Below are 56,285 nucleotides of genomic sequence, written 5' to 3'. Positions count from 1 at the left end.
ATAGGCGGCTACCAGAGCCGGTATGTCCGTCAGTTGTGACTGATCGAGCGTTTTCCCGGCGAGTGGGCTGATATTGGCCATTGATCCAAAAATCCTTAGACAGATCCGCGTTTTAAGCGACCGTAACGCACGAACGCTTCAGCAGATCACAAAAACTTATCCGGACAGGTCTGTCCAGTTACAGAACTCTTACTTCACTCCGTAAAACGGGCATGAAAAAGGCGGAAAGACCTTCATCTCCCCGCCTTGGCGCTGTCAGATCAAGTCGTAGATCTTACGGTGTGTCGTCCGAACCGCTGTCATCGGAGCCATCTGGCGAGACTGCGACGAAGAGCTGCTGACCATCACGCAGTATCCGCAGAAGCGGCGGCTGCTTGCGGCCCAGAGCTTCCTTCACCTGCGCCACAACGGCCTTGGGCGATGGCGTGATGTGGTTTCCAACACCTACGATGATGTCACCCGGACGAATGCCGGACTGGTCAGCGGGCGAGCCCTGGGCAACATCCGCGACAACTGCGCCCTGAACACTGTCATCAAGGCCCAGTTCCTGACGGGCACGCGGCGTCAGGGATGCAAGAGACACACCCAGCTTGCCGGCACCGGCAGACTGGCTGCTATCCGCACCATCACCGCCATGATCCTGATTGGCGAGATTGCCCACCGTGAACTTCACGTCCATCGGCTTGCCATCACGCAGCAGGTTCACCGTGGCATCTGTGCCCGGCGCGATCGCAACGACCTTCACCGCCAGATCGTGACCGTTCTTCACGGGATGACCATTCAGCGTGAGGATCACATCCCCGCTCTTGATGCCAGCCTTCTCTGCCGGGCTCCCCTTGGACACGGACGCAACCAGCGTTCCGTGCGGCGGAGCACCCGGTTCCGGGGACTTTAGGTTGAGGGCCTGCGCCATCGTCGGGGAAATGTCCTGCCCTTCGATGCCGAAATAACCCCGCGTGACGTGACCGGTCTTCTCAAGCTGCTCGACGACAGACTTCACAGTGTTGGACGGAATAGCGAAACCAATACCGATCGAGCCGCCACCATTTGGCGAGATAATCATGGAGTTGATACCAACAACCTTGCCATCCTGCGTGAACAGCGGGCCGCCGGAATTACCGTGATTGATCGGCGCATCCACCTGAATGAAGTCGTTATACGCACCGGAATGCAGGTCACGCCCCAGAGCAGAGACGATACCCGCCGTGACGGTTCCGCCCAGGCCATAGGGGTTACCCACTGCAATGACCCACTCACCCGGCTGGACTTCATCAGAATCGCCAAGATCAATGAACGGCAGCTTGCCGGTCGGCTTTACACGGAGCAGTGCGACGTCCGTCTTCGGGTCACGACCAATGATCTTGGCCTGAAGCGTGGTGCCATCGTCCAGCGTGACCGTAACCTTGGTGGCACCATTCACAACATGGTTGTTGGTGACGACATACCCATCAGCCGAGATGATGAAGCCAGATCCACGGGCTTCCACCGTGCGGTTGGGCTGCTGTTGCTGAGGCATCATCTGGAACGGGAAGGGGAACGGAAAGGGCGAGCCCTGCATGCCGCCACCGTCGCCGCCCGGGCCGTTTTCTTCCTGCTCGGCAACGTCAGCCTTGATATGGGCCGTAATGGAAACAACGGCAGGCTTCACCTGCTTCACGAGCGTGACGAAATTCGGCAGCGCCTGAACGTTGGTCTGCGGCTTGATGGCCCCATTGTCCGCCATGGCGGCGGGAGCAGCCACCAGGAAGGTCGTTGTAGCGAGGGCAGCAAGGGAGGCGCGGAAACGTGTGGTCATGTCAGTCCCGATTGTTACAGAGGAACGGTTCGGTCGTTATAAGTCCAGACTATGGACTGCGTTCCCGTTCACCAAGCTGACCGGAAGGTGAAACATCCGTAAGTCTTTGTTTGTCACCCTCTTCGCAGGCGCTGGAAAAAGGCTTTGAGCTGCCCGGATGCCTCCCGTTCCCGCACGCCCCCAATGACTTCCGGGCGATGCAGACAATTCGGGCGTTCAAAGAGACGCGGGCCGTGATCCACGCCGCCTCCCTTCGGATCGTAAGCCCCGAACACCACGCGTTCGCAGCGGAAATGCACGATCGCCCCTGCACACATCGGGCATGGCTCCAGCGTGACAACCAGTGTGCAGCCTGTCAGCCTCGGTGAACCAAGTTTCTGTGCGGCTTCGCGCATGGCCAGGAGTTCAGCATGCGCTGACCCGTCATGGAGTTCTTCCACACGATTACGGGCCACGGCGAGAATTTTTCCCTCCGCGTCAAGCACGACCGCTCCCACGGGCACTTCCCCATGACGGGCAGCCTCGTCCGCTGCATCAAGCGCCGTCTGCATGGCGCGGCTTGTATCGGCCTGAATCATGATGCGATGATGCGGTGCATGACCCTGCCCCGTCCATCCCGTTTCCGGAATTCCGCCCCGCTCATCGGCCTGACGCTGGATCATGAGCCCGGTGGCGATGGGAAATTCTCGCGTTATCCCTTTCACGCGCTGCGGGAAAACTACCTGACGGCCCTTAGTGAAGCTGGCGGATTACCGGTCTGTCTGGGCTACACGGCTGATGCCGAAGCCATGGTGGCGCGGCTGGATGCGTTGATCATTACGGGTGGGGCCTTTGACGTCGATCCCGTGCTTTATAATGAAGATCCTCATCCCCTGACGAGCCCACGTCCCGCACGGACCTCAGCGGAACTGGCGCTCCTGCGTGCCGCATTAAAACGAGATATTCCCATTCTCGGGATCTGTGGCGGCATGCAGCTTATGGCCGTGAATGCCGGTGGCACGCTGATCCAGCATCTTCCGCCGGAACTGGAACACGAACAGCCCAATCCACGGCACGAACCGGGGCATGCGGTGTCTATCGTGCCAGATACTCATCTGGCAGAAATTGTCTGCACCCCGACAATGATGGTAAACTCCTCCCATCATCAGGCCGTCCGCAGCGCCGGTGAGGCACGGATTTCGGCTCTCGCACCGGATGGTGTGATCGAAGCAATCGAACTAGACGGCCCGAAATTCGCCATTGGTGTCCAGTGGCATCCCGAATTCACCCTCGACCCCGGCGACCGTCGCCTGTATGCGGCGCTGGTGGAGGCAGCAGCACGATGACCGAAGAACTCAACCCGACCCCTGACACCGCCAACGAAACATCCGACGCACCAAGAGGCGAACGCATTGCCAAGTTCCTGGCACGTGCTGGCGTGGCAAGTCGCCGGGATGTGGAACGCATGATCGAGGACAGCCGCATCAAACTTGACGGCAAGCCCGTCACGCATCCGGCAACCTTCGTTCAACCGGGCGATATCGTGCTGGTGGACGGTAAGCCCGTGGACAACCCCGAGCGCACCCGTCTGTGGCGATATCACAAGCCGGACGGCCTCCTGACCACGCATCGTGATCCGCAGGAACGCAAGACGGTTTTTGATTCCCTTCCCGAAGGGATGCCGCGCGTCATCAGCGTTGGCCGGCTGGATATCAACTCCGAAGGGCTTCTACTGCTGACCAATGACGGCGAACTGGCACGCCGCCTGGAGCTACCGGGCAATGCGTGGGTGCGGCGCTATCGTGTTCGCGTGTTCGGTGTGGTGGATGAGAAGCGCCTGGCCTCACTGGTCAACGGCTTCGAATATGAAGGCGTGAAATACGGCTCTATCGAAGCGGAACTGGATTCCAAGAAGGGCGATAACTCTTGGCTGACGGTCTCTCTGCGTGAAGGCAAGAACCGTGAGATCCGTCGTGTGATGCAGGGCCTGAACCTGCATGTGAGCCGTCTGATCCGTCTGTCTTACGGGCCGTTCCAGCTTGGTTCCCTGAAAGCGCGTGAGCTTGAGGAAGTGAACGGCAAGACGTTGCGTGAGCAGATCCCCGACCTGCCTGCTCCTACGCGTAAGCGGACCCGCTGATCCATGCGGATTGTTGGCGGAGAGAACAAAGGCCGTGCGCTCATGGCCCCAACCGGTGAGCGCACGCGCCCAACGTCGGACCGGACGCGTCAGGCCATTTTCGACATGCTGGCCCATGCTCCATGGTATGGTCAGGAAGAGCTGGAACAGGCCATCGTGCTGGATGGGTATGCCGGAACCGGTGCGCTAGGCTTGGAAGCTCTGTCCCGTGGAGCACAGCGTGCGGCCTTCATCGAGCGGGACCGCAACGCGCTGAATGCCCTGCGTACCAATCTGGATATCTGCCGGGCCCGTGACCGCTCACGCGTGCTGAGTTGCAGCGTTACGCATCCACCGAAAGCCGCCGAGCCTCACACATTGATCTTCCTAGACCCGCCATACGGAAAGACGTTGGTCGAATCGGGTCTGCGTGCGCTCGCCAGAAACGGATGGATTGCAGAAGGGGCGCTGATCGTTGCCGAGACCGGCGCGACCGAGGATTTTGCCCCGTTTGTGCCACCTTCCGAACACTTTTCCCCCACACTTCCGGCCGAACCGCTTTCAATCCGGAAATTCGGCGCGGCGAAGGTGACGATCTGGCGACATTCATCCACTGTTCCTTAATTTTCCTACTGTATTCAGTGGCCTGTCAGGTATAATTCAGACGTAATCTGAAAGCCGTAATCCAAAAAACCGACGGGGTGACGAGACTTGGCCGTGTTCAGCCGATCGACCAGCACAGTGCGCAACATTGTCCGTGAGGCACACGACCGTCACATGACACCCAAACTCCGGAGCGCGCTGAACGCGCGTCTGCTGGAGTTGCTGGGTCTTGGGTTCCTGATCGCCGCTGTGGCTATTGGGATCGCGCTGTGGAGTTTCAATCCACACGATCCGTCTTTCAACACCTCAACGGGTACGGAACCGACAAACCTCCTTGGCCGTACGGGCGCAACCATTTCCGATGGTCTGGTGCAGTGGCTTGGTCTGGGAAGCGGTCTGCCGATTGTGGTTCTGCTGGCCTGGGCGTGGCGCATGGTCCGCCACCACGGCATGAGCGCGCCGATCCTCCGCATTGCCGCAGCGCTCCTTCTACTGCCAGCGGGCGCGACCTTTATTGGCACACTTCAGTTGCTCATTCCGGGACTTGAAGTCGCATGGCCTACGGCTGCTGGCCTTGGAGGCGAAATGGGCGTTTCATTTGCCCATCGCCTGCTGGATGCGGCCCATGCCGAAGCCGGATCAGCAGGTAGCGCACTGGCAGTGTTTCTGGTTCTGCTGCTCATGGGCATCCTCATGCCGCTGGCCATGGGTCTTCAGTGGCGTGAATGGCGCGCCATGGGGCAGGGTGCTGCTCTTCTGGCGCGCCAGCCTGTTGTTCTGGCCCGTCGGATGAATGGTCCGCAGGCATCGAACCGCCCTGCGCCCGATCCGCGCCAGTACGAATTCCAGCCCGGCACTGTGGGAGGCGTTCCGGCTCCTGATGCCGCCCCGCTTTCCTTCCTGCGTCGAAGCTTTGGCAAGAGCGACCCACGGACGCGTCCATCTCCGTTCGTGCCGCAGAATACGGGCTGGATGCAGCCTCCCATGGAAACGACGGAAGACCCATACGAGCACCCTACGGCACTGCGCAAGGAACCGCCCACGCCTGCTCCCCAGTTGGCGGAAGAAGAAGAGGCGCCGTCCAACCCCTATGCAGAACGACTGGCGCAGATTGCCCGTCAGCGAAATGTCCAGACGATCCAGCGCTCGCATGTTGAAGACGATGCGGACGATGATGTTCCACAAAGCAGCATTGAACCGCCCGAACCTGAGCCTGAACAGCGCCGCAGCCTGTTCGGCATGCGTCGCCCAGAGCGCCCTGCACAGCCACACCCTGTTGCACGCCCCATGCCAGCCCGCACTCCTGCTGCGACAGGTTGGGTACTGCCTCCCCTGTCTCTGCTAAACCCACCACCGGCCCATGCAACGACAGGTCCTTCACAGGAAACGCTGCAATCCAATGCGCGCCTGCTGGAAAGCGTGCTGGCTGACTACGGTGTTCAGGGCACAATTGGAGACATCCACGCAGGCCCTGTCGTCACGCTGTACGAACTGGAGCCCGCTCCTGGCATCCGCTCGTCCCGCGTAATCGGTCTTGCCGATGACGTAGCGCGCTCCCTGTCCGTGCTGAGCGTTCGTATTGCGACGGTGCCGGGACGAAATGTCATTGGTATCGAAGTCCCGAACGCCAAGCGCGAAACCGTTTACTTCTCCGAACTCCTGCTGACGCCGGAATGGACGAACGGAACGGGCCGCCTCCAGATCGCGCTGGGCAAGGATATTGCAGGCGTTCCGGTCTATACGGATCTGGCCAAGATGCCGCATCTTCTGGTGGCTGGTACGACCGGTTCGGGTAAGTCGGTCGGCGTGAATGCGATGATCCTGTCGTTGCTCTACCGCCTCAGCCCGGAAGAGTGCCGCCTGATCATGATTGATCCGAAGATTCTGGAACTGTCGATCTACGACGGCATTCCGCATCTTCTGACGCCGGTTGTGACGGAACCGACCAAGGCTGTCAGCGCCCTCAAATGGACGGTGCAGGAAATGGACCGCCGCTATCGTCTGATGGCGCAGCTTCAGGTCCGTAACATCAACGGCTACAATGAACGCGTCAGCCAGCTTCGCGCCTCCGGCGAGATGGTCACGCGTCGCGTGCAGACCGGCTTTGACCCTGAGACGGGCAAACCCGTCTTCGATGAGCAGCAGGTCCCGCTGGAAAACCTGCCGTATATCGTCGTGGTTATCGACGAAATGGCCGACCTGATGATGGTTGCTGGCAAAGAAATCGAGACGGCTGTGCAGCGTCTGGCTCAGAAAGCCCGTGCTGCTGGTATTCACGTCATCATGGCGACGCAGCGCCCGTCCGTTGACGTCATCACCGGTACCATTAAGGCAAACTTCCCGACCCGTATTTCCTTCCAGGTCATCAGCAAGTTCGACAGTCGCACCATTCTTCAGGAACAGGGCGCCGAGCAGCTTCTGGGCCAAGGTGACATGCTGTTCATGCAGGGTGGCGGTCGCATTACGCGTGTCCACGGTCCGTTCGTGGCAGATGAGGAAGTCGAAGAAGTCGTGGCAGATCTGCGCTCCAAGGGCGACCCGATCTACAATGACGATGTGGTGTCCGGCGAAGATGAAGAAGGCGGCTCGTCCGGCGGAAGCCTGGGTGGCGGCGGAAGCGGTGGCGACGGAGAAGGCAGCCTGTTTGAACAGGCTGTGGATATCGTCATGACCGAAGGCCGCGCCTCGACCAGCTTCATCCAGCGCCATCTGTCGATTGGGTATAACCGCGCTGCCAAGCTGATTGACCAGATGGAAAAGGAAGGCATCATCGGCCCGGCCAACCATGTGGGCAAACGCGAAATTCTGGCTCGTCGTCCAGCTTCCCATGAGGAATGATCGACGGCGCCAGCGCCCTGCCAAACCGGAACAGTCCCCCTCCCCTGCCCCAAGAGGCCTTTTCTATCTGGGGCAGGATCTTCCTGTCCTGCTGGAAACACCGCGCTTTCTTGTTTTGAACAAACCTGCGGGACTGGCTGTTCATCCCGGCCCTTCAACGCAGGATTCCGTTGAGACGCGCTTGGTCACGCATCCGCGCGGCGGCCCATGGCTGGCCCATCGACTGGATGCGGATACGTCTGGCTGCTTACTGATCGCACGACGCAAAACCGCACTCCTCGAAGCACAGGCCGCGTTTCAGAACCGACAGGTCCGGAAACTTTACTGGACCATCGTTGAAGGCACACCTCCGGAAAACGAAGGCGAAATTTCCGCCCCCCTTCTGCGCCAATCCAATCCATCAGGATGGCGCATGATCGTGGACCCAAAAGGAGACGCTGCCGTAACACGCTGGCGCGTCCTGGGTCGCGCGAACGGGCGGAGCTGGCTTGAGCTCGAACTGCTCACAGGTCGGACGCATCAGGCCCGTCTTCACTGCGCGTCTCTTGGCACGCCGATCGTCGGTGACCGCCTTTATGGCAAAAGCGATGCCAGCGGCTTGCACTTGCTGGCACGCAGCCTGCATATACCCTTACCTGAAGATACTCTGGAAGCCGTTGCTCCACCGCCTCCGGCCATGGCGGAGGCGCTGAAACGTCTGGGTTGGAAAGATCAGTCCTGAACAATCCGTATTTTGCCTGAGAGACCCCGGATCGTAACGTGATCCTGCCCATTTCCGACGGTCCCGGTAGCGGTGATTTTTCGGGTTTCACTCATAGAAAGACCCTGCCTTTCCCAAGGACCAAACTGTACCGTCAGCCCCAGAGACTGCTCCAGCGGAACAGCGCTTTGCTGACGGGTCTGACGAAGTGCAATATCAAATGTGCCGCCAAAATCATGCGGAAGATGAAGCGTTACATCGCCTGAGACGGTTTCAAGAATGATCTTGCGTGCGTTTCCAGCGGAAACCAGCGTGACGTCCTGATCACCGCTGGTACTTTTGATCGTTACATCTCCTGCGGCCCCGCCCAACTGCGTGTCGCCGCTCACGGTCATAAGCGCGGCTCCCCCTGCCGCATGGGCGACGGAAATGTCTCCGCTGACAGTCTTGATCTGTACGGCCCCCAGACCCTGATCAATCTGGGCGTCACCGCTCACTGTGGTCAGAGAGGTTGGCCCCTCGTTTTTTGATATCTTGATATCGCCACTCACTCCGCGAATGGAGAGAGGGCCATTGGAGGTCTGGATCTGCACGTCACCACTCATGCTGGAGATGACACCCCCTTCTGGCAGCGTGGTGTAAGACAGGTCATCAGACGTGACGTTCTGATTGAGCGGTGCCGCCAACGCCCCTGAAGAAGACAGGCAGGTGGCGACCAGAAGAGCGGGAAGCATCATGCGGAAAGAAGACATCTGAAAAACTTTCTCTGGCATCAGAACGGTGTGGAAGAGATGACGGAACGGTTCATGAGCGCGGCATGTATGCCTCGAACGATCGCCCAGGCCGTCAGGATCCCCCACGCCAGAGTCAGGCCCCATGGAATCACCATGAAGACCATGCCCAACCCACCCGTTATTGCACCCAAGCCGGCCACCATAAGGTGAATCATCCCGATCGCCGCAAGCGCAAGAAAGCCAAACCAGAATAGCCTGATCTGCCAATCCAGCTGGGCACGTTTCAGACCCGTAGCGGACCGTCTGCTCATATGGGCAAGAGTCACCCCGATAAACGCGGTGATGCCGGTAAAAAAGCCGGCCAGATACAGCGCGTAAATCAGCAGAACGTAATCTCGTCCGGTATCCTGATGGACGCGGCCATAGCCGGGCATTGTTGTGGTGTACATGACTGAACTCCTCTGGAGGAAGAACCTCGACAGAAGAGTTCATGCAGAAAGCGTGCCAGTTGTAGTTCTCCGGCATTTCTTTGGCATCCGGAACACATAACAGGCATCAAATGGCGTAGTTCGCCAGTTTATTCGCCAAATGAGCGGAAACGATCTGGCAACGGGCCTTTACCTTGGGTTAGAGACCGCACGCCATAGAGCAGGGACACCAGAAGCGCGATGTTCCAGAGAGCAAAAATCCCAATGGGGATCAGGAACAGGAGTTGTCCCGGACCCGAACTACCCGGAGGCTCTGTAATGAAACAGGCCCCGAACAGGGCTGCACATCCGATGATGAACGCCACATCATACCAGAACAGACGGATAAGCCAGCTCAGATGTGCTCGTGCAATGCCCGCGCTCGATCCTTTGAGAATATAGGCCAGAATAACGCCTGCAAGCAGTGATATTCCCGTAAAGAACCGGGCAATATACAGACCGTAAACCAGAAAAACGCCGCCGCGGCCTGGCTCTTCGGAAGAAAGAGAAAAATTGGTCATGACAGCCTCCTTAAGCTGACAGTGTATAACAGAAACGCCCGGCCAGATGGGCCGGGCGCTCTGTCAGACAAAATTCATTCAGATGGTTTAGCGGCCGAGCTTGCGCAGCTTCACGCCCTGCATCAGCCGTTTTTCGATCACGTTCAGAGACATGCCCTTTGTCTCCGGCACGAACAGGATCGTCAAAAGCAGGAACAGTGCATTCAACCCCGCAAAAAGCCAGAACGTCCCACCGGTCCCAATCGCCTTCATGAGAGACAGGAAGCTCACGCCCACCAGAAGGTTGGTCATCCAGTTAGTGAAGGTGGACATGGCGATACCAAAGTCCCGGCCACCGAGCGGCTGAATTTCCGCACACAGGACCCACATTAGCGGCCCGGCAGACATCGCAAAGCCTGCACAGAAGATCATAAGCAGGAAGACTGCTGCAATCTGCGAAGACTGCGTTGTCATGCCGCCCTGAAGCAGAATGGCAAGAACACCCATTCCGACCGCCATGACCGTGAAGCCGGCATAGAGGATGGGCTTGCGCCCCCAGCGATCCACAAGACCCACAGCCACGAATGTCGCGAGCATGTTCACGAGACCAATGATAGCCGTGCACCACATCTGCGCGTGCGCATCGAAATGGGCGGCCGCCAGAATATTTGGCGCGTAGTACATGACGATATTGATGCCCGCGAGCTGCTGCATGGCTTGAAGCATGATGCCCAGGGCGACAGAGCGGCGGAAATTGCTGTTCGTGCGGAAAAGTTTGAAGCCTTCTTGCTTGGTTTCAAGCTGCTCGCGGATCGCGCGAATTTCTTTGGCGGCTTCCAGCGGATCGTTGCGAAGATCCACAAGAATTTCACGCGCTTCCTTGTGACGACCCTGCATGATCAGCCAACGCGGGCTGTATGGCAGAAACAGGACGCCTATCAGGAAGAGCACCGCAGGAATACCAGCGACGCCAAACATCCAACGCCAGTTTTCACTGTAGGAAAAATAGGTATCCGACAGGAAAGCCACAAAAATACCGACCGTCACCATGAGCTGATAGGTCGACACCATCGCGCCGCGAGACTCTTCGCTGGCAATTTCGGACAGGTAGAGTGGTGCTGTAAACGCTGAAATACCGACCGCGATCCCCATGATGACGCGGAAGAAAATGATGGATGGAATAGACCATCCCATCGCACATCCCAGCGTGCCGACGACAAACACAGCAGCACCAAGGATCAGGGAGCGCTTACGTCCCAGATGATGGGACAACCAACCGGCACCGAGCGCACCGGCAGCCGCGCCAGCCATCATCGAACTAACGACCCACTCCAGGGCCAGCGTCGAGGCATGGTATTCCTTGCCGATCAGGTCCAGCGCACCAGCCACAACACCGATATCCAGACCGGACATCAATCCCGCGAGGGCCGCGATCACACCGATGGCAATAATCTTAAATCGTGTTGCATCGAAAACGGACGCCGCACTGTCATCTGTCTGAGGGGGTTCTACGGTCCTGCCCTGATCTGTCATGCTGTTGCACTATCCTTTCCAAAAAAATGACATCCATCTGTCCAATGGATGTCAGAGCTGTAATTTTTATAACACAATCGTGGTCAGATCGTGAGGGCGGCCCGAATTTCACCCACTGTTACACCCTGCCAGTTTCGAAGCGTCTGGGTTGCCGTATCTGTCAGGACCGCATGATCCTGAGGCGTCCGGCAGAGTGCCTCGCCACCAAAATGGCGCAACAGAGCAGACATCGCGACTTCAGCAGCGCGATTGGCGCCATCATCCGCCTTGATAGCGAAACCTAAGCCCTGCTCCGGCAGTGCCGCGATCATAACGCCTTCGGCGCCCATTTTTACGAACGCACGAGTTTCGAAATTGTTCATGACCGTTGTGTCATATCGCCCGGTCCCCGCGACCATGAACGGGTTGGTGGCCACAGCTTCGCGGAGGCGCTTTGTTGCAGCAGCCCGACCTGCGGAGAGACCAACCCCGCTTCCAAAACGCGCGAACCCATGAGCAAGGGCCCTGAGGGGAACCGCGTAAGTCGGCATGGAACATCCATCCGTACCGCGGTTGGCGTCCGTATGAGGCGTGCCTGTCACGGCTGCCAGAACATCCGTGACGCGGCGCTGGATCTCATGGGACGGGTTGATATAGCCCGTCGGGTCCACGCCCTGGTCACAGGCGAGACAGATCAGTCCCGCATGTTTGCCAGAGCAGTTATTGTGAAGCGGGCATGCTGCTTGATGGGCGGCGGCGAGCGCCCGAGCCGCTGGCTCATAGGTTGGCCAGTGCGTTCCGCACTCCAACGCCCCTACATCACGTCCCGCGGCAGCCAGCATGACAGCTGCAACTTTCGCATGGGGTTCTTCTCCACCATGGGAAGCGCAGGCCAAGGCCAGAGCGTCCGCCGTCAGGCCCAGCCGATCCGCAGCACCACTTTCCACGAGTTCAATGGCCAGAAGGGATTTAACCGTAGAGCGAGGAAAAACCGGGGTTTCCACGTCGCCGCAGGACCAAACGACGGCACCGTCCGCATCCACAACGACGGCGCGGCCCAGATGTCGCGATTCAACCTGACTGCCGCGCGTGACCTCCGCGAGCAGACCTGATCCTGTCTGTGCTGTCATTCATTTCAACCTTTGCTGTCAGCCTTCTGAAGGCTGTTTTGCGACCAGCACATAGCATGACTTGTCGCCGTCGCGATGTGTCTCAAGCCAAGACTGGATCAACCTGCGACGCACCCGAAGAATGCCGGTTTCCTGCTCGGGAGGTAGCTCGGAAAGCGCATTTACCGTCGCCTTGGCTTCCAGGAAGACCAGTCGATCTTCAAGAGGTAGACCGCGCTCAAGGATGGTCCGGGCGTAAGAAAGGTCCAGAACTGCATAGAGAAATGCTTCTCCGGAAGGCGGGCGGAATCCTATTGCTTCCAGAATCTGAGCATCACTTTCTTCGGCAGACAGGTGTGTTTGCGGGGGCTGCCAGTCGAGCAGATCGGGTTGGGAATTTTCGGGAGAAAGAGTGCGGCCTCCGCGAGTGGAGGAAGCTTTAAGTGCACGCTGCTGCGGAAGATCATCGAATGGAAGGGCGGGCGGTGGAGAACGTCGCGCGCCCATTGCTATCAGTGACCGCCGCTATGAGCAGCTTTCTGGCACCCTGCGCAAACCCCTTCAATTTCGACTGTAGCAGCTTCGGCCCGGAAGCCAGCCTCTTTCGCGGCAATCATGAGGGCGGGAACGACAGTTTCCTGCTCCAGTTCCCAGGCCCGTCCGCATGACTTGCAAATCAGGAACTGCGCGCGATGAACGCCCCACTCTCCATGATCGCAGCCATGATGGCAGTCTGTCGCGTGGGAGCAGGCGACGAAAGCGCTGAGCCGCTCCAGACGATGAATCAGGCCCTGCTCCAGAAGAAAATCTATCGCCCGATAGACCGTGGGCGGTGCTGCATTTGGATGGGCTGGCCGTAAACGGGCCAGCAGGTCATAGGCACCGGAGGGTTTGTCAGAGGAGAGGATCAACCCCAGAACCTGACGCCGCGTCTCCGTCAGGCGTTGCCCACGGTGGCGGCACCAGTCACCAGCCCGCTCAAGACGGGCCGTAATGGCTGGAGAAAAAGACAGGTCCTCCACGGGGGAGGTCTCATAAGACGAATCCGGCATGATCCCCCTTATATGGCATCGGACCGCATTTTTTTCGATAGAGACCCGCCGAAACCGTGTCTCAGATCGCAAAATCCCGGATCAGGGACTGAATGGCGGCAGGGTTCGTCTCCATCATCACCTGTCGGCGGAGATGATCGCAATCTTCCATCTTAAGGGCTCGGATCAGGCGTTTCACACGTGGCAGGGACGCCGAATTCATAGAGAACGACCGAAGACCAAACCCGATCAGAAGCGCGACAACCCTGGGGTCGGACGCCATTTCGCCGCAAACGGAGATAGGCCGATGAGCCCGGAGAGCCGACTCCGCCGTGGCCTCGATGAGTTGCAGAACCGCCGGATGAAGAGGGCTGTATCGATCGGCCACCATCGAATCTGCCCGATCTACGGCCAGCGTGTACATCGTCAGATCATTGGTTCCGAGGGCCATGAAGTCAGCATGCTGCGCCATGGTGTTTGCTGTCAGAGCCGCGGCCGGTGTTTCCACCATGATCCCGAGCGGCGGAAGAACATCAGGCAGAGGCACCTGTTTGCGCTTGAGGCGCCGCGCCACCTTTTCGTAAATTTCCCGCGCTTCGATCACTTCATCCGGGGATGTGACCATCGGCAGTAGAACACGGACAGGGCCGATCGCCGTATTGCCCTCTTCCGGCGCGGCCGCTCTCAGAATCGCAGCAAACTGGGTCTCCAGAACATCCGGAACGCGCAGAAGAAGACGAATACCCCGCAGGCCAAGCGCGGGGTTATCTCCATCCGCCACTTGTTCCGCCAGACCGAGGCGGCGCATACACGCACGGCCTTTTTCGCCACCCCAATCCAGAACACGGATCGTGACCTGCCGTCCGTCCATGCCTTCGATAATGGACCGGTACGTGGCAGTCTGGCCGTCCTCGTCCGGCAGATCGTCCCGCTCCCCGAACAGGAACTCACTTCGCAGCAGGCCAATCCCCTTGGCCCCATTACGCAGCAGCATTGGGAGTTCGGCGGGGAGCTCCAGATTGGCCAGAAGTTCGATAGGCTCGCCACCCAGCAACTGGGCCGGGAGCTTTTTCAGGCGGCCAAAGGCCCGCTTCTCCTTGGCTTCCTTCTGGGCAGCCTCACGGGCGAGACGCAGTTCGGTCTCGTTCGGGGAGAGCGTAATCGTGCCAAGATGCCCATCTACGACGAGCATATCGCCCTCATTCACCTGTGCCATCAGATTGGGCACAGCCAGAATCGCGGGAATATCGAGCGCGCGTAACAGAATGGCGGTGTGATCTGCGCCGCCGCCGCCCTCGGTTACCACAGCCGCAATCCGCGCCGGATCAATCATGGCAACGTCAGCCGGGCGCAACTGCTCGGCGACAAGCACAGAGCCTGGGGGCAGGCTGGAGAATGCCCTGTAAGACACGCCTGTAAGGTTACGGATCAACCGCCGGCCGATTTCCTCAAACTCTCCGGCAAGCCTAAAATTGGCGTCCTGTTCCTGCACACCATGCTCACCCGCCATGGCTTCCGCGGTGCGAAGAACCTGAAGAGCCAATGCCTCACTGACGTCTGACACGGCTGCTTCGGCACATAATCCATCTTCGTTGATCCGCGCACGAACCTGACGCGTCAGCCGGGATGGGCCAAGCATGCGCTCATAGACCGTAAGGAGTGTTGCGATTTCTTCGCGCCCCTCCTCCGGCAGACCAACCAGACGATCCCGCATTTTCTCGATCTGACGAAGCGCCCGGGTAATGGCGGCATCCAGCCGGACAAGCTCGGCCTCTGGCCCAATCTGACTGTATCGCTCGGTAATGTCTGGAAGAGGCAGTTCTTCCACCCGGCCAGCCGGACCCAACCCGATGGACTGAGTGATGGCTTTACCGTGCAGGGTAATGGAACTTGATGACGCTTTGCGTGAACGGGACGCTCTGGGCCGACTGGAACGGGAAGGCTGCTCAGTCACGCTCACCAAATCCATCCGAAATCAAAGCTTCCACAGCGTCGAGCGCCTCAGCAGCCTGTGGGCCGTGCGAATGCAGGGTCACCGTCTCCCCTTCTCCAGCCCCCAGCATCATGAGCCCCATGATCGAGAGGGCCGACACGACGTTGCCGCCGCGTTCCACCGTCGTTTCTGCGTCAAAGCGCTCTGCTGTCGTGACCAGCTTGGCTGCGGCACGAGCATGGAGACCCAGCCGATTCACGATGGTCAGGGTACGGGGGGCAAGGGCTGTTTCGCTCATCAGGGGACCGGCATGACACAGGGGCGCGGCCCCCCGTGAAGACAGGGATCAGGAAGCTGGGACGCAACCGCGATATATTTGCGCCCGGCCATTGTTGCCTTTTCAATGCAGCCTTCGAGATCCAGCCCCGCACGTGTTTTCGCGAGCTTGACCAGCATGGGTACATTCACGCCAGAAACGATTTCGACGTGTCCAGGTTTCCGAAGAGACAGCGCCAGATTGGACGGAGAACTTCCGAAAATATCTGTCAGAACAAGGACGCCATCACCGGTGTCCAGCTGATGCAGCAGCCTGTCTGCTTCGGGGTGCAGAAGAGCCGGGTCGTCATCATCCCCAACCCCGACAATTCCAATCTGGGCCTGAGGTCCGACCACGTGCACCATTGTTTCAAGCAGGACTTCGCCTAGCCTGCCATGCGTGACCAGCATCAGTCCGATCATGCAGATTTGTCCTGCGGAGACAGGTTGTGCGGCGGAACGGCCCAACGCCATGAAGAGAGGCCTTTCCGCGCAAGCTCACGATGCAATACCATCATCGGGCCGACAGGCGCTGTCTCTGGAAGCAGACGCGCCAGTTCCTCAATGATGGTGACGGAACGATGACGCCCACCGCTGCATCCCACAGCAATAGTGGCGTATTTCTTGCCTTCCTCAACAAAGCGGGGAAGCACGAGGTCCAGAAGACCATGCACATGATTAAAGAAGGCCGGATAAGCCGGGTCCTGCTTGACGTGCTGCACAACAGCCTGATCCAGACCCGTCATGGGCTGTAGCGTCGGATCGTAATGCGGATTTCGGAGGAAACGGGCGTCGAACACCATGTCCGCCTCTCTCGGCAATCCCGACGGGTAGGCGAAGGACATTAATGCAACGGTCAAACCATCTTCCGCACCGCTGCCAAATCGCGTCTCGATCAGTTGCCGCAGCTCTGGCGCTGGCAGGTCGGACGTATCGATCACAAAATCCGCATGAGCCCGCAGGGGCGCAAGAAGCCGGGTTTCCTGCTCTATTCCGGGAAGAATCGTGCCACTGGTTACAAGGGGATGGCGGCGTCGCGTCGCTGTAAACCGGCGAAGAAGAATTTCAGGCTCGGCAGTGGCATAGAGAAGCTGAACCTGGCTGCCCGGCAAAGCCTTCAGCCGGTCCATTTCCTCAAGTACACGGGATGCTTCAAAGCCACGACTACGGACATCGATTCCGATTGCCAGACGCGAGCTGCTTCGTGAGGCCAGGGCTTCGAGAAGGTGCAAAGGCGGATTGTCCACGACTTCATGGCCGAGATCTTCAAGCACACGTAAAATGGATGATTTTCCGGCGCCGGAAAGCCCTGTGACAATCAGGATCTGTCTGGAACCAGGACCATATCCTGCCGAAGTTTCGGACTCGGGAATATTCGCCGGTGTCATGTGCCCTACTCTAGCCCTTTTTCAGATCATAAGGAACTATTTCGCCACTTCAGAGTCCCGCCACATCGGCGCCCGCTCCGACGCACCATTGATACTCGCCACAACAGGCCTTGAAGGCCGCGACGACACGAGACAAATCTCCCGGAAAACTGCCGTTCAGATAGAGAATGACTGCGCCTGTTTTCTCGTCTCGTTCAGAAGCTGGCAGGCGTTCGCCAGCCTCCCCCAGAAAGACCTTCAGAATCACTCGCGCATTCGTGACAAAGGATGTCTTAAGTAGTCCTACACCCCGCACTTCAAGCAAACCGGCCAGTTCCGGTGGAGGGCCAGCGTAAGGACCCTTCATCACCACGCGGTCATCCGACACAAGAGAGAAACCTGCTTCGATCAGTTGCAGCGCAAGGATCGATTTCCCTGCGCCGGAAGGGCCACACAGCAGAATGGCTTTTCCATCCCGCGCGACACAGGAGGCATGAAAATTTTCGCTATCGGGAAACCGTTGCCGAGATGACACGGATTGCGACCCTTCCAAGTCCGGTTTAGAACCCTGTGCAACGGATTGCGCTGCATCGCCGTCAGCGCCTTTGTCCGGAGAGGGATTTGCACCTTCTGACGACGGATCGGGAATACGGATCATATGGGCGAACTTTCCAGACACGAGACTGTCACTGTCCACGGCGACGAAGTGACATGCACGGACTTTAACGGTCTTGGACCATTGGGCGAACGGCCACAGCGCCTTTCGGAAGAATGTCAGGCTGCGCTGGAGGCCATTTCAGAAGAACTGGCAAAACACGGACTGACCCTGAACCAGACCCGACATGTTGCTGCGATGCTTCGTGAAGGCGATGGCTTCAGCCAGTGCCAGAGCGCACTCGGAGAAGCTCTTGCTGCTGCACGACCAGCTCTGACTCTGCGGATCGTTCAGGGATTTCCTCAGGCTAATCAGCGTATCGCCCTAAGCCTCATTGCCAGCCCATCTCCATAAATGGAAAATATCACCAGATATCGGTGAAATTTGTCATTTTCTCATTTATTTTCTTGGAAATGCATTTTCAGGCTAGAAAAAACATCGAGAAAAACAGGTTTGGCACGCCTTCTGCATAACGATTTGCAGGCGACATGATCGCCGCATCTTTTCAAGCAGAAAGGCTTCCGCCATGTTTCGCACCGTCCTTCCCGTCTGCAGCATTCTTCTCGCGACCCTGACGCTCATACCGACGTCACGCAGCGTTGCAGCTCCGTTTTTTCCGGTTCTTGCTCCGACAACATCCAGCCAGACAGTGAATATTTCGGGGCTTAATCTTGCCAATGAGCACGACTGGCGGATCGCAGCCTCTCGTGTCGATGATGCAGCCCAATCCGTCTGTTCCGTAACCAACCCCATGGATACCGCAACACCAGACGATGTTTCATCCTGCGCCCAGACTGCACGGCAGGATGCTCTTCGTACATTGCGCGACGTCCGTGCAGACCAACTGAACAACCATCGGATCGGCCACGTTCTGCTCGCAGCCCGGCCAGTTGCATCCCCCCATGGTTAAGGACTGCATCTCCCCTCTGTGCATCCTGACGCTGGCCATTCCTTTTGCCGCTACACTCCTGTTTCAGGAAACCGGAGACAAACAGACGGCCAGCATTCCAGTCAGTGGATTTGAAACACGGCACAGAATGCCGCAGGATAATTCACTGGCCCGCTCAGATTGCTCGGGGAAGACGGACGACAAAGCAGGCCCCGGAAATTGCACCGGAAGCGTCGAGAATGTTCTCGGCAAACAGGCTTCCACGCAACGCGTGAATGATTTGACGACTGATGGCCAGACCCAACCCGGAATGCTGACCGAAATGCTCGGTCTGCGGCCGCTCTGAGTAAAAGCGGTCAAAGATGCTTTCGAGCTTTCCTGGCGGAATCCCTGGCCCTTGGTCACTGATGGTGATTTCCACCACGCTACCTGTTCCGGGACCGTTGCCCGCAATGTCCCGTGCGCTGGCATGCAGAGCAATCACGCCATGGGGCGGCGAAAACGAAACAGCGTTGCCGATGAGATTGCGCAGAACCTGAACCAGTCGGTCTTCCACAGCAAAAGCCCGAAGTGGCGGCTCTTGGTCACGGACATCAAGACGCAGGATCGGAGCATCCTCCTTGCGTGTCGTCTGATGCATTTCCGCTAGAATGGAGAGAAGTGCCACAACAGAGACAGGCTCCGGCCGAACGCGGGACAGTTCGGCGTCAATGCGGCTGGCATCCGAAATATCGGTAATCAGTCGATCCAGGCGCTTCACGTCACTGTTAATAATCCCAAGCAGACGATCACGCCGTTCGGGAATCGCGATTCTAGGAAGCGTTTCAATCGCCGAGCGGATCGACGACAGCGGGTTTTTGATCTCATGACTGACATCAGCAGCAAACCGCTCGATATCGTCCATGCGAGCCCAGAGCGCGAGCGCGCTGCCACGCAGGGAACGTGCCAGAACGCCAATTTCATCCCGTCGGGCCAACAGACGCTCCGGAACCAGATCCTTGCGACCGTCCGATTCCCGCATTTCATGGGACGCCCGCGCCAGTGTCAGCAACGGACGCGCAATGGTGAGAGACAGGTACCAGGAGAGCAGGATGGTAACGACGAGCGCCGCCAGCACCAGCGACAGAATGGACGAGCGGACCGCGAACAACGACCGATCCACTTCCGGTGCATGCCGCGTCAGTTGAATCTCGCCCACCGTCAGACCTTCATGCACGACGGGCTCAACAACCGTGACCACGAGCTGATGGTCTTTCGTGCGGCGGATGAAGGGGGGAAGCTCCGACTGAGCCCGTAAGGGCTGGGCATCATGCGGGCCATCTGTCGCTGAATCTGGCGTATCCAGCGTCACGACCCCCTCGCTGGACGTCAGCGGCAGCAGGGACAGTAGCCAGTCATAAAAGCTTTCCAGCGCGTTATTGCGTGGTGGATGCCATGGCAGTCCATCCGTCGCAGCATCTGGTACGATGGCTTTTGGGGGATGCCGGGGCTCCGTCCGGCTATCTGCCACGAGCTTTCCGTCTGGGTCGAACAGCAGGGCATGAGCGTTCGGACTTGGCTCGGTCAGACGTGCCAGCAAGGGACGAGCCTGCGAGGGGTCCAGCACGAACTCTCCGCCCGGAGCAGGCTTCCCAGCCACCTTGGGTGCCGCAACGACGGCTGACTGACCGACAGCGGCGGCGTAGATATGTGCCTGCTCGCGCAGGGCGTTGACGTCCGTCTCCAGCAGGCTGTTCTGAAACTGATCCAGGAACAGAAGCGTCACCGCCAGCAGAGCCAGCGGAAGGATATTCAGAAGAAGAATTCGACCAAGCAGTGGAGAGGCAAGTTTCCGCCGTGGATCGGGCGGCCCTTTCCTCACAAACAGCCTTTGCAGGGAGGACAGCAGCCCGCGTCGCGCGGCAGCCGCATGACGACGGTCCCGCCCCTGCTCAAGACGGTCCGAATCAAGATCATAAGCCAGAGCGGAGGACGGATCGGCGTTACCCACGCGGCTTTTCTTCCCGGCAAAAGGTCACGCTGCGTCACTCATCCCGGTAACGGTACCCGATGCCATAGAGGGTTTCGATCTGGTTGAAGCTGTCATCCACCTGACGGAATTTTTTGCGAACACGCTTGATGTGACTGTCGATCGTTCGGTCATCGACGTAGATGTTGTCTCCGTAAGCCGCATCAATAAGCTGGTCCCGGGACTTCACCATTCCCGGACGCATGGCCAGAGCCTTGACCAGCAGGAACTCTGTCACCGTCAGGGCAATATCCTGCCCACCCCAGAGACACTGGTGACGGGTTTCATCAAGCGACAACTGCCCGCGAACGATAGCTGAACCCGTTGCCGTCACGCCGGAGGCTTCCGCACGGCTTGCATCCTGACGGCGCAACAACGCGCGAATGCGCTCGATGAGCAGGCGCTGGGAGAACGGCTTGGTGATGTAATCATCCGCGCCAAGGCGCAGACCCATGAGCTGATCAAGTTCCTCGTCTTTCGACGTCAGGAAAATGACAGGCAGGTTAGACCGGGCACGGAGGCGCTGGAGAAGCTCCATACCGTCCATGCGTGGCATCTTCACATCCAGTACAGCAAGGCTGACCGGGCGGCTGATGATTCCCTGAAGGGCACTTTCACCATCCGTATAGGTGTGAACGGTGAAGCCCTCGGATTCGAGGGTCATCTGGACGGAAGCAAGAATGTTCCGGTCATCATCCACCAGCGCAATAATCGGCGTCGAAGCGGCGCCAGACGGGGTCTGGTTGCTGGCCGACTGTGGCGCGTAGGGAGTGTGTGGCGTCTCCATATGGGGTCCGTCTGCTGAAATCTGATGCCAGGATTATCTATAACGCATGGCGCACCATGGCAGAAAATAGGCATTTCAATGACATCCTACCACGTTGCAACCCTTGTCTTTGAGACAATCCGCGTTATCTCCTGAAAGAGAACGGGGCCACGGGTTGGCCCGTCCCACAAGATAAGGTCGTGACATGCCAGACCAGAAGACTACGCCGGAAACAGTGAACGACGCGCCTGAGCAGGGCGTCGAGACGCCCGGTATGAACGAAACCGGCGGCGAAACGCTGGAAGAAACCACGCCGGAAGCACGCATCGAGGCTCTTGAAGCCGAAGTTGCTGAGCTCAAGGACCGCTGGGTCCGCTCCGAAGCGGAGAATCAGAATATCCGCGCCCGGGCCAAACGGGATGTAGAAGACGCACGCCAGTACGCCATCCAGAAATTCGCGAAGGACGTGGTCGAAGCTGCTGAAAATCTTCAGCGTGGCCTCGCTTCCCTGCCTGCGAAGACAGACGGTGAAGACACACTCATCACCAAGCTGCGTGAAGGCATTGAAGGCACCGAACGGTCCTTCATCAACATTCTGGAACGCCACGGCATCACCTGCGAAGATCCGACCGGCAAGCCGTTCGATGCCAATCTGCATCAGGCAATGGCCGAGCAACCTTCCGATCAGCATACGCCGGGCCACGTCATGCAGTCCTGGACGCCAGCATGGCTTCTCAAGGGCCGCCTGCTGAAGCCGGCCATGGTCGTGGTCGCCAAGGGTACGCCTGAAGCAGATGCTGCCAAGGCCTCTCCAGGACTCGACACAACCGTCTAATTCCTGGGGTATGATCCTGCCTCAGACAGGATTTCTTTTGCGGAACGTCAGCTCTGGCAGTTGGCGTTCCGTCAGACCCTGCTAGAAATCAGGGTCATGAGTCGTATTCTCGTCATCAAGCTCGGTGCTCTGGGCGATTTCGTTCAGGCTTTCGGGGCCTTTGCTTCCATTCGGGCTGCGTTTCCTGATGCCCGTATCACGCTGCTGACCACTCCGCCTTTTGAGGAGTTTGCCAAAGCAGCGCCGTGGTTCGACGACGTCACGACAGACCAGCGACCGTCCCTGAAGCATCCGATCGCACTACTCCGTCTGTCACGGACGTTGCATGGCTTCGATCGTATTTTCGATCTTCAGACGTCCGGCCGCTCAAAAACCTATTTTCGACTGGCGGGTAAACCAAGAAACTGGTCCGGCATTTCCAGTGGCTGCTGCCACCCCCACGCCAATCCGTCCCGTAACGATATGCACACGCTCGCACGCCTGGATGACCAGCTTCGTGCCGCGGGTGTGCCACCTCTTCCACGCACTATACCCGATTGGCTTCGAGGGCATGGGCCGAAAATTCAAGGCCGATATGTCGTTCTGGTGCCAGGCGCGGCACCACATCGCCCCCAGAAACGCTGGCCTGTCACACGCTTTGCCGAAGTGGCCCACACCTTGTTCAGCCGCGGAATCACCCCCATCATTGCGGGAAGCGCGACCGAAACACCTCTTGCCGAGCAGCTCCGTAGCCTTTGCCCACAGGCCATAGACCTTACGGGAAAAACTAGCCTGATCGAGTTGGCTGGCGTGCTGGATCGGGCAGAGCAGGTCATCGGAAACGATACCGGACCGATGCACCTCGCAGCCGCAATGGACAGGCCGATCATCGCTCTGTTCTCCGTGGACAGTGACCCACGCCTGACTGCACCGCTGGCGCTGACACCGGGGAAGACGACCATTCTGGACGTTCCGGACCTCGCGTTGTTGCCTGCCTCGCGGATAGAGGCTCTACTCCCTGCATGACAGTTATCCGTTGCGTCACGATGCAGAAAAACGAGGCCACGCTTCTTGAGCCGTGGATCCTCTGGCATGGGGCTATTTTCGGTCTCTCCAACCTGACAGTTGTCGACAACGGCTCTACCGACCCCCACGTCAAGGATGTGCAGAAGCGCTACGAGGCGCAGGGCGTTCAGGTCATTCGGAAATATCGGTCTCACAAAGATTTCCTTCGTAAGGGAGAAATCTTCGCAGAAATCATTCGCGGCTGGGATGCAGAGAATGCCTGCGATTTCGCCCTTCCCATGGATTGCGATGAATTCCTGGCCTTCTTTCTGGATCGGCTGTCGGTTGATCCTGCTGAAATCCGGGCGCAGTTCGAGCTTCTGAAAGACGAACAGGCGACCCTGATTACGGACAGACTTCTTCTCAACGTACCGGACGCACCGGACTATTACCGCCCCCAGTCCGTCCCTCGCGCCCTGTTCCGTGCACATACGATTGTTGGCCTGGATCGTGGACTGCACGCGCCACAGACCATCTATCGGGAACGCTGCGTCCGGACGCCTTTCATACATATTCATCTGCATAACCGTCCGGATTATGAAGAAATCCGGCGTTTTGCACGGCAGAAGCTGTCCCATATTGCGGGTGCCATTCCTGGTGAAACACCAAAGGCAGGCCAGATCACACCGCAAAACCCCAAAGAGGGATATCATCTTCGGTATTATTTTCAGGCAAGCCGTGAAGACTTTCTTCGGAGCTACCTGCACACGCCCGACATTTATGCACCCGTCATCGCCGAGCATTTCAAAGCGCTGGGCGTAGATCCTGCTGTTCTTCTAGGCGACACTCCCGTTCCGCAGCTGCCAGTACATGTGCCGCAAAATTTTTTGGCGCATCGCCGGCTCCAGGATGGCTCACAGCACGAATACGTTCTGTTTGATCCGCTGTTCTATGCCCATGAAAACGCAGATGTGGTGAAAGATGCGTTCTACGGCATCTGGCCCCTGATCCACTATATGGACGCTGGATGGCGCGAGGGCCGCCTTCCGAATGGGGCCGGACTGGCGCCTTTTACCCTTCAGACAGCGACTAACGACCGATAAATCCGCCTTCCCGCCGGTGCAGGGCTTGCGGCCCATGCCGGATTGGGGCCATTTACGCGTGTCTTTTTCCCGGCAGAGGGCTGCCGGGAGCCATCGCAGAGGAGCGATCCCATGCCCGCCATCACACTCCCCGACGGAAGCGTCCGCACGTTCGACGGGACCGTGACGGGCACGACTATCGCCGCCTCCATCGGTCCGGGGCTGGCAAAAGCCGCCCTGGCCATGGAGGTGAACGGCAAGCTCGTCGATCTCGCAACCGAGATTACGGACGATGCGGCCGTCAAGTTCGTCACGAAGAAGGACGACGCCTCTCTTGAGATGATCCGCCATGACGCCGCCCATGTTCTGGCCGAAGCTGTGCAGTCGCTCTGGCCGGAAACACAGGTCACGATTGGCCCGAGCATCAAGGACGGCTTCTATTACGACTTCTCCCGCGAGAAGCCATTCACGCCAGATGACTTCGAAGCCATCGAAGCCAGAATGCGAGAGATCGTTGCTGCCAACGCTCCTTTCACCCGTGAAGTGTGGGATCGTGACGAAGCCATCCGCTTCTTCGAAGAGAAGGGTGAGAACTTCAAGGCCGAGCTGATCCGCGATCTGCCGGAAGACGAGCAGATTTCGATCTACCGTCAGGGCGACTGGCTCGATCTCTGCCGCGGTCCGCATCTGCGCGGCACGGCAGACGTCGGAACGGCATTCAAGCTCATGCGCGTGGCCGGTGCCTACTGGCGCGGCGACCATCGCAACCCCATGCTGACCCGTATCTACGGCACGGCCTGGCGCGACAAGAAGGAGCTGGACGCTCATCTGACGCGTCTGGAAGAAGCCGAGAAGCGCGATCATCGCCGCATAGGGCGCGAGATGGACCTCTTTCATATTCAGGAAGAAGCCGTCGGCCAGATCTTCTGGCACCACAAGGGCTGGCGTCTGTACACAGTCCTTCAGGACTACATGCGCCGCGCGCAAGAGCGGAACAATTACGAAGAAGTCCGCACACCGCAGCTCGTGGACCGCGCGCTCTGGGAAGCCTCCGGTCATTGGGACAAGTACCGCGAGAACATGTTCATCGCGCAGGTTGAGGATGAGGACAAAACCCTCGCCCTGAAGCCGATGAACTGCCCGTGCCATGTGCAGATTTTCCGTCATGGCCTGCGGTCCTACCGTGAACTGCCGCTGCGTATGGCAGAGTTCGGCGCGTGCCATCGTTATGAGCCGTCCGGCTCGCTCCATGGCATCATGCGCGTTCGTGGCTTCACGCAGGATGACGCCCACATCTTCTGTACGGACGACCAGATTGCGGATGAAACCGCAAAATTCGTGAAGATGCTGGCCGAGGTTTACACAGATCTGGGCTTCGAGAGCTTCCGTGTGAAGTTTTCGGACCGTCCGGAGACGCGGGCCGGTTCTGACGAGGTCTGGGATCGCGCCGAAGGCTCGCTCAAGAAGGCCTGCGAAATCGCTGGCGTCGAATATGAATACAACCCCGGTGAGGGCGCCTTCTACGGCCCGAAACTGGAGTTCGTCCTGACTGATGCGATCGGTCGTGACTGGCAGTGCGGTACGCTTCAGGTGGACTATGTTCTGCCGGAACGTCTGGATGCGTCCTATATTGGGGAGGACAGCCAGCGTCACCGTCCGGTCATGCTGCACCGCGCTATCCTGGGCAGCTTCGAGCGTTTCATCGGCATTCTGATTGAGCAGTATGCTGGGAAGTTCCCCCTCTGGCTGGCGCCGACACAGGTTGTCGTGGCTTCCATCGTGTCCGACGCGGCGGATTACGCCACTGAAGTTGCCGCAAAACTGAAAGCAGCGGGTCTTCAGGTCGAAACGGACGTCCGCAACGACAAGATCAACGCCAAGATCCGCGAACACAGCCTGGCCCGTGTTCCGGTCATTCTGGTGGTCGGACGTCGCGAGGCAGAGGAGCGGAAGGTCGCCATGCGTCGCCTCGGCGGAGCGCAGCAGGAGATTCTGGGACTCGACGAGGCGGTCAAAACCTTGTCGGCCGAGGCAACTCCGCCAGATATTGCGCGCTTTTCGCAGGATTACGCGTAATCCTCTTGCACCCGGAAGGGTGCGGGACTATGTGCAAAAGGAACGGGATCGGCAAAGACCGCATCCCGCTCTTCTTCGTGAAGGGTGGGGCGTGATGTCCGGGTTGATTTCCGCATGAGAATTACGACAGGAGCTTACCATAGCTAGACCGCCGATGCAGGCCGCGCCCACCCGTGAGGGGCCGCGCGTCAACGAGGAAATCCGTGTTCCGCAGGTTCGTCTGATTGACGAAGAAGGCGAAATGCAAGGCGTCATGACGACCCGGGATGCCCTGATGCGCGCTTTCTCGGTTGGCCTTGACCTGCTGGAAATCAGCCCGACGGCTGTTCCGCCTGTTGTGAAGATTCTGGACTACGGCAAGTTCAAGTACGAACAGCAGAAGAAGAAGAACGAAGCTCGCAAGAAGCAGAAGGTCATCGAGATCAAGGAAGTAAAGGTTCGTCCGGGTACGGGTGAGCATGACTTCCAGACCAAGCTCAAGGCCATCAATTCGTTCCTCGATGACGGCGACAAGGTGAAGGTTTCCCTGCGCTTCAAAGGCCGTGAAATGGCTCACCAGGAGCTTGGTGCCAAGATGATGGAGCGCATTCGTCTCGAGGTTGAAGAAAAGGCCAAGGTCGAACAGATGCCCCGTATGGAAAACCGCCAGATGCTGATGGTCATAGCTCCGCGCTAAGACCGGCGTCCGGTTCGGAATCCAGAAAAAGCAGTCATCTTCGGATGGCTGCTTTTTTTATGTTTCAGGATCAGGTCGGCGCCGATTTTTCCTGACACGAACGGTAGACAGCCATCAGACGATCAAGAGCCACACGCACATCTTCCAGCACACTATCCCAGTCACCTGATCTGTGTTGGCGGAAAATTCGCATTGTCGGGTACCACCCGGTCTGAGTACCGCTTTCTCCCCATCGCCAGCACGCATCTGCTCGGGACAGCATCCACACAGGAAGCCCTAGTCCCCCCGCAAGATGGGCAATGGATGTGTCGACCGTAATCAACAGGTCCACACCGTACAGCCGGGCACCCGTATCCTGAAAATCCAAAATGTCATCTGTGCCATCAATTAGAGGCAGCCCTGTCGTTTCGATCTGATGCCGTGGTATGCCCATCTGAAAACTGACGAAGCGTAGCCCCTCGACCGAAAATAACGGTGCCAGGCTCTCCAGCGCGATGCTTCGGCGCCGATCTGTCTGCGTAGCGCGCGGATCATGCGGTCGAGGATCGCCTCCCCAGACCAGCCCAACAATGAAATCTGGCCGCGCTGGATTTCCCTGCGCCAGACAACGCAATGCATTACCCTGCCGTATGATCTCATCTTCAGGCACTGAAAGATAAGACACGGCACCAACGACATCGGATTCCAGCCCCAGTCGGGCAGGAAGACTCATCATCGGGCAGTGGTAATCGAAGTGCTCTTCAGACGGCACTACAGAAAAAACCCGGTCGACCCCATCCACCCTTTCCATAAGACGCACGAGCGGGACTGGTACCTGCACCACAACACAAGCCCCTCTCGCCACAAGGAGAGATGCAAGCCGAATGAAATGCAAGGTATCGCCATATCCCTGCTCATGATGAACAAGGATGGTCTTGCCCTGAAGATCCTCTCCTTCCCAGACGGGCGCCTCGATATCCGTCCTGACCGTTCGTGAAGACTGCCAGCGCCACTCGTACTCCTGCCATCCTTCTGAAAAAGAACCTGCTTTCAGCAAGGCTGCCGCACGGCCAAAGCGAATGACGGGATGAGACGGAGACTGCAGAAGGGCTGCGTCATAGAATTCGACAGCTTCCGCCGAACGATTGAGACATTGCAGGATATGCCCTGCATTATTAAGCGCATGGAGATCGCCCGGCCGAAGGGCCAGAGCGATACGCACCAGACCCCAGGCCTCTTCAAATCGCCCCAGCCTGGAAAGCACCATACTCAGATCTGTGGCATAGTCAGGAACATCAGGGGCCTGAGACACTGCCTCTTCCAGAGCCTGAAGTGCATCCGGCAAATCACCCGCATGAAGATGCACAATGCCCAGTCGGTGCCAAACACGAGGCACTTCTGGTTTGGATTGAAGGGCTTTCCTGTAGAAAACTGTGGCCTTTCCCCAATATTGGAAACGCTCATACAGGCCGCCTAGAAGAAAAGCGCTTTCAGGACGATCTGGCAGGAGGGTTTCCGCCTCCTGAAGGGCTTCCAGAGCATCCCCTCTCCGCCCGGCATCATCCAGACTGACGGCGGCACGCAGCCGTGCGGTGAATTGATTGGCAGCAGATGAAAAGGGATCGGTGGCAAGGGGGGTCATGCTGGCTCCTACCGCCCCATCTTTAGACATTCCGCCTTAAGAACTTCCTAAAGACTTCACGCTCTCCTGCTGTAATGGGGCATCTTTTTTCCCACCCACGGGCAGTGAAACCAAAATTAAATCCTCTTTAAGGGCAGTCTGCGGATGTCTTGGCGCCCAGGTTGCGTTAGAAGCGCATACTCTCTTCTGAATTAAAGGCCTCCCCGGGCTTTAACCCGCCTGGAATGGACCCATGACCCATCCGACGACAAACCCGGCTTCACGCCCTGCCGCTCCTTTTGCTGAGCTTCTACTCTCCCGCGCGCCGCGTTCCGCTCTGCGGGATTGCATTTCAGCCGCCCATTACCGCTCCGAAGCAGAGTGCATGGACGCTCTGCTTCCAGCCGCAACCCTGACAGCTGAACAGAACCAGCGCGCCAGCCGGATTGCCCATCTCGTCGCACAGACCGTTCGTGAAGCACCCCCGAACGCTATTGAAAGTCTGATGAAGACTTTCCCTCTATCCGGGCCAGAAGGGCAGGCTGTTCTGTGTCTGGCGGAAGCTCTTCTGCGTATTCCAGACTCCAGTACACAGGACGCCCTAGTCCGCTCCCTCGTCGGGCAGGCAGATTGGGCGCGCCATATCAGTAAGCGACAGTCTTCCTTTATAAACTCTGTCGCCCTGAACCTTTCACTCGCATCGCGTCTCAACCAGAGCAAAGGCTTCAGCCTCCGGCGTCTAACGCTCCAGACTTCGGCGCCCATGATCCGTCGTGGACTGGAAAAATCCGTTCGGACTCTTGGGACCAGCTTCATTCTGGGCTCTACGCTGGGGATAGCACTTCGGGCGTCTGCTGCTGGTGAAAAACTGGGCCTGACCTATGCTTACGATCTACAGGTCAATACGGCTCTGACTGCGGAGCAGGCGCTTGATGCTCTGACGGTTTACGAAGATGCACTGGAAGATATCAGCCAACATGCTGGCATTACGGGCGATTTCTCCGAGCGCCCGCTCCTGTGTGTGCGGCTGCCTGCCCTGTCGGCCCGCTTTGGACGTTTCCGCCGCGAACGCATCATGACGGAACTGCTTCCGACCTTGCAGAGACTGGCCATCCGGGCACGACATCTGGATGTCGGTCTGCTGTTTTCCACGGAGGACAGTACCCATCTCGAAACTGCTCTGGATCTGCTGGAAGCACTCTGTGTGCTCCCCGAACTGGGAAGCTGGAACGGCCTAGGCCTGACTGTTCAGACTTATGACCGTCGCGCATCTGCTGTGGTGGCGTTTCTGATTGATCTGGGTCGCCGCACCGGGCGCCGTATTCTTGTCAGGTTGGCCAAAGGAGCCTGCTGGGACTCAGAAATCCGCCAGGCACAGAAAAGCGGTCTGACAGATTTCCCGGTTTTCACCCGCCGGTGCCACACGGATGTCAGCTATATCGCCTGCGCCCGACAGCTTCTGGAAGCGCTGGACGCAAACTACCCGCAGTTTGCCACGCATAATCCCCGCACGATTGGCCATATTCTGGCTCTTGCCGACAAACCCAAGCCGGGGGATTTCGAATTTGCGTGTCTTCAGGGTCTCGGACTGCCTCTGGCTCAGTTTCTTCGTGACAGACAGGGCCTGAATCTCCCCTGCCGCATCCATGCCCCGGTTGGGGAATCCCAGGCTCTTATGCCCGGGCTGATCCGTCAGTTGATGGAAAATGGTCCGGGCTCTTTAGGTCTGCGTCGCAATGAAGATCCGGCGGCGACAATTGAGGCGCTCACGGCTGATCCGGTTGAGGCAACACGCCTGATTCCCCGTACAGAGCGTGCAAGCCGTTCCGTGCGCGCCCCTTCAGACCTGTTCCTGCCGGGACGCCGGAATGCAACGGGTGTTGATCTGTTCAGCGAAAACACCCTGCGAGCGCTTTATGCCGTTCTGGATGGAGACGCCCCCTTCCTGCACGCTACCCCCCTAACGCCCGGTGCTGATATCGGCACCATTCGTTCCCACATGATCTATAATCCGGCTGATCGACATGATCCTGTAGGGGACGTGATTGAAACGGATGGGAAAACCCTTCTTGCTGCTCTGCAATCCGCAGAACAGGCTCTTCCTGTATGGTCAACGAGCAAGGCTGAAGAGCGTATTGCGGCACTGGTCAAGGCGGCAGAACTGATCGAAGCCCACCAGATCGAGTTGATGGCTCTCCTGGTTCGGGAAGCTGGAAAGACACTTCCGGCCGCACAGGATGAAGTGCGCGAGGCGGTCAGTATTCTCCGGTACGATGCGGAACGTCTTCAGGGTCGGGATTATCATCTTCATGCGGCCCCGCTGGGTCTGGTTGCCTGCATCAGCCCCTGGAGCAGCCCTCTGGCCGCTTTCGTTCAGCAGATTTCCGTTTCCCTGGCCGCTGGCAACTGTGTTCTCGCCAAGCCGGCGGAGCAAACGCCATTTATTGCAAGCCGGGCCGTCCAGCTTCTGCATGAGGCGGGCATCCCAACAGACGCCCTGCATCTGTTGCCCGGTGACGGCTCAGTGGGCGAACGCCTTACGACGGATCATCGTATTGATGCTGTGATGTTCACAGGCTCAACGCCCATCGGGAAAGCCGTCTCCCGGCAGATCTTTGACCGTCAGGGCCGGACGGGCACCCCCGTTCCGATCGTGGCGCGCACAGGCGGCCAGAATGCGATGCTGCTAGACAGTTCTGCCCAGCCGGAACAGGTTGTGCAGGATATTCTGACCTCCGCCTTCGACAGTGCGGGGCAGCGCTGCTCCTCACTGCGCATCCTTCTGCTGCAAGAAGACTGTGCGGAAGACATCCTTCATCTTCTGAAAGGTGCCCTTCAGGATCTGGCGATCGGCAATCCCGCACGCCTGTCTACAGATATCGGACCGATCATTTCCGCAGACGCGCGGACTGAAGCGCTGGATCATATTGAACTGATGCGGCGCGCCGGGCGGACCATCTGGTCTCCTGAACTCGGAGAGAACTGCCGTTACGGTCATTTCCTGCCGCCCACCCTGATTGAAATCGGACGCGTGGCCGATATTCCGCATGAAGTGTTCGGCCCCATTCTCCATGTCCGCCGGTTCAGTCGAAGCGAGACGGATGGCGTTATCGATGCTGTCAATTCCATGGGATATGGCCTGACCTTTGGCGTTCATTCCCGCATCCCGGCTACTGTCGAGCGCGCAACACGTCGCATTCAGGCGGGGAACATCTACGTTAACCGTGCCATCACGGGTGCGGTCATTGGCTCGCAGCCGTTTGGTGGATCAGGCCTGTCAGGCTGCGGGCCGAAAGTGGGTGGGCCGTTTGCCCTGCGCCGCATGAGTGCAAGAACTGCCCCCTGGTTTGCACCGCAAGACGCCACACCCGGCCAGATCCCCCGTCATGCACACAGTCTTGTGTCGTTTCTTGAGAGCCGCGACGCCGTTTCGGCGCGACAGATCCGTCAGGACATCGCACACGCCATGACCGGATTTTCCATGGCGCTTCCCGGCCCTTCGGGCGAGACCAATACGCTGACGCTGGCCCCTTGCGGGCCAGTTCTCTGTGCAGGCGAAAGCTGGCCAGCCATTCTGAGAGCCATCGGTATGGCGCTGGGAACCGGGAATCCTGCACTCGTTCTTGGACCGGATCATGCTCTGGACTGGATGCATCGTCTGCCGCAGGGGCTGGCTGATCGTATCCAGCGCGTTGACCCCGGAGCACTGCCCGAATGCGCGGCAATGATCATGGAGCGCCATTCAATGCGTGCCTTACAGGCCGCCTCAACACTGACAGCCCGTGAGGGACGGATCATTCCCGTTTACATGCTGGACTGTCTGCGCCCCGAATGGCTGCTGGAAGAGCGCGTTGTGACCATCAATACCGCTGCTCTCTGCGGGGATCCGACCATGATGGCCCTCTCCTGACCTGATTACGGATGCAGACTGGCGGTAACGTCCGAAGCGATTTTCTGTGTCTCGGACCGACCGTCTTCTGCGCGATCATCCTGATAGAACTCGCGAACCACAGCATCATCCAGATCGCTCATGACGAGATTACCTGGCTGCGGCTTTCTGTGCTTCACGAAGCTGCCCAGGATCGTCTCGGATGTATCGTAGTCTTTGAGCTGAGGATTGGTGAGCGCGACCATTGAGACATACTCGAACAGAGACGGCCAGGAGACGCCTTCCATTTTGGAGAGGTCCACTGTGATGGCCATGTACTTGATGTCTTCGTGCCGGATCGACCCGAGAAACGACGTCATTGGAATTTCACCAATATACAGCGCCGTTGCCCTCCCTCCGCCAAAACGCGCGGGTAAATTCCCGTTCATGAGATGCGTTCCGGTCTGGCCATTGTATTCAATCCCAACATCTGAAAACCAGCGAACCGGATAGTCCTGGCGGATCGCATGCCTGACGTCTGAGGGAGGGAGACGGAAGTTGTCTGCAAAAGCCGCGGAGACGTCGATCCCCTGCATCAAGTAGGGGTCTCGCTCCAGAATATGATTGATCAGATCATCTTCGTGGGTTGTGGCCAGAATGAAGAGCTGCGGGATTGGGCAATGCGCCTTGACCGGAATTCCGTATTTCGCAAACCGGTCTTCCAGATGAGCCTCGAACTGCTTTTCCACATCCGCAGGGAAGCCCACAAACTGTGGGCATACCATCTGATTCCAGCGGGCAATCTGGCGATCCGTCCTTGGCTGGACGATTTCCTCCACCGCGTGACTGGTCTGGTCAGACGTATAGCCTTTCACGACCAGACGCTCCTGCGCCTGAGCGCCAAGGCTTGCGAAGCACAAAAGAGCAAAAGCCGTAGAAACCCAAACCCGCATGAAACATCCCTTTCTGGTGAATCATGTCAAAATATGTCTGAAAATTTCTATCAGCAAAACGGTTCTGAAGGGAAACAGAATTTACCGCTCGATTTTCCGTACAAGGCTCTGAAGCACAGGCCGCACTTTCAGGAAATGGCCATAAAGGAATTCCAACGCCCGAAGGATAAGCGGGAACCGTGCAATTTCGCCTAATGGCCTCAGAACCGGGATGGCACGCCACATGGCCGCAAAGGCGGCAGCGCCACTGTATATCTGGTTCCCTTCTCGTGCATGGAAACGGTTCAGAAGCTCACGTCGATCCAGCGGACAGTCTGCCGTCTCGCTGGTAGCATCAATAAATTGGATGTTTCCACGCCGGTCCAGCCGGCGCATCAGGGCGATTTCTTTCTGGCACAAAGGACAGTTTCCATCGTGCCAGACGGTCAGCCGTGTCACGTCAGGGAGCCAGCTCGGCCTGAACATTGACGGTCACACGCAGGGTCTGTTCCTGCGGGGTGCCCTGTGGGGGCGTAAAAGAATCCGCTGAAGCTCGCGCTGCCATCAGCATGACGGGACGTGGTCCAGGCTCCATGGAAGAAACGCGCACCTGCCGCAGGCGCACCACATGCAACCCGAGCGTCTTCGCGCTCTCTTCGGCTTCTTTACGCACTTTCTGCAGGGCCTTTGTGCGGGCCTGAGCAAGCAATGCCTCACGTGTCTCGGAATCCAGAGACCACTCCAGACCATCCATCATCAGGCCATGGCTTTGCAGCTTGCCGGACAAATCCAGCAGCGGCACAGCGTCCTTGCCGCTCAGGCTTAGATCCTGACGGGCCGTCCAGCGCGTTGGTCCATGGTCTGGTGTCTGGTCAGACAGTGAGTAACTACCCGCCTGAGCCTCGATACCGGCCTGTCCAGACGCCATTTTCATCGCATCGGCCATATGGGCATTCAGGGTTTTCTGCGCCTCAATCGCGGAGGTACTGTCTGCCCGACCGAAGAGCCGTACCGTCAGAAGCGTCGGCGCAGCGTGTGCTTCCCCCGTCACCGTAAAATCGAGCTGGGTTCCGTTGGGCGTGTCTTCAGCGCGGGCCTGACAGAAAGCGGCCAGCGACAAAACGGCAAGTGGCGTGGCCAGACGGAATAAGCGCTTCATGAATGCTCCTGACTATGTTCAAGAAGGACCAACGCACGACGTAGCCTTGCGATCCCGGCGCGAAGATGACGGTGCTTGCAGAGCGTATCTCCTTCCGTTCGCAGACGGCGGGCATCATCCATTGCGCCGACTGGAATGCCGTGCGGCATAGCCAGAAGCTGATCCACACTCCGGGTCAACTGCGTGCAGTATTCCGCACTGTCAGATGTTACGGAGATTGCGCCGTCTTCTTTCCCGGCAACAGGTTTGGAAGGCACTGACTGAGACGGTCCATGCGCGGCCGGAGCCGCCGCAAGGCTGCCCATCAGGCCAAGACCCAGAAGACAGACAGAAGTGGGGGACAGAAGACGCATCTCGCCTTCTTTAGGCTTTCTCACCTAAGCCACGCGTGAGGGAGGAATGAAACTTCCGTCATGCTGGCAGGGTGCCTTTTTTAGAGATCGGAGGCAGAACCAGCGTAACTCGCAGTCCCGGATGACCGTTGGCCAGCTCCATGGTTCCACCATGCAGGTGGACCACAGCCTGAACCAGAGACAATCCAAGCCCCGCACCTGGGGTATTACGGGCTGTCTCGGCCCGAAAGAAGCGTTCCGAAGCTCGGGCCATGTCCTGCTCGTCCATCCCAGGTCCCTGATCAGCCACAGTGATTGCAACTTTGCTGTTCTGCATGGCTGCAGACAGGGTAATGGTTGAGTCTGCTGGTGCGAATTTGATTGCGTTATCCAGCAGATTGGCCACGGCCTGCTGCAGAAGATGCGGATCGCCGTTTACGGGAGCGATCTGGCTGAGCGCCAGGTCCAGCGTCAGACCTGCCTCTTCCATGGACGCTTCATAAAGTTCAGTCAGACCTTCAAGAAGAGGGCCGATCTCCAAAACCGTGAAGGCTGCGCGTCGCGCGCCCGCTTCAAGCTGGGCGATCCGAAGCAGCGCCTCGAAAATAGACGTCACGCGATCCAGATCCAGCACAGCTCGGTCAATCGCCGCCCGGAGTTCATCTTCGGACGTCGCCGTCAGGCTCGCATCTTCCAGCCGGGCCCGGGCACGAGCGATGGGGGTTCGCAGATCATGGGCAATGGCATTCGAAACCTGCCGGACACCATCCATGAGGCGATTGATACGCTCCAGCATGGTGTTGACCGTCTGCGCTACAAGATCGGTTTCATTGCCTGTCAGGGGAATACGGCGGCTGAGGTCGCCCTGTGCCACCGCGGACGTTGTGCGAGCAATGGAATGCACGACCTGCCGGAAAATCCGCCGGATTGCCAGTGTCCCACCAGCCGCCAGCAGCGACACCATGACCCAGGCCCAGATGAGTGTATCCGTCAGAACATGCCGGACAACCTGACGCCCCCGGACGTCCCGGCCAACGATCAGGCGGAACCCTTCCGAAAGCGGGTAAGCATGCATTTTGGCCTGTGTTCGAAAGCCATCCCGGCGAATGGCGAGTTCGTAGAACTCATCCATCTGCGTGATGACAACAGGCCAGCCCGGTAGGTTGCCCGCATATTTCCGACCGTCCGGCCCAACGAGAAGGTAGAGTTCGTCGTCCTCGACGTTCTGATCCAGCCGATCCTGAATGGCGAGGGCCAGAGCAGCTGGGCCACCATGAACCCAGCGCTGCGCCAGATCATGCGCGTCCACCTGAACGGCGGCTTCAACCTGACGATCAAGCTGCCCGGTGGTGTTCCACCAGATGAAGGACAGGAACACGCCCGCTGAAATGATGAACACCAGCCCGTAGGCCAGCGCAAAGTTCAGTCCAGCGGACCGGATCGGCCAGCGCAGACGCTTTCCCAGCCGCTTGAGCCCACGCCAGATGTTCACGGATCAGTCCGCGCGCAGGATGTAGCCGGCGTTCCGGATCGTGTGAATGAGTGGGGTAGCAAACGGCTTGTCCACCTTCTGGCGAAGGCGGGAAACATGCACGTCGATCACGTTGGTCTGTGGATCAAAGTGATAGTCCCACACGCGCTCCAGCAGCATGGTGCGGGTCACGACCTGTCCGGCGTGGCGGATCAAAAATTCCAGCAGACGAAATTCACGGGGCTGAAGATCGATTTTTTCGTTGCCACGCTTCACTGTCCGGGACAGCAGATCCATTTCCAGATCCCCGACCGTCAGGCGCGTCTGGGGAGCGGATTCCGGGCGCCCACGACGACCCAGAGCTTCCACACGGGCCAGCAGTTCGGAGAACGCAAACGGCTTCGTCATGTAATCGTCGCCGCCAGCCTTCAGACCGGCAACACGTTCATCAACATCCGCGAGAGCGGAAAGAAGCAGAACAGGCGTGGCGTTTTGCTGGCCGCGCAGCGTTTCCAGAATACGCAGACCATCAATGCCGCCCGGCAACATGCGATCCAGGATGACAACGTCGTAATTCTCGCTGACGGCCAGAAACAAACCGTCCTTGCCATTATCCGCTTCATCAACGACATGCCCGGCCTCGCGCAACCCCTTGAGAACAAAGGCGCGGACTGTGGAATCGTCCTCGACAAGCAGGATACGCATGGATGTTACTCTCTTCTTTCCGGACGGCTGAACGCCGCATCAGACCTACAGAATACCGGCTTGTTTCCGTGGGTCAAAGTGAAGCGTTGTTCAGTTATCCGCATTCTTGGGACGCGGCCCGATATGAACAGGTAGCGTCACGTCCTGATCGCCACGGCGGACGCCGAAATTCAGCACCATGCCCGGCTTGGCCGCAGCAATGCTTCGCAGCAGCATACGGGCACTGATTACCGGCGTTCCATCCACCTGACGGACGATATCACCACGCCGCAGACCACTTTTCTGAGCCGGCCCACCATTATCGACGCCTGCAATGCCGACATCAGTGTCACTGTCATCCAGCGTGATCCCGAGCCAGCCATGTTCGGCATGACCAGTGGCTTCGATTTCCGCGACAATAGGTGCCACGATTTCGGAGGGGATACCGAAACCAATCCCCACCGAACCACCCGCAGGTGTCACGATCGCCGCATTCACGGCGACAACCTGTCCACGCATGTTGAAGGCTGGGCCACCGGAATTACCGGGATTGATGGGCGCATCGAGCTGGATGAAATCATCCAGCGAGCCAATCCCGAGATCTCGGCCGACGGCTGAAACGATACCCGCCGTAACGGAAGACCCGAAGCCGAACGGATTACCCGCCACGAGAATCCAGTCTCCGATATCCGTCTGGCGGCTGTCGCCCCACGTGACGTGCGGGAGTGGTTCGGGGCTATCGACCTTTATGACGGCAATATCCGTCAGCGGGTCCGCACCCAAGAGCCGGGCTGGCATTTCGTGGCCGTTAGACAGGGACACGACCACCTTGTCAGCGCCGCCAACAACGTGGCGGTTCGTGACGATGATGCCTGTCGCATCCACAATGAAGCCAGAACCCGCGCCAACCATCTCATCCTGCTGGCGCTTCATACGATCATGATAACGCTTTTCCAGCGGTGTTCCCTTGATTTGCGGGGGAACGTGGTCATGGCCGTCAGGGCTGTTCTGAGTAATGGCGATATTGACGACAGCCGGAATGACCTGTCGGACGAGCGGCGCAAAACTCAGGGGACCGTATTTGACCAGAAGTGGCGGAAGAGCTGGCGCTGCGGCCGGGACCGGAGGCTGCGTCGGGATTCCATGGGAATCCGTACTTTCCCCGGCAAGCGTTCCGTCAGAAACAACAGGCGGCAGCGATTTGGCCACGGGCTGCTGAACCGTTGCAGGAGAGGCCTGCCGTGAGGGTGAAGAAATGCGTGAACTGCTGTCATGCGCGCGCCATGCGAGCATGAGCCCCACTGTTACGACAGTCGCTGTCCCTGCCCCGATTACTGCGGCCTGAAGAGAGCGATTCATAGGAAACAGGTCACGAACATCGTCATGTTTCAGCTGCTAACACAAAATAGCCGAAGCTCCTAAAAGAAGCGCTACACGGGCGTTTTTTGACCTTTGAGACGGCCCTCGTATATTTCTCATATGCTATTTATGGAAAGCATATCATTCCGTGATTTCTATTTTTGGTCGATCCGGTTTTGCCTATCTTTCAGTCAGTTCTTCTCCTCTGAAAGATAATCCCATGTTCGCTTCTCTCCTTCCCCGCGATGCTCTCCTTCTTTCCGGACGCCTGCTGATGGCCGTGCTTTTCCTGGTCATGGGCTGGGGGAAACTGGCTGATTTTCAGTCTGCCGTTTCCTACATGGCGCAAACGGGCGCCCCGCTTCCCACTCTGTCTGCCGTACTCGCCATTGTTGTGGAACTTGGTGCAGGGCTTGCGCTGGTCACAGGCGTTCTGGTCGAGCCTGTTGCGATTATTCTCGCTATTTATACAGTTATTACAGGGCTGATCGGCCATCATTTCTGGACCATGTCCGGCATGCTCCGCTACGACATGATGATCCATTTCTACAAGAACATCAGCATTGCCGGTGGTCTTCTGATCCTTGCCTCTGCCGGAGCTGGACGCTTCGCCCTTCGCCTGCGCTGAACGCTTGCGGCAGACAGGTCATTCCCGGATAGTAACGGCTACTTCAATCCGTAAGGATCTGCCATGCGCCTGTCCCGCCGCTCCCTGCTTGCCCACTCCGCGAGACTGGCATCCCTTGCGGCCTTACCGATACAGGTTCAGGCACAAGCACCCGGCCGCAAGATCATTTTGGATACCGATCCCGGGGTCGACGATGCCATGGCGCTTTTACTGCTCCATGGCACGCCTGGTATTTCAATCGTCGGGATCACCACAGCGTCCGGCAATGGCCTGATCGAGACCACGACACGCAATGCTCTGTATCTGGCAGACAGGTTCGGGATCAATGCTCCTGTTGCGAAAGGTCAAGGGGTGTCTTTGGACGGCGTTACGTCCTCACCACCCGTCACCATTCATGGGCGTAACGCACTGGGCGACATCCCTCTTCCCGCAACCCGGAAAAAGCTCGATCCCCGTCCCGCCCACGACCTGATTATCGACCTTGTGCGAGCCAATCCTCACGAAATCACGCTGGTTGCAACGGGACATATGACCAATCTGGCGCTCGCGCTGCGAAAAGCGCCGGAGATTGCCGGGCTGGTTCGGGAGGTCGTGCTGATGGGCGGGGCGTTCGGGTATCATGGAGCCCGAGGGAACGTCACACCGGCCGCAGAGGCCAATTTCCATGGCGATCCCCGTGCGGCAGACGAAATCTGTGCCGCGGGTTGGCCCCTGACGATCGTGGGGCTGGATGTCACGACACAGACCATCATGACGGATGCGTATTTCGCCGATCTCCGCCAGCATGGCGGTAAAGCCGGGCAGTTCCTGTGGGACATCACCCGCGTTTACATGAACTTTCATCATGGGCTCGGCCTGAACGGCATTTACGTCAATGACGCCTCAGCCGCCGCCTATGTCATCGCCCCGGAACTCTTCAAAACGCAGAAAGGGTCGGTACGGGTCGCAACGGAAAGCGTCGCTTTAGGAGAGTCCATTCTGAAAGCTGATGGACGCGTCTATCCGCCGGGCGACTGGGATCATCGCCCGTCCGTGCAGGTCTGTACGGACGTGAATGCGGAAGGCGTTCGGGCCCTTTTCCACAACGCCATCCTGCGACTGGGCTAACGCTTTGGCCTTGGCTTCGGAGGCTCAGCGGTCGCCGGATCTTCCGGCCAGTCATGCCGAGGGTAACGGCCTCGCATGTCCTTACGCATATCCAACCAGCTTCCTTTCCAGAAGCCTGCCAGATCAGCTGTAATCGCCTGCGGCCGGCCGGCCGGCGACAGAAGCGCACATTGAAGCGCGACCTGACCGTCGGCCAGCACAGGCGTTGTGGCTGTTCCGTAGAAAGCCTGTGCACGGGCGGACACTGTTGGAATCGCACCCGTGTAATCAATCTCGTGCGTGCTGGCTTTCAGCGTCAAACGTGGCGGTAATTTTCGATCCAACGCCGACAGATCAGCGTAGTCCAGTTGCGCACGCAGGATGGACAGAAGATCCAGCGCCTTGACCTGCGTTAAGCGGTCACAGCCCGCTAGATAGGGTTCGAGCCATTCCAAGCCTTGAGCCAGAGCCTCTAGGGACAGGTCCGGCAGATGGGGCGCATAAGTTGTCCGGGCATGAGCGACGCGGGCCTGAAACTGCTGGGTCGCGTCGGACCAGTCGAGGGCTCGCGCCAGATCGGACTGGATCTGCTGAAGCAGGAGGGCCTGTGCTTCCTCAGGCGTTACTTCCGTATTGCGGTCTCGCAGGATCAGCGCGCCAAGACGAAGTCGGCGCCGGGCGATGATGCGTCCGGAGGCACCATCCAGACTGGTCTCCACCTGTTCGGTCGTCCGGTCCAGCAGCGTCTGGGGCAGATTTTCCGCATCCAGAGGCGCGGCCAAAGTGATTTCCGTGGATGTCCGGGTATGGAAGGCCGCAGCAGCCAGCAGCTTTTCCCGTGCCAGACCATCATTAGCCGAGACGCGCGCACTTCCTCCGCCCGCAAGACGAAAGCGCCCCAACTCACCAGCGGCCTGCGCCACACGATCCGGGAATCCAGCGGCCAGAAGTGGTCCGGCGTGTGAAGGCATCGGGCTGAGAGGAAGATCTTTCCCGCCCATCCGGCGCAGAAAGCGCTTGGCGGATTGCCGCATGTGAAACAGGCTGGCGCGATCGGCACGGGGGTCATCGCGTTCGAAAAGAGCCAAACGCGTGCGAATGTCCGCTCCAGCCGAAGCACCTGCAGGTGTGTTCGGTCTGGGACGAAGGGGATCGCGCTCTTCCAGAAGTGCTGCAAGACAGGCGCCTGTGACACGTTCAGGAATGGTCTTTGCTGCACAAAGCATGGCGGCCAGGCGCGGATGGGCTCCCAATCCGGCCATCCGTTTTCCGAGCGGTGTGATGTGCCCTGCTGCGTTAATAGCTCCAAGGTCAGAGAGCAGTTCGCGCCCACCTTTCAGGACCCCAGCAGGCGGCGCATCCAGCAAAGGCAGATCATCAGGAGACGTGCCCATGACGTCCTGCCAGGCCGCAGTTACAAGGGCAAAATCCGTCAGGTCTGCGACAAGGATTTCAGGCGCATCCTGCGGACGCAACGCGCGCTGTGTGGCTTCAGACCAGAGACGAATTGCGACACCGGGCGACTGTCGGCCTGCACGCCCGGCCCGCTGGGTTGCTGTCGCGCGGGAGATCTTCAGGGTTTCCAGCCGCGACAGGCCGGTGTTGGGGTCCAGACGCGGCGCCCGTCGAAGGCCACCATCCACGACAATCCTGACGCCCGAAACCGTCACAGATGTTTCCGCAATGGACGTTGCCAGCACGACGCGACGGACGTCGGACGGTGCAATCGCGCGATCCTGATCTTCTGTTGTCTGTTCGCCATGAAGTGGGAAAACAGGCACGGACTCCCCAAGCAGTGCCTGCGTCCGGCGAATTTCACCAACGCCCGGTAAAAAAGCGAGAATATCGCCCTCTTCTTCCGACCAGACCTGCCGGATCGCTCGAGCGCAGGCTTCGGGTAGGTCTCTAGGATGTGAGATATCGCGGGTGTGCCGGACATCAATCGGATACTGCCGCCCTTCACTCTCGATGAGGGGAGCGTTCATGAGGGTTGTGAAAGCGCGACCATCCGGCGTTGCGGACATTGCCAGAATACGCAGATCCGGCCGCAGTTCGCGTTGAAGATCCAGACAGAAAGCCAGGGCGGCATCCAGATCCAGCGACCGTTCATGAACTTCATCGAACAGGACAGCACCAACGCCATCAAGTGTCGGGTCTGCCAGAAGGCGGCGAACAAGCAGCCCTTCCGTCACGACTTCGATGCGCGTGCGGCTGGAAACAGCAGAATCTGTGCGGGTTCGGAAGCCAACAGTCTCACCGGGACGTTCACCGAGCGTGCTGGCCATCCGGGATGCGGCACCGCGCACGGCAACACGGCGCGGTTCGACAAGAATGATTTTCTGCCCCTCAAGCCATGGCGCATCGAGCAGCGCCAATGGCGTCAGCGTCGTCTTACCGGCGCCCGGGGGAGCCACCAGAACAGCATTCGGCTGCTGTTCAAGTACGCTCAGAAGCTCTGGAAGAATGGCCGTGACCGGGAGGTCCGGAGAAAGAAACGCGCTCAGGACGGAACTCCCGTGGAAAACAGATGGATAGCCAGAGAACCGGTTATTTCAACGCAAAGCCCATCCGGTTCAGAACTGCCTTCATGACGTGCCGTCCACTCAAACCGCGATAGCTGTCCACACGGGCCGCAACAGTCTCGGACCATGCACGGGACGGGAGCCCCTGTTCCTGCTGGTAGGCATCGGCAACGCGGTCGTAGGCGGCAATGCCTTCCGGCTCCTGCGTCACGTCATACCGTTCCCGGTGAACGACCACATCCTGACCGAGACGGGGCTTGTACCCGTTCTGATAGGCGGGATCCGGACGCCCCACACACATGCCAACAACCGCAACGGTTTTCGGAGGAAGGTTGAGCAGTTTGGCGACGTCTTCCGGATGGTTACGCAGACCGCCAATATAAACAGTGCCCAGCCCCATGGACTCGAAGGCCGTCACGGCATTCTGGGCGGCGATGCCGACATCCAGCGTGCTCATGAGGAAGATTTCCTCATAATCCAGCGCTTCGCTGCCCTTTCCAGCACGCTCTGCAATCCGTTCCAGGCGCGCCAGATCGACGATCCACGCCAGAAACAGCGGAGCGACTTCAATGTGCTTCTGGTTGCCACTGAGTTCGGCCAGCTTCGCGCGCGTCTCGGGATTTTCAACCGCGACGACGGACCAGACCTGAAGGTTGCTGGACGTCGCCGCCGACGAGGCCGCCGCAATTCCGGCTTCCAGCGTTCCGGGAGGCAGCGCATCCGGGAGATAGGCCCGAACCGAATGGTGTTTCAGAAGGGTTTCGAGAACCGGATTGTCCGGCAGGTCTTTCGGGGCGTCAGTGCGATAGCGGGTCTGCCACAGGGAAGAAATGCCGGACATGGGGGTTCCTCAGTCTTCGTAAGTGATGAGTGCGTTCAGCGGAACGTCCAGTTTGTCACGTCCCTTGAGACCTGCAAGCTCGATCAGCACGCTGGCACCAACAACTTCTGCGCCAACCTTGCGCAGCAGGTCGATGGAAGCCGCCAATGTGCCGCCTGTAGCCAGAAGATCATCGAGAACGACAACGCGCTGGCCCGGCTTGATGGCGTCCGCCTGAATGTGCAGTTCGTCTTCGCCATATTCGAGACCGTATTTCAGGGAAATCGTCTTACCCGGCAGCTTCCCTGGCTTACGCAGCATAGTGAAACCACAGCCAAGACGCTGTGCCAGCGGGGCCGCCGTCAGGAAGCCACGGCTTTCGATTCCGGCCAGAAGATCAGGCTGCCATGCGGAAATGATACGGGCCAGTCGGCCTGTTGCGACCTGCCAGGCTTCGGCGGAACGGATCAGCGTGGAGATGTCGTAGAACAGAATCCCCGGCTTCGGGAAATCCGGAACCTCACTGATATAGTCCTTGAGGTTAAGCGGCTGGGGTTCCTTGAACGACATGGCGGCACTGCTTTCTTCTGGGCATGACAAACAGCGCGCCATGTAGGGGACTCTTCCCCTTCAACTCAAGCCCGGATTGCATTCCGGGCCTGATCGATGGCGTCCAGAAGGGCATTTCTGCGAAACGGCTTTGGCAGAACAGCCACGCTTTCGCCCATCAACTGGCCTTCCTCAAAGTCTCCCGACATGAGAACGACAGCTAGTAAAGCGTTCTGCTCCCGCAGTTTTCGGGCCAGCAATAGCCCATTGAGAACGCCGGGAAGATTATAATCCGTGACCAGAAGGTCGGCCGTCCCATCCCACGCCAGCGCAGATTCCGCATCCTCAACCTGATGAACATCCCAGCCTTCACGCTGCAGAACCGTTTTCACCACAAGGGCCACGGCAACATCATCTTCAACCAGTAGAACCTGCATCGCTCTCAACTCCCATCAGGGCGCTGAAGGGGGAAGCTTTGGCCTCAGCAGGGCAAAGAATGTTGCCGCGCAAAAGGCAAAGACCAGAAAGCCTGCGAACGGAACAGCCGTCCCCGCAGGCATCAGCCCGAACAGCGCACTGGCAACCGCTCCAAACAGGTACTGCATTGTTCCTGCCAGCGCAGAGGCCGAACCCGCACGTTCGGACTGTTCGGACAGAATGCCAACCATGGAATTGGGTCCAATGATGCCTGTTGGCGCCATTGTGATGACCAGTGCGATGATGAGTGGCCATAGGAAGAACGGCCGGAGTTGTCCCCCAGACGTCAGATCAACCGCGGAAATCACGGCCAGCGCCAGAAACAGGACGCTTCCCGTCACACTGATGCCAAGCGCACTGAAGAGCATATGGGTAGTACTGACCTTGCCCACCACAAGTCCGTTGATGGCCGAGGCGCCGATCATGCAAATCGCAAACAGGCCGAACAGCATGCCGTAATGGAACGGCGACATGCCAAAGCGCTCTTCGAACAGCGTCGGTGCCCCCGTCAGGTATGTGAAGGTCACGAACCCCAGGAAGCTCCAGACAAGACCATTCGTGATGAAACTGCGAGTCCGCAGAATATAGATATACCGCTCGATGATGGAGAGCGGGTTCATGTCACGCCGCTCCTGCGCTGGAAGCGTTTCGGGGAACACTGTCAGCAGCATAAGGCTACAGAGTGCACCGTAGATCGCAGTCGCCCAGAAGATGGACCGCCAGTCTACGAACTTCAGGGCAAAACCCCCGAGCATCGGTGCCAAAATCGGTACCACACCCTGAACAACAATCAGGCGAGACATCAGCTTCGAAGCCGCATCGCCCTCCGTCAGGTCTCGCAGACAGGCATTGGGCACGACCAGCCCGGCCGACGCCATCAGCGCAGAAAAGACACGCCAGATACACATGACGGTCATGTTCGGGGCCAAAGCACAGCCGACTTCACCGATCGTGTAGCCGATCATGCCAATCAGAAGTGGCAGCCGACGGCCAAACCGGTCAGAAATCGGGCCAATGCTGATCTGACCGATGGCCAGACCGATAACCCACGCCGCCATCGTGATGCTGCCAGAGCCGGGAGCAGAGTGAAGCTGGCGTTCCATTTCGGGCAAGGCCGGCAGGTAGATATCCGTAGAAACGGGGCCCACAGCCGTAAAAATACCCAGCATAAGCGGCAACCATCCTGGGATGGAGTCTCCACGCCGGAACGCCATACTCTGTTCTGTCATTCGTTTCTGCCTGTGAAAAGCGATGTTCAGAAGATGTAAAGAGAACCTGTTTCTCGCGAACGGATAGAACTGGCCAATCGTTCAGAATCCTGCGCTTTCTGAACGCTTATTCATCTGACTGTCGCAGAAGCATCGCCCCAAGAGCGCCAGAGACCACAAACAGTCCCCCGGCAAGGCCAAGCTGAACCACATGACCAATTCGGGTTCCCGCCCCCACAAGAACAAACACGAGATTCTGGGGCAGGCCGCCGAGAAGAGTGGCCAACGCAAAGGCCGGTACTGAAAGTTCAAAAAGTCCCGCAGCCATGGACACCAGCAATGCAGACCCGACGGGCATGAGCCGAAGGGTCAGAACTGCGCGGAACGGCTTGCGATGTAACGTTCTTGCCAGCGCTGCATAATTCTTTTGCAGTCGATCATGCAACCTCTGGCGGAATTTTATGGGTGCAAGCGCTCGTGCCCAGCCATATGCCGCGATTGCCCCCATCATATAGGCCAGGGAACACAACCCCAGACCGCCCCAGACTCCAAAGGCCAGCCCTGCCGCAATACACAGTGCCTGCCTGGGCAGGCCACAGGCGCAATACGGCACCGCCAGCAGCAAAAACCAGAGCGGAGCATACGGCGTCTCGTGCCAGTGGGGCGCATTCTCCAACAGACGATGGATCATGGGCAGGCGCTGCAACAGGGCTACAAACACCAGCATGGCCCCGATGGTCAGGGCAGCGCGCCAGGGCACAAGCTCGCGGAACGTCCGGCGCAGTTCTGGATCGGGAGGGGAAGAGATCGGGCTACCCATCTCAGCCGGATACCAGCGGAAACGGCTCTCGGCTATGGCGATGCCGGAATTTGAAAAAGAATCTCTTGCAGATATATCTTAAGATACTATATCGTACGACATATCGAATGAAGGAAAACAGAATGTTCAAACATGATACTCATCGCGCAGAGCGCGGTTTCTCCAAGTTCTCCCGAGGCTTTGGCTTCGGTGGACACAAGCATCGCAGGGACGGAAAGGTCCGTGGCGAAACAACAGGAAGTGACGAAGAAAAAATGCGCGATCGCCCGGAATCCGGTGAAGACCGCTCCCGCCGGGGACACGAAGGCCGACGCTTTGGCGGACGGGGTGGCGAAGGCCGCGGCGGCGGCAACCGGGGCGGACGAGGCTTCTTTGGCGGCCGTGGTCCACGAGGCGGCGGTGGCCGTTTTGGTGGAGGCGGCTTCGGCGATGAAACCTTTGGCCGCGGTCGCAAGCTGACAGCGGAAGAGCTTCAGATTGTTATTGAGGCCCTGCTGCATGACCAGCCTGCCCATGGTTACGAGCTGATCCGGCGCCTCGAAGAGCACTCAGGCGGCTTTTACAAGCCAAGCCCCGGCGTCATTTACCCGTCCCTCACCTATCTTGAGGAAGCCGGCCTGACAGCCGTCACGCAGGACGGCAATCGCAAGCTCTACAGCCTGACGGATGAAGGCCGCGCACATTACGAAGCCAATCGGGAACAGGCGACTCGTATTCTCGAAGTTTTGGCCCGGATTGGCGCCCGGATGTCGGAAGTGCGAGATGCATTCAGCGGTGTGAATGACCTCGATCCGAGTCTGGGTCAGGATTTCCATGAAGCGCGTCTGGCTCTGAAAATGGCTCTGAAGTCCCGCCGTGGAGCGAATGCCGACGAATTGCGCCGCATCGTAGGGGTCCTGCGCCGGGCTGCTGACGAAATCAGCGGTAAAGCCAACGTAGAAATGCCTTCAGAAGACTGAGGCCTCTTCGTCTGCCAGGCGACATGTCTTAAAGGGGTGGTCATGATTGTTCAGGACCACCCTTACTTCTGCAACATGCCGGACGACATGCAGTACTACCGGCCGGATGTCTTTCCACCCGGCTTTATTGAGAAATCCATGGTGTTCGCTCTGCCGGACCGGCTGAAGAAATTCCGGCGCAATCTCTGGCATGTTCGCCGCAACCCCGGCGAGGACGCGGTTTACATGCCGCTCTTCAGAGTGGACTGCATTCTCAAAACAGACCCGCCGCCTTTAGGCTTTCAGGGTCCGTTGGACGTGTATCCGTTCTACACACGCACCACAAAAACCCGCAGCCGTGAACTGGACTATTATGTCCTATTCATTTTCCGCGAAAAACTGTCTTTCATGCGTTGTCAGGAACTGGTCGGGAAAGGTTGAACATGTCTACCCTTGAAGGATGTGCGCAGGCGGCTCATTGAAGAGGTGCGCTGACAGGCGCTTCATCCTTTTCAAGCGGATTCAGACCCATGCCGAAATCCCTGTACGCTACAATGAAAGCCCTTCCCGGCTGCCGCGAAAAAGTCCGTGACCTTCTCATCGGCTTGGCCGCAGATGTCCGGGCAGAGCCGGGATGTCAGCGGTTTGTCGTTCACACACTGGCAGACGATCCGGACTTCTTTCACGTCGAGGAAACCTACCGCGACGAAGATGCTTTCAAGGCCCATATGGGGACCGAACACGGCCGCGTCTTCAATCAGGCCATCAAGACGCTGGTTGAAGGCGGCGGCTCGACGGTCGTGTTCCTTGATACCGTGATCTAAAGCTAGTTTTTAGATCAGGCCCTTCGCGCGGATCAGCGCGAAGGCCGCCAGGGACACCATGCATTTCAGTTCGCCACGGGCGATCAGGGCTTCGAACTCCGCCAGTGTCATATCCTGCGTCGTGATGTCCTGCTCGGTCTCTTCCAGCTCGGTCTCACCACGGGTGAGATTCCGTGCCAGAAAAACGTGTCCCTTCTGATTGGAATAGCCTGCACCCTGATACATCGTGCCCGCGTGGATCATCTCGCCAGCACGCAGGCCGGTTTCTTCCCGGAGTTCACCCAGAGCCAGTTCCACGGGATCGACGTTCTCTTTCGTCTCCCACATGCCCATGGGTAGTTCGAGCAAACGCTCCCCGACCGGATAGCGGAACTGCTGGATCAGCGTCACGCGGCCATCAGCGTGCATGGGTAGAATCACGACGAACTCTCCCCGCTCAACAATGCCGTACAGGCCTTTCTTGCCGTTGGGATGAATGATGATGTCTTCGCGTACAGCCGTCCATGGATTGCTATAGGCAATACGGGTCGAAACAGTCTGGAATCCGGCGGCGGTACGGGCGTCTTCAATGCTCATGAGGCTGATCCGATCTTGTTTCGTTCCTGTTGATCGGCGACACTATAGGGATGGAGTCCCGCCGGATCGTGCATATCGACATGGACGCTTTTTACGCGTCTGTCGAACAGCGAGATAACCCGTCCTTACGAGGTCGCCCCCTTGCGGTGGGGCGTGGAGAGGCACGCGGTGTTGTCGCGGCTGCCAGCTATGAGGCACGCCCTTTTGGCGTACGCTCAGCAATGCCATCCCTGAAAGCCAAGCGCCTATGTCCGGATCTGGTTTTCGTACCTGCCCGGTTTGACGTTTACCGTGCCGTTTCTACTCAGATCCATGAGATTTTTGCACGCTATACGCCGCTCATTCAGCCGCTGTCTCTTGATGAAGCCTATCTTGATCTGACGGATTATCTGGGTGCCTATGGATCGGCGACACTGGTTGCTGAGAGTATCCGTGCAGATATCCGTAAGGAAACAGGACTGACAGCTTCAGCAGGCGTATCGTACAACCGGTTTCTGGCCAAACTGGCCTCCGATTATCGCAAACCGGACGGACTGTTCGTGATTACACCGCGTATGGGGCCGGATTTCGTAGCCGGTCTCGCCGTGGACCAGTTTCATGGCATCGGCCCGGCCACTGCGCGAAAGATGCGGGCTTTAGGAATCGAAACGGGAGCAGATCTCCGCAAACTGGACCTTCCGACCCTGACGCGACATTTCGGGAAATCGGCCCTCTTCTATCATGGGATCTCACGCGGCATTGATGAGCGGCCTGTTGTGGTCAATCGTGAACGCAAGTCTCTGGGTACGGAACAGACCTATCTGAGCGACCTGAAAGACGAGAATGCAGCACGTGAGGCACTCGGACTGATTGCCACAAAGCTCTGGCTTCAGGCCCAGCGGAAACAGATCACGGGCCGAACAGTTACACTTAAGGTCAAATACTCAGATTTCCGGCAAATCACCCGGGCCCGTACCCTGCCTGCGTCCGTAAATTCCGAAGCCGTATTGGCAGATGTGGGGCAGGCCCTTTTCACTCCCCTCTTTCCGCTTACCCCGGGCGTGCGCCTGCTTGGACTAACGATGTCCAGCCTTGCAGGAACGGAAGACGCCAGCCCTGACTCCACGCCCCAAATGCAGCTTCTGTTTGAGCAATCTCCGAATGAAGCCATCAAAAATCCTGAGGTTTTTCGCTCACTTTCCCTGTTTTGAGCGTTGTTAGAACGCAAAAGGGGCCGATCCGCGCTCCTTGGTTGTTCTCACAGGAGTTGAAAATTCATGGTTCCGTTCCGTCTGCCTGCTCTTCTCTCTGCTGGCGTTCTGGCCACGGCAGCCAGCTTGTCTCTGGGAGGCTGCACTTCTGGCACCTCCGCTGCACAGAACCCGGAAACGCAGGCTGCAGCCACTGCGGCTGCCACCGCCGCTGCACAGAGTACAGCATCCCAGCTGACAAGTGGCCTGACGGGCGCCTTGGGTCTGCCAAACCTTTCTGCTACCCCCACCAGCAATCTGGCTGGCGTACTCAATTACTGTGTGACGAATAATCTGACGTCCGGTTCCGGTGCGTCCAGCATTCTGTCTGCAGCGACCCAGCAGCCTGGTGTTGCCAACAGTACAGCCTACAGCGCGGGCCAGCAGGGCATTCTGCAGGCTGTCAGCAACCAGACCAACACGTCCCAGCAGTATTCACTGACATCTCTGGCCGAGCCGCTGCGCCAGAAAGTCTGCTCTGCGGTTTCCAGCCGCCTGCAGAGCATGCTTTAAGCACGCACTTTCCGAGAGTTTGTCTCCCGGAAGATCACATAATGTTGTTTTTTGGACCTGAGGGGTCCATTCACCGTGACGAATGGTTCAGACTGTCTTATGTCTGACGCGACGTAACCAGTTAGTTACTTAAAGAATGGGAGATTGAAGACATGGGTGCGGAAGAAACGCCGGTGAGCTCACCGACGAAGCGGGTTCTTACCGTCGTCCTCTTCAACCTTCTGGTCTACATCGTCATCGGGCTTCCAAACGCAGTCCTGACAATCTTCGTACATCATACCCTCGGCTACAGTACCGCAATCGCGGGTATGGCGTTTTCCTTGCAGTATCTGGCGACGTTTGCCGCCCGCCCCTCTGCAGGACGACTGGTGGATAGTATCGGCCCCAAGCCCGTTGTTCTTGGTGGACTGGTGACCTGTTTCATTTCAGGTGTTCTTATGTTCGGGGCTGGGTGGACGGGTGAATTTCCTGCCCTCTCTCTGGGAATTCTGCTTCTGAGCCGCCTGTTCCTCGGCTGGGCCGAAAGCTGGGCTGCAACTGGCGTCATTGTCTGGAACATCCGTCGCGCCGGCGCTGAAAATACGGCTATCGCAATTTCCTGGAACGGAATCTGTTCTTACGGCGGCATTGCGCTGGGCGCGCCTATTGGGGCCAAACTTTCATTGCTGCCGCACCCTTATGGCGGAATTGTCTCGGTTGGCATCCTCTCTGCCATCCTGCCGCTCATTGGTCTGGCGCTGATCGGATTTTACAAGGGCGTCAAGCCCGTGGCCACGGCAGAGAAGCCAATTCCGTTCACCCGCGCCCTGCGACTGGTTCTGCCGCATGGTATGGCGCTCGCCGCAGGGTCCATTGGATTCGGGGCCATCTCGTCCTTCCTTGCGCTCTACTATGCCGTTCTGCACTGGGAAGGTGCGGCAACAGCCCTATCCGTGTTTGGCATCGTCTTCGTTGTTATCCGGTTCTTCTTTGCATCCCAGATTGCCCGGCGTGGTGGCGTGTTCGTGGCCATTGTCTCGCTGCTTATTGAAGCGGCAGGGCTTGCCTGTCTGGCGATTTTCCCGTCTCAGGGAGCCGCTCTTATCGGTGCGGCGTTAACAGGTGCCGGCTTCTCGCTGCTCTTCCCGGCGCTGGGCGTTCTCGCCGTTAACAGTGCAGGACCACAAAACCGCGGAGCCGCTTTGGGCGCTTATTCGATCTTCATTGATCTTGCGATTGCATGTTCAGGTCTTGTGCTCGGGCAGGTCATCGAGTTTGCTGGGTACAAGACCATGTTCGGCACGACTGCGGTGTGCTGTCTGGTCGGTGTGCTCATCAGCCGTTCGCTCGGGCGAAAGCCTGCCGTCTGAGCGTTCCGCCCGCTTGTTTACAGGATCTGCCTTCCATGACCATCCGTTCCTGCGCTGTCTTCTGCGGTTCCCGCTTCGGCAACTCCCCTGTCTATGCAGAAGGTGCATCCGACCTAGGAAAAGCTCTGGCGCAGAACGGGATCAAGCTGATTTATGGTGGCGGTCATGTTGGTCTGATGGGAACCGTCGCAGATGCGGCTCTGACTGCGGGGGGAGAAGTCATTGGCGTCATCCCCGGATTTCTGCATGACCGGGAAGTCATGCATAAGGGCGTCACAGAGCTTGAGGTGACGCCGAACATGCACAGCCGCAAGGCCCGCATGTTCGAGCTGTCTGATGCCTACGCCATCATTCCCGGCGGATTCGGCACGTTCGATGAACTGATGGAAATCCTGACCTGGAAGCAGCTTGGCCTGCATCAGGACCCGATCTACATCGTCAATATCGGCGGCTGGGCGAAGTCCCTGGTCCGCACCCTGACCGATGCCGTTGAACAGGGTTTTGCATCTACGAATACGCTTTCACTTTTCACTGTCGTGGAAGACGTTCCCGCACTGATGAGCCATCTGCGCGAAAACGTCCCGGCTTAAGAGATCAGGCTGTCAGCGTCTTTTCGAGGGCGCTGACGATCTTTTCCAGCAGGACACGGTCTGTCTCCTGAAAGCGGTCCTTAATCGGGCTGTCGATATCCAGAACCCCAACGAGTGCACCATTTTTGAGAACCGGGATTACGATCTCGGATTCCGACGCGGCATCACAGGCAATATGTCCGGGAAAGGCGTGGACATCTGGCACGACAAGCGTGATCTTTTGTTCAGCAACCGTCCCACAGACACCTTTTCCAAACGGAATACGCGTGCAGGCCAGTCGTCCCTGAAAGGGACCGAGCACAAGCTGGTCTTCTTTCGAAAGATAAAAACCTGACCAGTTGATATCTGGCAGAGCTTCGAACAGCAAAGCCGCGATGTTGGCCATGTTGGCAATCATGTCCGTTTCCGAAGATACGACAGACTCCACAGTTGGCAGAAGATCTTCCACGGTCAGACGATGAATGGGCGCACTCACGCTGGGCTCTCCTGAATCACAAAAAAGGAACACGGACCATAGAGCCGTTGCACTGATCCGTCATGACCAGCAGACTGCTGCTCTTTCACCCGCAGGAGCAGACAATGACCAGACGCCTTTATGGAATCCCGCTCTCCGGCCACGTACATCGCGTCAGGCTGTTCCTGTCGATCCTGAAGCTGGATTACGACTTCGTGGAAGCGAGCATGCAGTCTCCGGAAATTCTGCGCCTCAATCCGTTGGGACAAATTCCATTCTTTGAGGATGGAAACGTCCTTCTCACGGATAGCAATGCCATCCTCGTTTATCTGGCAAAAACCTATGCACCTGACAGTCACTGGCTGCCTGAAGACCCGCTGGGCGCAGCGCATGTGCAGAAATGGTTTTCGATTGCGGCAGGGGAACTGCGGTATGGCCCGGCGATGGCACGAGGAGCGACACGCCGGAACTACCCTGAGGAGATTGCCCCGGCTCAGGCCAAAGCTGCGAAGCTCCTTCCTTTCATGGAAAGCGAACTGACCAAGAGGCCTTTCCTGGCGGCTAATCAGCCAACACTCGCGGATCTGTCCTGCTACGCTTATACGGCTCGCGCGCCTGAAGGGGGGATCTCTCTTCAGCCTTATCCCAATATCCGCAAGTGGCTTGACGCTGTGGAAGCACTTCCAGGCTTTGTTTCGATGCCGCACGCACCTGCAGGTAACATTTGAGTAGTATTGGTTTTCAAATCACTCTCGCGACACGGAGAGAATTATTAGAAAAAATTTATATTCAATAAAAAGAGTTTCCTCATCACTTCATCTTCTTAAAAGGGGTGGGCCTTTCGTTCGGAAGAACCATCATGAAACTGACTTCGGAAACTCTGGCCCATCTTCCAGAGACCATTCTTACCTCCCCTTATGATCGCCAGAAGGTGACTGCGGGGATTGCCCATCTCAGTGTCGGCAATTTTCATCGCGCGCATCAGGCCGTTTATACGGATCGCGCACTGGCCCTTCCCGGTCAGGAAAGCTGGGGCATCGTGGGCATCGGCCTGATGGACGTGCCGTCTGAAGTGCAGAAAGCCGAGGCTCTTCAAGCTCAGAACGGGCTTTATACGCTCCGTGAATGTCCGGCTGGCCGACCTGATGTCGTCCGGGTCGTGAAGTCCCTCGTGGAATATATCCATGCGCCCGCAGATCGTGCAGCGGCGCTGAAGCGTCTGACCGATCCGGCCATTCGCATTGTTACCATGACGATTACGGAAGGCGGTTACTATATGGATGAGGCCGGTCACTTCATGGCCGACCATCCTGTCATCACCGCTGATCTCAAGCGTGACGTGCCGGAGACCGTGTTTGGTCTTTTGACCGAAGCCCTGCGTCTGCGACGGGAGGCAGGCGTAAATGCCTTCACGATCCTGTCCTGCGACAATGTGCCGTCCAATGGCGAGATAGCCCGTCGTGCCGTTCTGTCTTTTGCACGCCTGAAAGACGACGAACTGGCAGACTGGATTTCCCGCAACGTTGCCTTCCCATCCTGCATGGTGGATCGCATCACACCTGCTGTTGGTCCTGCGGACATCGAGCGTCTTGATCGGGAAAGCGGTATTGAAGACCGCGCGCCCCTCTTTTGCGAAGACTTCATTCAGTGGGTCGTGGAAGACAAGTTCCCGGAAGGTCGCCCGGCGTGGGAAGAAACCGGCGTTCTCTTCACGGACGACGTTGAGCCTTACGAGCAGGTGAAGCTCCGGATGCTCAATGCATCCCATTCCATGCTGGCCCTTCCGGCCGTACTGATGGGGTACCGCTTCGTCAGCGAAGCCATGGAAGACGATAGTCTCTTCCGCCTGTTACAGCAGTTTCTTGGCTTCGACGCAGAGCCTCAGCTCAGCGCACCTCCGGGCATGAGCCTGCCGGAATATGGGGCGCTTCTGTTGCAGCGCTTCCGTAACAAGGCCGTCAGTGACCAGCTTTTGCGCATTGCCTCTGACAGCACGTCAAAGCTACCTGTCTTCATCCGGCCGACAGCAGAAATCGTGGTGAAGGATAACGGCGACATGCGCCGCATCGCCTTCCTGCTGGCATGCTACTGCACCTATATGGGCGGCTTTGATGACAAGGGAACGGAATTTCCGGTTACGGAGCCCCGCCTTAACAAAGAAGACCGCGCACTGGCTGGCTCTTCGGATCCTGCAAAGGCTCTCGATATGAGCGTGTTCGCGGGCTGGGGCCTGACAGACAATCCGGCGTTCGTCCGCCTCTTCGTCGAAATGCGGATCAGCCTCCAGGATCGCGGAACGGCGGCAACGCTGACGGACGTCATTTCTCCACGCTGAACAGGATCTGACCTGTTGCCTTACAGTCCAGGCAGCAGGTCATGATTTTCTGGAAACATCTTCAGGGCCGGAATTGCCGCATGATCATCAAAACTGACGAAACAGTCGATCTTCAGACGCCAACTGGCCCCATGCGAGTGCATGTGTTTCGCCCCCTTCAGGAAGGGCGTTTCCCGGCTGTCATTCTGTATTCCGAAATCTATCAGGTCACGGCCCCAATTGAGCGCCTTGGCGCCATGATTGCAGGGCAGGGATATATCGTCGCTATCCCTGAAGTTTATCATGAGTATGAACCTGCAGGGACCGCCCTCGCTTATGACAAGGAAGGGACAGACCGGGGAAATGACCTGAAATATACCAAGCCAGTCTCTGCCTTCGACAGTGACACAGCGTCGGTCATTGCATGGTTGCAGGAAAACCCTCTTTGCAATGGAGCTATCGGCGCGTTCGGTGTCTGCCTGGGCGGTCATCTTGCCTACCGTGCAGCGCTTCACCAAGCCATTCGGGCAACGGCCTGTTTCTATGCGACAGACCTCCATTCCGCGACACTTGGCGCAGGAAAGTCTGACGATTCGCTTGCCAGAGCCACAGACATCAAAGGCGAACTGATGATGGTCTGGGGGCAGTCTGATCCGCATGTGCCTTACGCAGGCCGACGCATGATCCGGGACCGACTGGAAGAAGCTGGGACAGCGTTGGAATGGCATGAAGTCAACGGACAGCATGCTTTTCTGCGGGACGGGGCGCCCCGTTTTGATGCTGCCTTGTTTTTGCAGGCCATGAACTGGACAAATGCCCTGTTCCAGCGCGCTCTGACACGCGGATAAAACGGAAAAAAGGAGGCTACCAATTTTGGCAGCCCCCGTTCTCTCAGAACTCTTCGTAAACTGCCGGGTCCTGATTCTTGAGACGGCCGTTCGGGCGAGCGAGCGTAGCGATGGCTGCCATGTCTTCATCGGTCAGAGTGAAGTCAAAAATCGACATGTTTT

General features: G+C 58.2%; 59 protein-coding genes (2 of these 59 cut by a window edge). 25 read left to right on the top strand and 34 right to left on the bottom strand.

Features of this window, described 5'->3' with window-relative positions; genetic code table 11:
- The 3 genes from pgm to GFR01_RS07275 form a co-directional block, all read right to left on the bottom strand.
- Positions 1–81: the 5' portion of a phosphoglucomutase (alpha-D-glucose-1,6-bisphosphate-dependent) gene (gene pgm / locus GFR01_RS07285; protein ID WP_099181885.1), read on the bottom strand. It extends 1,566 nt beyond the left edge of the window; only the first 81 of its 1,647 coding nucleotides appear in the window; its start codon is at positions 79–81; its stop codon lies beyond the left edge, outside the window.
- Positions 82–274: 193 nt separating this feature from the next.
- The gene (locus GFR01_RS07280) at positions 275–1,795 is read right to left on the bottom strand and encodes a Do family serine endopeptidase (RefSeq protein ID WP_099181884.1); all 1,521 of its coding nucleotides are present in this window, start codon (positions 1,793–1,795) and stop codon (positions 275–277) included.
- Between the two features lie 113 nt (positions 1,796–1,908).
- Positions 1,909–2,373, bottom strand: a complete 465-nt coding sequence (locus GFR01_RS07275; protein ID WP_063903223.1) for a nucleoside deaminase — start codon at positions 2,371–2,373, stop codon at positions 1,909–1,911.
- 6 nt (positions 2,374–2,379) lie between these two features.
- Between GFR01_RS07275 and GFR01_RS07270 the strand changes: the two genes are divergently transcribed.
- From GFR01_RS07270 to GFR01_RS07250, 5 genes are all read left to right on the top strand, one after another.
- The gene (locus GFR01_RS07270) at positions 2,380–3,120 is read left to right on the top strand and encodes a gamma-glutamyl-gamma-aminobutyrate hydrolase family protein (RefSeq protein ID WP_099181883.1); all 741 of its coding nucleotides are present in this window, start codon (positions 2,380–2,382) and stop codon (positions 3,118–3,120) included.
- Positions 3,117–3,914 (top strand): pseudouridine synthase, encoded by a 798-nt coding sequence (locus tag GFR01_RS07265; RefSeq protein ID WP_099181882.1) that lies wholly within the window; start codon positions 3,117–3,119, stop codon positions 3,912–3,914. The genes GFR01_RS07270 and GFR01_RS07265 overlap by 4 nt, the downstream gene beginning before the upstream one ends.
- Positions 3,915–3,917: 3 nt before the next feature.
- Positions 3,918–4,517 carry a 16S rRNA (guanine(966)-N(2))-methyltransferase RsmD gene (rsmD, locus tag GFR01_RS07260; RefSeq protein WP_099181881.1) on the top strand — a complete coding sequence of 200 codons (600 nt, stop codon included), beginning with the start codon at positions 3,918–3,920 and terminating at the stop codon, positions 4,515–4,517.
- Between the two features lie 153 nt (positions 4,518–4,670).
- Complete coding sequence (locus GFR01_RS07255) at positions 4,671–7,334, top strand: FtsK/SpoIIIE family DNA translocase (RefSeq protein WP_244902195.1); 2,664 nt, start codon at positions 4,671–4,673, stop codon at positions 7,332–7,334.
- Entirely contained in the window at positions 7,324–8,055 is a 732-nt protein-coding gene (locus GFR01_RS07250) for an RluA family pseudouridine synthase (RefSeq protein WP_099182130.1), read from the top strand. The genes GFR01_RS07255 and GFR01_RS07250 overlap by 11 nt, the downstream gene beginning before the upstream one ends.
- Here the strand turns inward: GFR01_RS07250 and GFR01_RS07245 are convergent.
- The 12 genes from GFR01_RS07245 to GFR01_RS07190 all read right to left on the bottom strand — a co-directional run bounded on the left by GFR01_RS07245 (position 8,046) and on the right by GFR01_RS07190 (position 17,660).
- A complete protein-coding gene (locus tag GFR01_RS07245; RefSeq protein ID WP_099182131.1) occupies positions 8,046–8,786 on the bottom strand; it encodes a DUF4097 family beta strand repeat-containing protein in 741 nt (246 codons plus the stop codon). The two genes, GFR01_RS07250 and GFR01_RS07245, sit on opposite strands and share 10 nt — an antisense overlap.
- A gap of 20 nt (positions 8,787–8,806) precedes the next feature.
- Complete coding sequence (locus GFR01_RS07240; RefSeq protein ID WP_099181879.1) at positions 8,807–9,217, bottom strand: hypothetical protein; 411 nt, start codon at positions 9,215–9,217, stop codon at positions 8,807–8,809.
- A gap of 128 nt (positions 9,218–9,345) precedes the next feature.
- Entirely contained in the window at positions 9,346–9,756 is a 411-nt protein-coding gene (locus GFR01_RS07235) for a hypothetical protein (protein ID WP_063903227.1), read from the bottom strand.
- A gap of 87 nt (positions 9,757–9,843) precedes the next feature.
- Complete coding sequence (locus GFR01_RS07230; protein ID WP_099181878.1) at positions 9,844–11,268, bottom strand: sugar porter family MFS transporter; 1,425 nt, start codon at positions 11,266–11,268, stop codon at positions 9,844–9,846.
- 83 nt (positions 11,269–11,351) lie between these two features.
- Positions 11,352–12,377, bottom strand: coding sequence for an asparaginase (locus tag GFR01_RS07225; protein WP_099181877.1), 1,026 nt, complete (start codon positions 12,375–12,377; stop codon positions 11,352–11,354).
- Positions 12,378–12,395: 18 nt separating this feature from the next.
- Entirely contained in the window at positions 12,396–12,863 is a 468-nt protein-coding gene (locus GFR01_RS07220; protein WP_099181876.1) for a hypothetical protein, read from the bottom strand.
- A 5-nt stretch (positions 12,864–12,868) separates the two neighbouring features.
- A complete protein-coding gene (locus GFR01_RS07215; protein WP_063903231.1) occupies positions 12,869–13,408 on the bottom strand; it encodes a Fur family transcriptional regulator in 540 nt (179 codons plus the stop codon).
- 61 nt (positions 13,409–13,469) lie between these two features.
- The gene (ptsP, locus tag GFR01_RS07210; RefSeq protein WP_099182129.1) at positions 13,470–15,341 is read right to left on the bottom strand and encodes a phosphoenolpyruvate--protein phosphotransferase; all 1,872 of its coding nucleotides are present in this window, start codon (positions 15,339–15,341) and stop codon (positions 13,470–13,472) included.
- Entirely contained in the window at positions 15,334–15,618 is a 285-nt protein-coding gene (locus GFR01_RS07205) for an HPr family phosphocarrier protein (RefSeq protein WP_061929679.1), read from the bottom strand. Before GFR01_RS07205 ends, ptsP begins: the two co-directional genes overlap by 8 nt.
- On the bottom strand, positions 15,618–16,058 hold the full coding sequence (locus GFR01_RS07200; protein ID WP_063903233.1) for a PTS sugar transporter subunit IIA: 441 nt from the start codon (positions 16,056–16,058) through the stop codon (positions 15,618–15,620). The genes GFR01_RS07205 and GFR01_RS07200 overlap by 1 nt, the downstream gene beginning before the upstream one ends.
- Entirely contained in the window at positions 16,055–17,023 is a 969-nt protein-coding gene (gene rapZ / locus GFR01_RS07195; protein ID WP_063903234.1) for an RNase adapter RapZ, read from the bottom strand. Before rapZ ends, GFR01_RS07200 begins: the two co-directional genes overlap by 4 nt.
- A 49-nt stretch (positions 17,024–17,072) precedes the next feature.
- Positions 17,073–17,660: an HPr kinase/phosphorylase gene (locus tag GFR01_RS07190; RefSeq protein ID WP_099181875.1), complete on the bottom strand. Its 588-nt coding sequence runs from the start codon at positions 17,658–17,660 to the stop codon at positions 17,073–17,075.
- On the opposite strand from GFR01_RS07190, the gene GFR01_RS07185 reads away from it, so the two are divergent.
- Both GFR01_RS07185 and GFR01_RS07180 read left to right on the top strand, forming a co-directional pair.
- Positions 17,661–18,011: a hypothetical protein gene (locus tag GFR01_RS07185; protein WP_063903236.1), complete on the top strand. Its 351-nt coding sequence runs from the start codon at positions 17,661–17,663 to the stop codon at positions 18,009–18,011.
- Between the two features lie 172 nt (positions 18,012–18,183).
- Positions 18,184–18,567, top strand: coding sequence for a UrcA family protein (locus GFR01_RS07180; protein ID WP_099181874.1), 384 nt, complete (start codon positions 18,184–18,186; stop codon positions 18,565–18,567).
- Between the two features lie 154 nt (positions 18,568–18,721).
- Here the strand turns inward: GFR01_RS07180 and GFR01_RS07175 are convergent, their stop codons facing one another.
- Positions 18,722–20,536, bottom strand: a complete 1,815-nt coding sequence (locus tag GFR01_RS07175; protein WP_099181873.1) for a stimulus-sensing domain-containing protein — start codon at positions 20,534–20,536, stop codon at positions 18,722–18,724.
- A gap of 34 nt (positions 20,537–20,570) precedes the next feature.
- Complete coding sequence (locus GFR01_RS07170; RefSeq protein WP_063903239.1) at positions 20,571–21,341, bottom strand: response regulator transcription factor; 771 nt, start codon at positions 21,339–21,341, stop codon at positions 20,571–20,573.
- Positions 21,342–21,525: 184 nt separating this feature from the next.
- On the opposite strand from GFR01_RS07170, the gene GFR01_RS07165 reads away from it, so the two are divergent.
- The 5 genes from GFR01_RS07165 to infC all read left to right on the top strand — a co-directional run bounded on the left by GFR01_RS07165 (position 21,526) and on the right by infC (position 26,973).
- Positions 21,526–22,155 carry a nucleotide exchange factor GrpE gene (locus GFR01_RS07165; protein WP_099181872.1) on the top strand — a complete coding sequence of 210 codons (630 nt, stop codon included), beginning with the start codon at positions 21,526–21,528 and terminating at the stop codon, positions 22,153–22,155.
- Positions 22,156–22,251: 96 nt separating this feature from the next.
- Positions 22,252–23,160, top strand: a complete 909-nt coding sequence (locus tag GFR01_RS07160; protein ID WP_099181871.1) for a glycosyltransferase family 9 protein — start codon at positions 22,252–22,254, stop codon at positions 23,158–23,160.
- Positions 23,157–24,242: a glycosyltransferase family 2 protein gene (locus GFR01_RS07155; protein WP_099181870.1), complete on the top strand. Its 1,086-nt coding sequence runs from the start codon at positions 23,157–23,159 to the stop codon at positions 24,240–24,242. The genes GFR01_RS07160 and GFR01_RS07155 overlap by 4 nt, the downstream gene beginning before the upstream one ends.
- Positions 24,243–24,353: 111 nt before the next feature.
- Complete coding sequence (gene thrS / locus GFR01_RS07150; protein WP_099181869.1) at positions 24,354–26,297, top strand: threonine--tRNA ligase; 1,944 nt, start codon at positions 24,354–24,356, stop codon at positions 26,295–26,297.
- 154 nt (positions 26,298–26,451) lie between these two features.
- Positions 26,452–26,973, top strand: coding sequence for a translation initiation factor IF-3 (gene infC, locus GFR01_RS07145; protein ID WP_007281714.1), 522 nt, complete (start codon positions 26,452–26,454; stop codon positions 26,971–26,973).
- A gap of 70 nt (positions 26,974–27,043) precedes the next feature.
- Here the strand turns inward: infC and GFR01_RS07140 are convergent, their stop codons facing one another.
- The gene (locus tag GFR01_RS07140; RefSeq protein ID WP_099182128.1) at positions 27,044–28,594 is read right to left on the bottom strand and encodes a tetratricopeptide repeat protein; all 1,551 of its coding nucleotides are present in this window, start codon (positions 28,592–28,594) and stop codon (positions 27,044–27,046) included.
- 232 nt (positions 28,595–28,826) lie between these two features.
- Here GFR01_RS07140 and putA point away from each other — a divergent pair, with 232 nt between their 5' ends.
- Positions 28,827–32,483 (top strand): bifunctional proline dehydrogenase/L-glutamate gamma-semialdehyde dehydrogenase PutA, encoded by a 3,657-nt coding sequence (gene putA / locus GFR01_RS07135; RefSeq protein ID WP_099181868.1) that lies wholly within the window; start codon positions 28,827–28,829, stop codon positions 32,481–32,483.
- A 5-nt stretch (positions 32,484–32,488) separates the two neighbouring features.
- On the opposite strand, the gene GFR01_RS07130 is transcribed toward putA, so the two are convergent.
- The 7 genes from GFR01_RS07130 to GFR01_RS07100 all read right to left on the bottom strand — a co-directional run bounded on the left by GFR01_RS07130 (position 32,489) and on the right by GFR01_RS07100 (position 38,378).
- Entirely contained in the window at positions 32,489–33,394 is a 906-nt protein-coding gene (locus tag GFR01_RS07130; RefSeq protein ID WP_099181867.1) for a hypothetical protein, read from the bottom strand.
- 81 nt (positions 33,395–33,475) lie between these two features.
- Positions 33,476–33,832 (bottom strand): thiol-disulfide oxidoreductase DCC family protein, encoded by a 357-nt coding sequence (locus GFR01_RS07125; protein ID WP_099182127.1) that lies wholly within the window; start codon positions 33,830–33,832, stop codon positions 33,476–33,478.
- 1 nt (position 33,833) lies between these two features.
- Positions 33,834–34,532: an SIMPL domain-containing protein gene (locus GFR01_RS07120; protein WP_099181866.1), complete on the bottom strand. Its 699-nt coding sequence runs from the start codon at positions 34,530–34,532 to the stop codon at positions 33,834–33,836.
- Entirely contained in the window at positions 34,529–34,885 is a 357-nt protein-coding gene (locus tag GFR01_RS07115) for a hypothetical protein (protein ID WP_063903247.1), read from the bottom strand. The genes GFR01_RS07120 and GFR01_RS07115 overlap by 4 nt, the downstream gene beginning before the upstream one ends.
- Positions 34,886–34,943: 58 nt before the next feature.
- Positions 34,944–36,356, bottom strand: a complete 1,413-nt coding sequence (locus tag GFR01_RS07110) for a HAMP domain-containing sensor histidine kinase (protein WP_099181865.1) — start codon at positions 36,354–36,356, stop codon at positions 34,944–34,946.
- Positions 36,357–36,359: 3 nt separating this feature from the next.
- Positions 36,360–37,040 carry a winged helix-turn-helix domain-containing protein gene (locus GFR01_RS07105; protein ID WP_010503464.1) on the bottom strand — a complete coding sequence of 227 codons (681 nt, stop codon included), beginning with the start codon at positions 37,038–37,040 and terminating at the stop codon, positions 36,360–36,362.
- A gap of 90 nt (positions 37,041–37,130) precedes the next feature.
- Positions 37,131–38,378 (bottom strand): S1C family serine protease, encoded by a 1,248-nt coding sequence (locus GFR01_RS07100; protein WP_099181864.1) that lies wholly within the window; start codon positions 38,376–38,378, stop codon positions 37,131–37,133.
- Between the two features lie 148 nt (positions 38,379–38,526).
- Between GFR01_RS07100 and GFR01_RS07095 the strand changes: the two genes are divergently transcribed.
- Together GFR01_RS07095 and GFR01_RS07090 are read left to right on the top strand one after the other, a co-directional pair.
- Positions 38,527–39,006, top strand: a complete 480-nt coding sequence (locus GFR01_RS07095; RefSeq protein WP_099181863.1) for a DoxX family protein — start codon at positions 38,527–38,529, stop codon at positions 39,004–39,006.
- A gap of 63 nt (positions 39,007–39,069) precedes the next feature.
- A complete protein-coding gene (locus tag GFR01_RS07090) occupies positions 39,070–40,113 on the top strand; it encodes a nucleoside hydrolase (protein WP_099181862.1) in 1,044 nt (347 codons plus the stop codon).
- On the opposite strand, the gene hrpB is transcribed toward GFR01_RS07090, so the two are convergent.
- The 6 genes from hrpB to GFR01_RS07060 form a co-directional block, all read right to left on the bottom strand.
- Positions 40,110–42,596 (bottom strand): ATP-dependent helicase HrpB, encoded by a 2,487-nt coding sequence (gene hrpB, locus GFR01_RS07085; RefSeq protein ID WP_167384230.1) that lies wholly within the window; start codon positions 42,594–42,596, stop codon positions 40,110–40,112. The genes GFR01_RS07090 and hrpB overlap by 4 nt on opposite strands.
- Before the next feature lie 43 nt (positions 42,597–42,639).
- Positions 42,640–43,455, bottom strand: a complete 816-nt coding sequence (locus GFR01_RS07080) for an NADPH-dependent oxidoreductase (protein ID WP_099181860.1) — start codon at positions 43,453–43,455, stop codon at positions 42,640–42,642.
- Positions 43,456–43,464: 9 nt separating this feature from the next.
- Positions 43,465–44,004 carry an adenine phosphoribosyltransferase gene (locus tag GFR01_RS07075; RefSeq protein ID WP_016737873.1) on the bottom strand — a complete coding sequence of 180 codons (540 nt, stop codon included), beginning with the start codon at positions 44,002–44,004 and terminating at the stop codon, positions 43,465–43,467.
- Positions 44,005–44,069: 65 nt separating this feature from the next.
- Positions 44,070–44,420: a response regulator gene (locus tag GFR01_RS07070; protein WP_063903253.1), complete on the bottom strand. Its 351-nt coding sequence runs from the start codon at positions 44,418–44,420 to the stop codon at positions 44,070–44,072.
- A 15-nt stretch (positions 44,421–44,435) separates the two neighbouring features.
- Positions 44,436–45,689, bottom strand: a complete 1,254-nt coding sequence (locus GFR01_RS07065; protein ID WP_063903254.1) for a multidrug effflux MFS transporter — start codon at positions 45,687–45,689, stop codon at positions 44,436–44,438.
- 106 nt (positions 45,690–45,795) lie between these two features.
- Complete coding sequence (locus tag GFR01_RS07060; protein WP_063903255.1) at positions 45,796–46,488, bottom strand: TVP38/TMEM64 family protein; 693 nt, start codon at positions 46,486–46,488, stop codon at positions 45,796–45,798.
- Positions 46,489–46,610: 122 nt separating this feature from the next.
- Here GFR01_RS07060 and GFR01_RS07055 point away from each other — a divergent pair, with 122 nt between their 5' ends.
- The 3 genes from GFR01_RS07055 to GFR01_RS07045 all read left to right on the top strand — a co-directional run bounded on the left by GFR01_RS07055 (position 46,611) and on the right by GFR01_RS07045 (position 48,250).
- On the top strand, positions 46,611–47,447 hold the full coding sequence (locus GFR01_RS07055; RefSeq protein ID WP_099181859.1) for a PadR family transcriptional regulator: 837 nt from the start codon (positions 46,611–46,613) through the stop codon (positions 47,445–47,447).
- Positions 47,448–47,489: 42 nt separating this feature from the next.
- Complete coding sequence (locus GFR01_RS07050) at positions 47,490–47,867, top strand: hypothetical protein (protein ID WP_063903257.1); 378 nt, start codon at positions 47,490–47,492, stop codon at positions 47,865–47,867.
- A gap of 89 nt (positions 47,868–47,956) precedes the next feature.
- Positions 47,957–48,250 (top strand): putative quinol monooxygenase, encoded by a 294-nt coding sequence (locus tag GFR01_RS07045; protein WP_174694679.1) that lies wholly within the window; start codon positions 47,957–47,959, stop codon positions 48,248–48,250.
- 9 nt (positions 48,251–48,259) lie between these two features.
- Here GFR01_RS07045 and GFR01_RS07040 read toward each other — a convergent pair whose 3' ends face one another.
- A complete protein-coding gene (locus tag GFR01_RS07040; RefSeq protein ID WP_063903259.1) occupies positions 48,260–48,826 on the bottom strand; it encodes an NUDIX domain-containing protein in 567 nt (188 codons plus the stop codon).
- A 50-nt stretch (positions 48,827–48,876) separates the two neighbouring features.
- Between GFR01_RS07040 and dinB the strand changes: the two genes are divergently transcribed.
- From dinB to GFR01_RS07020, 4 genes are all read left to right on the top strand, one after another.
- Entirely contained in the window at positions 48,877–50,016 is a 1,140-nt protein-coding gene (dinB, locus tag GFR01_RS07035; protein WP_099181857.1) for a DNA polymerase IV, read from the top strand.
- Positions 50,017–50,082: 66 nt separating this feature from the next.
- Entirely contained in the window at positions 50,083–50,568 is a 486-nt protein-coding gene (locus GFR01_RS07030) for a DUF2501 domain-containing protein (protein ID WP_099181856.1), read from the top strand.
- Between the two features lie 152 nt (positions 50,569–50,720).
- Positions 50,721–51,917, top strand: coding sequence for an MFS transporter (locus GFR01_RS07025; protein WP_063903262.1), 1,197 nt, complete (start codon positions 50,721–50,723; stop codon positions 51,915–51,917).
- Positions 51,918–51,952: 35 nt separating this feature from the next.
- Complete coding sequence (locus GFR01_RS07020) at positions 51,953–52,507, top strand: LOG family protein (RefSeq protein ID WP_099181855.1); 555 nt, start codon at positions 51,953–51,955, stop codon at positions 52,505–52,507.
- Positions 52,508–52,511: 4 nt separating this feature from the next.
- Here the strand turns inward: GFR01_RS07020 and GFR01_RS07015 are convergent, their stop codons facing one another.
- On the bottom strand, positions 52,512–52,982 hold the full coding sequence (locus tag GFR01_RS07015; protein ID WP_099181854.1) for a GAF domain-containing protein: 471 nt from the start codon (positions 52,980–52,982) through the stop codon (positions 52,512–52,514).
- A gap of 62 nt (positions 52,983–53,044) precedes the next feature.
- Here GFR01_RS07015 and GFR01_RS07010 point away from each other — a divergent pair, with 62 nt between their 5' ends.
- From GFR01_RS07010 to GFR01_RS07000, 3 genes are all read left to right on the top strand, one after another.
- Positions 53,045–53,689: a glutathione S-transferase family protein gene (locus GFR01_RS07010; protein WP_099181853.1), complete on the top strand. Its 645-nt coding sequence runs from the start codon at positions 53,045–53,047 to the stop codon at positions 53,687–53,689.
- A gap of 131 nt (positions 53,690–53,820) precedes the next feature.
- The gene (locus tag GFR01_RS07005) at positions 53,821–55,296 is read left to right on the top strand and encodes a mannitol dehydrogenase family protein (RefSeq protein ID WP_099181852.1); all 1,476 of its coding nucleotides are present in this window, start codon (positions 53,821–53,823) and stop codon (positions 55,294–55,296) included.
- 80 nt (positions 55,297–55,376) lie between these two features.
- Positions 55,377–56,123: a dienelactone hydrolase family protein gene (locus GFR01_RS07000; RefSeq protein ID WP_099181851.1), complete on the top strand. Its 747-nt coding sequence runs from the start codon at positions 55,377–55,379 to the stop codon at positions 56,121–56,123.
- Positions 56,124–56,166: 43 nt separating this feature from the next.
- Here the strand turns inward: GFR01_RS07000 and GFR01_RS06995 are convergent, their stop codons facing one another.
- Positions 56,167–56,285 carry the final stretch of an aldo/keto reductase gene (locus tag GFR01_RS06995; RefSeq protein ID WP_063903267.1) on the bottom strand. Its footprint extends 718 nt past the window's final position, so only the last 119 of its 837 coding nucleotides appear in the window; the start codon falls outside the window, past its right edge; it ends in the stop codon at positions 56,167–56,169.

It is taken from the genome of Gluconobacter frateurii (genome assembly GCF_002723955.1).
Lineage (GTDB): Bacteria > Pseudomonadota > Alphaproteobacteria > Acetobacterales > Acetobacteraceae > Gluconobacter > Gluconobacter frateurii.
The sequence above is the reverse complement of the archived record's forward strand: the minus strand, read 5'-3'. Positions and strand labels throughout refer to the sequence as shown.

Excerpts from the sequence above, each read along its gene's own strand:
- GFR01_RS07280 (WP_099181884.1), bottom strand. The coding sequence starts at position 1,795 with ATGACCACACGTTTCCGCGCCTCCCTTGCTGCCCTCGCTACAACGACC.
- GFR01_RS07275 (WP_063903223.1), bottom strand. The coding sequence starts at position 2,373 with ATGATTCAGGCCGATACAAGCCGCGCCATGCAGACGGCGCTTGATGCA.
- GFR01_RS07270 (WP_099181883.1), top strand. The coding sequence starts at position 2,380 with ATGATGCGGTGCATGACCCTGCCCCGTCCATCCCGTTTCCGGAATTCC.
- GFR01_RS07265 (WP_099181882.1), top strand. The coding sequence starts at position 3,117 with ATGACCGAAGAACTCAACCCGACCCCTGACACCGCCAACGAAACATCC.
- rsmD (WP_099181881.1), top strand. The coding sequence starts at position 3,918 with ATGCGGATTGTTGGCGGAGAGAACAAAGGCCGTGCGCTCATGGCCCCA.
- GFR01_RS07255 (WP_244902195.1), top strand. The coding sequence starts at position 4,671 with ATGACACCCAAACTCCGGAGCGCGCTGAACGCGCGTCTGCTGGAGTTG.
- GFR01_RS07250 (WP_099182130.1), top strand. The coding sequence starts at position 7,324 with ATGAGGAATGATCGACGGCGCCAGCGCCCTGCCAAACCGGAACAGTCC.
- GFR01_RS07245 (WP_099182131.1), bottom strand. The coding sequence starts at position 8,786 with ATGTCTTCTTTCCGCATGATGCTTCCCGCTCTTCTGGTCGCCACCTGC.
- GFR01_RS07240 (WP_099181879.1), bottom strand. The coding sequence starts at position 9,217 with ATGTACACCACAACAATGCCCGGCTATGGCCGCGTCCATCAGGATACC.
- GFR01_RS07235 (WP_063903227.1), bottom strand. The coding sequence starts at position 9,756 with ATGACCAATTTTTCTCTTTCTTCCGAAGAGCCAGGCCGCGGCGGCGTT.
- GFR01_RS07230 (WP_099181878.1), bottom strand. The coding sequence starts at position 11,268 with ATGACAGATCAGGGCAGGACCGTAGAACCCCCTCAGACAGATGACAGT.
- GFR01_RS07225 (WP_099181877.1), bottom strand. The coding sequence starts at position 12,377 with ATGACAGCACAGACAGGATCAGGTCTGCTCGCGGAGGTCACGCGCGGC.
- GFR01_RS07220 (WP_099181876.1), bottom strand. The coding sequence starts at position 12,863 with ATGGGCGCGCGACGTTCTCCACCGCCCGCCCTTCCATTCGATGATCTT.
- GFR01_RS07215 (WP_063903231.1), bottom strand. The coding sequence starts at position 13,408 with ATGCCGGATTCGTCTTATGAGACCTCCCCCGTGGAGGACCTGTCTTTT.
- GFR01_RS07205 (WP_061929679.1), bottom strand. The coding sequence starts at position 15,618 with ATGAGCGAAACAGCCCTTGCCCCCCGTACCCTGACCATCGTGAATCGG.
- GFR01_RS07200 (WP_063903233.1), bottom strand. The coding sequence starts at position 16,058 with ATGATCGGACTGATGCTGGTCACGCATGGCAGGCTAGGCGAAGTCCTG.
- rapZ (WP_063903234.1), bottom strand. The coding sequence starts at position 17,023 with ATGACACCGGCGAATATTCCCGAGTCCGAAACTTCGGCAGGATATGGT.
- GFR01_RS07190 (WP_099181875.1), bottom strand. The coding sequence starts at position 17,660 with ATGATCCGTATTCCCGATCCGTCGTCAGAAGGTGCAAATCCCTCTCCG.
- GFR01_RS07185 (WP_063903236.1), top strand. The coding sequence starts at position 17,661 with ATGGGCGAACTTTCCAGACACGAGACTGTCACTGTCCACGGCGACGAA.
- GFR01_RS07180 (WP_099181874.1), top strand. The coding sequence starts at position 18,184 with ATGTTTCGCACCGTCCTTCCCGTCTGCAGCATTCTTCTCGCGACCCTG.
- GFR01_RS07170 (WP_063903239.1), bottom strand. The coding sequence starts at position 21,341 with ATGGAGACGCCACACACTCCCTACGCGCCACAGTCGGCCAGCAACCAG.
- GFR01_RS07165 (WP_099181872.1), top strand. The coding sequence starts at position 21,526 with ATGCCAGACCAGAAGACTACGCCGGAAACAGTGAACGACGCGCCTGAG.
- GFR01_RS07160 (WP_099181871.1), top strand. The coding sequence starts at position 22,252 with ATGAGTCGTATTCTCGTCATCAAGCTCGGTGCTCTGGGCGATTTCGTT.
- GFR01_RS07155 (WP_099181870.1), top strand. The coding sequence starts at position 23,157 with ATGACAGTTATCCGTTGCGTCACGATGCAGAAAAACGAGGCCACGCTT.
- thrS (WP_099181869.1), top strand. The coding sequence starts at position 24,354 with ATGCCCGCCATCACACTCCCCGACGGAAGCGTCCGCACGTTCGACGGG.
- infC (WP_007281714.1), top strand. The coding sequence starts at position 26,452 with ATGCAGGCCGCGCCCACCCGTGAGGGGCCGCGCGTCAACGAGGAAATC.
- GFR01_RS07140 (WP_099182128.1), bottom strand. The coding sequence starts at position 28,594 with ATGACCCCCCTTGCCACCGATCCCTTTTCATCTGCTGCCAATCAATTC.
- putA (WP_099181868.1), top strand. The coding sequence starts at position 28,827 with ATGACCCATCCGACGACAAACCCGGCTTCACGCCCTGCCGCTCCTTTT.
- GFR01_RS07130 (WP_099181867.1), bottom strand. The coding sequence starts at position 33,394 with ATGCGGGTTTGGGTTTCTACGGCTTTTGCTCTTTTGTGCTTCGCAAGC.
- GFR01_RS07120 (WP_099181866.1), bottom strand. The coding sequence starts at position 34,532 with ATGAAGCGCTTATTCCGTCTGGCCACGCCACTTGCCGTTTTGTCGCTG.
- GFR01_RS07115 (WP_063903247.1), bottom strand. The coding sequence starts at position 34,885 with ATGCGTCTTCTGTCCCCCACTTCTGTCTGTCTTCTGGGTCTTGGCCTG.
- GFR01_RS07105 (WP_010503464.1), bottom strand. The coding sequence starts at position 37,040 with ATGCGTATCCTGCTTGTCGAGGACGATTCCACAGTCCGCGCCTTTGTT.
- GFR01_RS07100 (WP_099181864.1), bottom strand. The coding sequence starts at position 38,378 with ATGAATCGCTCTCTTCAGGCCGCAGTAATCGGGGCAGGGACAGCGACT.
- GFR01_RS07090 (WP_099181862.1), top strand. The coding sequence starts at position 39,070 with ATGCGCCTGTCCCGCCGCTCCCTGCTTGCCCACTCCGCGAGACTGGCA.
- GFR01_RS07080 (WP_099181860.1), bottom strand. The coding sequence starts at position 43,455 with ATGTCCGGCATTTCTTCCCTGTGGCAGACCCGCTATCGCACTGACGCC.
- GFR01_RS07075 (WP_016737873.1), bottom strand. The coding sequence starts at position 44,004 with ATGTCGTTCAAGGAACCCCAGCCGCTTAACCTCAAGGACTATATCAGT.
- GFR01_RS07070 (WP_063903253.1), bottom strand. The coding sequence starts at position 44,420 with ATGCAGGTTCTACTGGTTGAAGATGATGTTGCCGTGGCCCTTGTGGTG.
- GFR01_RS07065 (WP_063903254.1), bottom strand. The coding sequence starts at position 45,689 with ATGACAGAACAGAGTATGGCGTTCCGGCGTGGAGACTCCATCCCAGGA.
- GFR01_RS07060 (WP_063903255.1), bottom strand. The coding sequence starts at position 46,488 with ATGGGTAGCCCGATCTCTTCCCCTCCCGATCCAGAACTGCGCCGGACG.
- GFR01_RS07055 (WP_099181859.1), top strand. The coding sequence starts at position 46,611 with ATGTTCAAACATGATACTCATCGCGCAGAGCGCGGTTTCTCCAAGTTC.
- GFR01_RS07050 (WP_063903257.1), top strand. The coding sequence starts at position 47,490 with ATGATTGTTCAGGACCACCCTTACTTCTGCAACATGCCGGACGACATG.
- GFR01_RS07045 (WP_174694679.1), top strand. The coding sequence starts at position 47,957 with ATGCCGAAATCCCTGTACGCTACAATGAAAGCCCTTCCCGGCTGCCGC.
- GFR01_RS07040 (WP_063903259.1), bottom strand. The coding sequence starts at position 48,826 with ATGAGCATTGAAGACGCCCGTACCGCCGCCGGATTCCAGACTGTTTCG.
- dinB (WP_099181857.1), top strand. The coding sequence starts at position 48,877 with ATGGAGTCCCGCCGGATCGTGCATATCGACATGGACGCTTTTTACGCG.
- GFR01_RS07030 (WP_099181856.1), top strand. The coding sequence starts at position 50,083 with ATGGTTCCGTTCCGTCTGCCTGCTCTTCTCTCTGCTGGCGTTCTGGCC.
- GFR01_RS07025 (WP_063903262.1), top strand. The coding sequence starts at position 50,721 with ATGGGTGCGGAAGAAACGCCGGTGAGCTCACCGACGAAGCGGGTTCTT.
- GFR01_RS07020 (WP_099181855.1), top strand. The coding sequence starts at position 51,953 with ATGACCATCCGTTCCTGCGCTGTCTTCTGCGGTTCCCGCTTCGGCAAC.
- GFR01_RS07010 (WP_099181853.1), top strand. The coding sequence starts at position 53,045 with ATGACCAGCAGACTGCTGCTCTTTCACCCGCAGGAGCAGACAATGACC.
- GFR01_RS07005 (WP_099181852.1), top strand. The coding sequence starts at position 53,821 with ATGAAACTGACTTCGGAAACTCTGGCCCATCTTCCAGAGACCATTCTT.
- GFR01_RS07000 (WP_099181851.1), top strand. The coding sequence starts at position 55,377 with ATGATCATCAAAACTGACGAAACAGTCGATCTTCAGACGCCAACTGGC.